Here is a 56,313-nt window from a genome sequence, read left to right on the forward strand (position 1 = left end):
TGTGCCGGCGGTTGGGCCGGCTTGGCCGCTGTTGGTATCCTTGGCCGATGATGACTTCCCTGCCCACGCCGCAAGGCGCTATCGGCCTGGTTGGTTTTGACGGTGATGACACGCTGTGGAAGAGCGAGGATTACTACCGCAAGGCCGAGCAGGATTACCTCGACATCCTGTCGCGCTATGTCGACGTGCACGACACCCAGACCGCGCGCCACCTGCTGGAAGTACAGCAGCGCAACCTCGGCGTGTTCGGCTACGGCGTGAAGGGCATGACGCTGTCGATGGTCGAAGCAGCCATCGAGATCACCAACCAGACCATCAGCGCCCGCGACCTGCAGCAGATGCTCGACATCGGGCATGACACCCTGCGCCACCCGGTCGAGCTGATCGACGGCGTGCGTGAGTCGGTCACCGAGATCGCCCGCGACTACCCGGTCGTGCTGATCACCAAGGGTGACCTGTTCCACCAGGAAGCCAAGATCAAGCTGGCCAACCTGCGTGACCTGTTCCCGCGCATCGAGATCGTCTCCGAGAAAGATCCGGAAACCTACGCCCGCGTGCTGGAGGAGTTCGATCTGCCGATCCAGCGCTTCGTGATGGTCGGCAATTCGCTGCGCTCGGATATCGAACCGGTGGTCACCCTCGGCGGTTGGGGCATCCACACCCCGTACGCGGTGACCTGGGCGCACGAGACCCAGCACGGCGTCGCCGACGACGAACCGCGCATGGTCGATGCGCCGACCGCCTTCGAGTGGCCGCAGGCGCTGCGCACCATCGAAGCGAAGGCGGCACAGGCCGGATGATGCGCGCCGGCCTGCTCGCGCTGCTGCTGATGCTGCCCTGGGCAGCCGCGGCCGAGCAGACCCCGGAGAAGTCCGCCGCCTACGTGGTGGACACTGGCGATGCCTGGGTGGACACCCAGCTGCAGGACATCAACCACTACGCCGAGCGCTACCCGGACAGCTTCCTGGATGAAGTCTCGCGCTACGCCGGGGTCTCGCGCGGCTATATCGCCGCGCTGATGCACACCCACGGCTGGCAGGCGGGCGACATCTACTTCGCCTGCTTCTGGGCCCACGTGATCGAACGTTCCTGCCGCGAGAGTGTGCAGACGTGGTCGCGCGCGGTGCCGGAGGAGGGCCAGGCCAAGCGCTGGGACGCCGTGGTCGCCGAGCTGCCGGTCACGCCGACCAACCTGCACTGGCGCGCCCTGCGCCATGCCATCGTCGCCAGCCACGATCACTGGGACCGCCCGGTGAAGCTCGACGCCACGCTGCAGCGCCAGCTCGGCAACCGCGAGCAGCGCCAGCGTGCGGCGAGCAGTCCCACGCCACCTGCGCGCTGAGCTGCCGCGCACCCACCCACCGGGTGCCAACGGGTGGTTACCCGGTTGTCCCTTTGCTGCTGTGCAGATCGCGGTAACCCCCCGCCCTCGGCGACAATGCAGCGCTTGCTGCACCTTCCCCGTGATCCGTTGCCGAGTACGTCATGAGCGCCGACCGTTTCGTTTCACCCGACGATATCCGCAGCCTGTTCGCCCAGGCGATGTCCACCATGTACCGCACCGAGGTGCCGCTGTACGGCACGCTGGTGGACCTGGTGGCCGAGATCAACGACGCCGTGCTGACCGCCCATCCGGCGCTGGCCGAGCAGCTGGACCGCACCGATGAACGCGCCCGGCTCGACCAGGAACGCCACGGCGCGATCCGGGTCGGTACTGCCGGGGAACTGGCGACGCTGGGCCGCCTGTTCGCGCTGATGGGCATGTACCCGGTCGGCTATTACGACCTCTCGGTGGCCGGCGTGCCGGTGCATTCCACCGCCTTCCGCCCGCGCACCGCGCAGGCGCTGGCGCGCAATCCGTTCCGGGTGTTCACCTCGCTGCTGCGGCTGGAGCTGATCGAGAACGCCGCGCTGCGCGAGCAGTCCGCCGCCATCCTCGCCCAGCGCCGGATTTTCACCGATACCGCGCTGGCCCTGATCGAGCAGGCCGAGCGCGACGGCGGGCTCGATGAAGCCGATGCGCGCCGCTTTGTCATCGAAGCGCTGGAGACCTTCCGCTGGCATGGCGACGCCACCGTCTCGCTGGCCACCTACCACGCGCTGCATGACGCGCACCGGCTGATCGCCGATGTGGTCAGCTTCCGCGGCCCGCACATCAATCACCTGACCCCGCGCACGCTGGACATCGATGCTGCGCAGGCGGGCATGCTCGCGCGTGGCATCGATGCCAAGGCCGTGATCGAAGGCCCGCCACCACGCCGCTGCCCGATCCTGCTGCGCCAGACCAGCTTCAAGGCGCTGGAAGAAACCGTGCATTTCCCCTCGGGGGATGCGGGCGATGCCGGCACGCATACCGCGCGTTTCGGCGAGATCGAACAGCGTGGCCTGGCGCTGACCCCCAAGGGCCGCGCGCTGTATGACCAGTTGCTGGCACAGGCGCGCGACAGCGGCGGTGCCGGCAGCACCGGGCAGGATTACCCGACGCGCCTGGCGGCGGCGTTCACTGCCTTCCCGGATGACCACGACACCCTGCGCCGCGAAGGCCTGGGTTACTACCGGTACGCCCTGACCGAGGCTGGCCGCGCCAACCCGGCCGCGGTCGGCGAGCTGCCGGCCGAAGCGCTGATCGCTGCCGGCCTGGCCAGCGCCGACCCGATCGTCTACGAGGATTTCCTGCCGGTCAGCGCCGCGGGCATCTTCCAGTCCAATCTGGGCGGCGACGAACAGCGCGCCTATGCCGCGCATGCCAACCGCGATGCCTTCGAGCAGGCGCTGGGCATGAAGGTGGAGGACGAGTTCGCGATCTACGCGCGGCTGCAGGCCGAGTCGCTGGCGAGCCTTCGCAACGCCTGACGGAGGGGGCCGGCCAGCGGCCGGCACAACCGGGAACCCACCGCCCCGGTAGGTACCGACCGTTGGTCGGTACCGTGCATCATCACGCACGACTGCAGCACGCCATGACCAATGGTCGTGGCCTACCGCTGGGGGATCACGCCTTCATCGTGCCGGTATCGAGCCAGCGCTGGTGCCACGACAGCGCTTCGGGCAGCAGATGCGGGGTGTGCTTGCCATAACTCTCGCGGCTGGCGCGGTCGAAATAGTCATTCAACTGATCGCGGAAATCCGGATGCGCACAGTTGTCGATCACCACCCGCGCTCGCTTGCGCGGGGTCAGCCCGCGCAGATCGGCCAGGCCCTGTTCGGTGACGATCACCGAGACATCGTGCTCGGTGTGATCCACATGGCTGACCATCGGCACGATCGCCGAGATGCTGCCGTTCTTCGCCGTCGAGGGGCTCAGGAACGCGGACAGGAACCCGTTGCGCGCGAAGTCGCCCGAGCCGCCGATGCCGTTCATGATCCGGCTGCCCATCACGTGGGTCGAGTTGACGTTGCCGTACAGGTCGGCCTCGATCATCCCGTTCATGCCGATGCAGCCCAGGCGGCGCACCAGCTCGGGATGGTTCGAGATCTCCTGCGTGCGCATGATGATGCGCTCGCGGTAGAAATCGATGTGCTCCTTGAAGGTCTCGTTCGCCTGAGGGCTCAGCGCGAAGCCGGTGCACGAGGCGTAGCTCAGCACGCCATCGCGCAGCAGGTCGAGCATGCCGTCCTGGATCACCTCGGTGAACGCGCTCAGATCGCGGAAGCCACTCTTGGCCAGCCCGGCCAGCACTGCGTTGGGGATGTTGCCCACGCCGCTCTGCAGCGGCAGCAGGTTGGCCGGCAGGCGGCCCTTGGCCACTTCGTGCTTGAGGAACTCGATCAGGTACTGCGCGATCTGCTCGCTGGTGGTATCGATCGGGCTGAATGGACTGTTGCGGTCCGGGCCGTTGGTGCGCACCACCGCCACGATCTTGTCCGGGTCGCAGCGCAGCGCGGTCTCGCCGATGCGGTCGTTGGCATGCACCAGCGGGATCGGCTTGCGGTGCGGCGGCAACGCGGTGCCGTAGTAGATGTCATGCATGCCGTCCACGCCGGCCGGCTGCCACTCGTTGACCTCGACGATCACCTTCTTGGCCAGGTCCAGCCAGGTCTTGTTGTTGCCGACCGAGGTGGAGGGCACCAGCGAGCCATCCTCGCGGATCGCCGAGACCTCGATCACCGCCGTGTCGATGTCCCCATAGAAGCCGAACCACACGTGCTGGGCGACATGGCTGAGGTGGATGTCGATGTAATCCAGCTTGCCCTCGTTGATGCGGTTGCGCGCATCCGGGTCGCTCTGGAACGGCATGCGCATGGCGATGCCATCGGCCTTGGCCAGCGCCCCATCCAGTTCCGGCGCGGTCGAAGCGCCAGTCATCAGGCTGATCTGGAACGGCAGGCCCTGGGCGTGCACCGCCTCGATGCGCTGCGCCAGCGCGACCGGCACCGCCTTGGGGTAGCCTGAACCGGTAAAGCCGCTCATGGCGACGGTTTCACCCGGCTGGATCAGGGCGGCGGCAGCTTCAGCGGAGACAACGCGGTCACGCAGACGCGCGTTTGCAATGCGATCGACAGACATGACGACAACGTTTTTGGGGGATCCCCATTATCGGCGATCCGTGCAGCGGCAGGGGTTCTACCTTGGTGGGATGGCGTTTTCACATCTACGCCTCCCTGTTCAGCTTTCCGGCCTACTTCTGTACCCGCAAGTATTGTTTTGCAGTGCAGCGTGCAAGTTCTTCGCCGACCCTAGAAGATCGACCTGCATCCCGACGTGGGGGAGGGAGCAGAGCCCGCTGGCAGTTCGCTGCAAGCGGGCTTTTTTATGCGCGCCGTTCGGGCAAAGGCACGCCCCGCCGCGCCGCCTGATGGCTCGCTACGCGTCCGTTGGTCCCCGCACATCACGGGCATGGCGCCTGGCTGGGGAACACCACGCCGCGATGCCACATAATCCCCCCATGCCGATTTCCGACCTCGCTGCGCCCGCGCGCGTCCCCGACGCCCTTGTTCCACTGGTTGATCGCGCGTTGGCGCGCCTGGCCCTGTCGCTGACCGATGGCGGCCACTGGCCGCCGCCGGCCCCCGTACTCGACACCCTGCGTGCACTGGCCGTCACCAGCGATTTCGCCATCGACACGCTGTGCCGCCAGCCGGCGCTGTTGTCGCATCTCACCCAGGACGGCTGCCCGCCGCTGCCCCTGCCCGAACTGGACCCGCTGCAGCCCAGCGAATGGCAGCAGCGCCTGCGCCGCTACCGCACCGCCGCCTCCACCCGCCTGATCTGGCGCGACCTGACCGGGCTGGATGACGTGCCCGCCACGCTTGCCGGAGCCACCCGCCTGGCCGAGCAGTGCCTGCAACTGGCGCTGTCCGCGCTGGAGCAGGAATTCACCGGCCGCCACGGCGTGGTGCGTGCCACCGATGGCAGCGCGCAGCAACTGGTGGTGTTCGGCTTAGGCAAGCTCGGTGGTGGCGAACTCAATTTCAGTTCGGATGTGGATCTGGTCTACGCCTACCCGCAGGGCGGCGAATCCGATGGCGCGCGCCCGCTCGCCGCCGAGGAATACTTCGCACGCCTTGGCCAGCGCCTCGCGCGGCTGCTGGATGACACCACCGTGGATGGCTTCAGCCACCGCGTCGATCTGCGCCTGCGCCCGTTCGGCAACGCCGGCCGCGTCGCGCTGTCGTTCGCCGGCATGGACCAGTACTTCCAGCGCGAAGGCCGCGACTGGGAGCGCTATGCCTGGCTGAAGGCGCGCGCCGTCGCCGGGGATATCGCGGCGGGCGAAGCGTGGCTGCAGACGCTGCGTCCGTTCGTCTACCGCCGCTATCTGGATTTCACCGCACTCGATGGCCTGCGCGAGATGAAGGCCGCGATCACCGCCGAGGTCTCGCGCCGCGAGATGCACGACGACATCAAGCGCGGCCCCGGTGGTATCCGTGAAATCGAGTTCCTCGCGCAGGCGCTGCAGCTGATCCGCGGTGGCCGCGAAGCGCCGCTGCGCGAGCGTCGCCTGCTGCACGCGCTGCCGGCGCTGGTCGCCTCCGGCCAGATGGCCGAACAGGATGGCGCCGACCTGCTGCACGCCTACGGATTCCTGCGTCGCCTGGAAAACCGCCTGCAGATGCTGCGCGACGCGCAGACGCACGCGCTGCCCACCGACGCCACCGACCGTCTGCGCATCGCCAGCGGCCTCGGCTACGCGGACTGGGACGCGCTGGTTGCCGCGCTCGATGTACAGCGCGAGCGGGTCAGCACCGAGTTCGCCGCACTGCTCGCACCGCGTCGGGGCCAGGCCGCGCCGGATGCGCTGGCCAGCTACTGGCGCGGCCTGCCCGACAACGGCAGCGCCGAGGTGCTGGCCGAGGCGGGCTTCTTCGATGCCGGCAGTGCCGATCAGTCCCTGCGCGATTTCGCACAGAGCTCCGGCGTGAAGTCGCTGTCCGATGCGGCGCGTGCGCGCCTGGACCGCGTCCTGCCGGCGCTGCTGCACGCCGCCACGCGCTCACCGCAACCGGACGCCGCGCTCAAGCGCGTGCTCGGCCTGCTGCAGGCGGTCATGCGCCGTACCAGCTATCTCGCCCTGCTGGACGAACAGCCCAGTGCGTTGGCGCGCCTGGTGGATGTGCTTGCCCGCAGCGCCCTGCTCGCCGAGCGTCTGGCGGCGTATCCGCTGCTGCTCGATGAACTGCTGGACGTGCGCGTCTCCGGCCCGATGCCGGATGCCGCAGGGATGCAGGCCGAGTGCGATATCGCGCTGACCCTCGATGATCCCGAGGCCGCGCTGCGCCTGCTCAACGAGACCCGCCTGGCGCTGAGCTTCCGCATGGCGATGGCCACACTGGATGGGCGCCAGCGCGCGGTCGACACCACCCGGCAACTGGCCGAGCTTGCCCAAGCCGTCGTCGTCACCGTGCTCGCGCTGGTGCAGGCGGACATGCAGCGCCAGCACGGCGGCATTCCCGGCGGACGTTTCGCGATCATCGGCTACGGCAGCCTGGGCGGACTGGAGCTGGGCTTCGGCTCGGACCTGGATCTGGTCTTCCTACACGATCACCCGGCCGATCAGGACAGCAGTGACGGCCCGCGCCCGCTGGACCCCGGCCGCTGGTACGCGCGCCTGGCGCAGAAGGTGATGGCGATGCTCGGTGCGGTCACCGCCGCCGGCCGCCTGTACGACATCGACGTGCGCCTGCGCCCGGATGGTGGCAAAGGCGCGCTGGTGTCCTCGCTGGCCAGCTACACCGAGTATCAGCGCGAACGCGCCTGGACCTGGGAGCACCAGGCACTGGTGCGTGCACGCGCGATTGCCGGTGACGTCTCGTTGCTGGCCGATTTCGAACAGGTGCGCGCGGCGACGCTGGCGCGCCCGCGCGACAACGCCGTGCTCTACACCGACGTGTTGAAGATGCGTGCGCGCATGCGTGCCGAGTTGGACCGCAGCGACGCGGCGCGGCTCGATCTCAAGCAGGGCCCAGGCGGAATCGTGGATCTGGAGTTCCTGCTGCAGACCGGCGTGCTCGACAGCGCAGGGTCGCATCCACAGGTGGTGGAACCACGCGACACCCCGAGCCTGATCGACGCGCTGGCCGACATCGCCTGGCTGCCCGGTGGCACCCGCGAGGGCCTGCACGAGGCACATGCCGCGCTGCTGGATGTCGGCTTGGCCTGCACGCTGGACCGCCGTCCGCGCCTGGCGCCACCAACGCCTGCATTGGAAGCAGCACGCGCGATGATCATCGCGGCGAGCGATGCGGCGGGATTGCCGTTCCAGGTGCCGATCGACGCCGCGAGTTGACACCCCGGTGGCCGTGCACGGTTGAAGGGTAGCGCCACGCCATGCGTGGCCGGCGTCACGCCGCGCGCGGCGCCATCTTCCACAGCAGCGCGCGGAACGGCGCCAGCAGGAACACACCGATCGTCAGCTTCACCGCCAGATCGCCCAGCGCCCAACTCACCCACGGCAGGCTGGAACCGGCGAACGCGATGCTCCAGAAAATCGTCGTATCCAGCGTCGCGCTGCAGGTGGTCGCCACCATCGGCGCGCGCCACCAGTGCCCGCGGCGCAGCCGGTCGAACACGGTGATGTCCAGCAGCTGCGCAGCGATGAAGGCCAGGCACGAGGCCACCGCGATCCGCGGCGTGGCGATCCAGATCGACAGCAGCACCGCCAGCGCAAACCCCGCCCACGCCACCCGCCGTGCCGCCGCCGGACCAAAGCGGCGGTTGATCAGATTGCTGACCAGGAACGCGACCGGATAGCTGAAGGCGCCCCAGGTGAGCCAGTCATTGATCGGGTACTGCACCAGCACGTTCGAGCCGAGCACCACCGCGCCCATGGCCAGCACTGCCAGCAGCAGCGAGCGCGGGGTCAACGGGGCAAAAGCAATGGCAGGACGCGCGGACATGGCGAGCCGGAGGAGGTGGGGGAGCAGCGGATTATCCGGGCTTGACCGGCCCAGGGCCAGCCCGGGCCGGTTCAGTCAGAAGCGTTCGCTCATGCTGGTGGCTGCCGCATCGTTGGTCGGCAGGAACGCCAGCGCGGTGCCTTGGGCATCGGCCACCATCCAGCCCGCGCCGGCCGGGGTAGGCGTGAAATCCAGCACATCGCCTGCCTTCACACCTGCCGCCGGGTTGTCGGCGCGCGCCGGCCACGCCACCACGGCCGGGGCATCCGGTGCCTGCGGGTTCTTCAGCTCCACCTCGTAACTGCCATCGGGCTGGTGCGTCACACGCTCCACGGTGAGCGGCGGCAACGGCCCGGCCTTCTGCCGCTTCGCGGCCCGGGCGGCACGGTTGTGTGGCATGGAGGCGTCATGCAGCTGGCTGACCCCCAACGCACTGAGCCAGACGGGCGCGGTGATCACTGCCAGGCTCACCACCGAGGTCGTCAGCACGCTGCTGGTGACGGGCGAGGCATTGCTGAGGTTCTGGGCGCCGGCCGGGAAGCTGGTCGCGAGCAGGGCCAGCGCCAGCAGCGGCGCAACAGCGGGACGGGACATCCGGTTCATGCAACGGCTCCAGTGGGCAGGGGCAGCAACGGGTTACCAGCGCGCACTTGGCTGCGCCGCGGCCGCATCGATGGGCAGGAAGGCCAGTGCGGTGCCCTCGGCGGTGGTCACCGTCCAGCCGGCGCCACCTTGCGTCGGCGTGAGGGCCAGGACATCACCCACGGCCACCGCTGCTGCCGGGTTGTCCGCGCGCGCGGGCCAGGCAATCACGGCCAGGTCATCCGGTGCCTGCGGGTTCTGCAGGGCCATTTCGATGCCGCCTTCGGGCGTGTGCTCCACCTTCTCCACGGTGAGCGGCGGCAGCGGCCCGGCCTTGTCACGTGCGTCCTTGGCCGCGCGGCTGCGCCGGGCCGAGGCGTCGCTGGCCTTGCTCAGGCCGGCCGAAACCAGCCACACCGGTGCGGTCACCACCACCACGCTCACCACCGAGGTCATGATGGCGCTGCTGGCCACCGGGTGATTGATGCCCACCACCTGCGCGGGTGCCGGCAGGCTGGTCGCGCACATGGCAATGGCCAACAACGGCGTAACGATGCTGCGCGTAACTCGTCTCATCGAAGATCCTTCTGATGGCTCAACATAGGCCGGCAGTATGCGCGCTGGCGTGCTGCCCGCCGCTGACTCACGGTTTGGGCGCGGTAATGCCCTTCACCGGTACATGCGGCACCGCCAGTTCCTGCTGCAGGCTGCTGCGCAGCTTGAGGAAATCGAAGATCGATTCCACTGTCACCACCGAATAATTGCCGGAAATGCGCTCACTGGCCGGGTGGTCGGTGACGGCCGCATTGGGCACGAAGAAGCGCGCACCCAGCCGCTTGGCCACGCCGATGTGCAGCGTGGTGGGGGTATACATGTGCCGCTGCAGCCATTGCTGCGCCTGGGTGCGGTTGACGATCAGCGTCCGCTCTTCCACCTGCGCCATCGCCGCGCCCAGCACTTCCAGCACCCACTGGTTGGAATTCTGGTACTCGGTGCGGAACGGATAGGCCACCACGCTGTAGCGCGCCTCGTGCAGCGCCTTGGCCTGGATCGCCGGCTGGGTGAGCATCGCCTTGAGGGCATCACGCAGGGCGGGCGTCGGCACGCCGATGCGCAGGTCGGTGTGGCTGGAGGTCTCACCGATGAATGTCGCCACGCCCTCGCGGAACAAGTGGGACTCGGCGGTCTTGCACGGATTGAGCAGGTGCACCGCGCGCCAGTGGCCATCGTCCTCGCGCAGCAGGAAGGCCAGATGGCTGTGGCGCAGGCCGTACTTGCTCAGGTCCTGGCCGCCGCGGGCGATCAGCACCACATCCACGCCATCGAGTGCGTCCAATGCATCGGTGGTGGCCAAGGCCACATCGAACATCGAGGCCAACGCGGCCGGCGTGGGATAGCGTTCGGTGCACTGCGGCTCGGCCTGCGCGGTCAGCGCAGCGCCCAGCAATACAGCGCACAGCAGCGCGGGGTGCAGGCGCTTGATCAGCGCAGCGCAGGGTACGTCCATGTCACACGGTCTCCGGCGGCACCGGCCGCGGCCGCATCATAACGCCGTGGGAAGACGTCAGGCCTGAATCCCTAGCCGTGCACGCACTTCCTCGGCAACCCGCGTGGTCTCACGCAACGGTTCGATGCGGCCGTGCGTCTGCCAGTCCAGCCAACGCGTCTGCAACCGGCCACGTTCGCGCAGCGCGTGCTGGAAGTGCGCCAGCCGTCCCTGCGCCTGGTCGGCCAGGGCCACGGCGACCGGCATCCGTGTGGCGCACGCTTCAGAGAGCAGGTTCACCGAATCCGGCGAGACCACCACGCGGTTGGCCCAGCCCAGCAGCCCGGCATACGGGTTCACGCCGTCGCCGCCATCGCCCCAGATCACATTCGGCACATCGGCAAACGCACTGCGCAGCGCCCCGACCAGGGCCGGCGGGGTACGCCGCGAGGTCGTGGCCAGCAGGCTGCCGCCTTCCTCACGCAACTGGGAAGCAAGCTGCTGGAACACCTGCACCATGTCCGGCTCATGCCACGGCGCGTGCGGGGTCGGCCCACCCACCAGCAGCGCGGTGCGCGGGCCGGGCAACGCGCTGAACGCAGCGAACGCGGCGCGGCCGCAGGCCAGCCAGTCATCGTTGACCGGATTGAGGCTGCCCAGCAGGGTGAGTACATTGCTGCCGCGCAGGCGGTCATGCTCGGGCACCACCAGCAGGTCCCAGTGGCGTGGGCTGAGGCGCGGGTCGAGGATCTGCACCACCTTGGTGCCACGGCGACGCAGTTCGCGCAGCGCACCGGCGGCCTGGCGGCCACAGCCGACGGCCAGCTCCGGCGCCTCGGCGGCCAGTGCAGCAAAGGCTTCGCCGTAACCGTTGGCGGCACCCGGCAACCAGCGCGGGGCCAGCCAGCGCCAGGGCGCGCGCGGGGTGAGCACCAGCGGACGATGCGCCCCCAGCTTCAATGCCGTGGCCAGGGCCACCGCCTGCCGCACATTGCCGGCACGGCCGTCAGTGATCGTCCAGGGCGGACTCCATCGTTTCACGTATGGCATTAATTCGTTTCAGTCAGGCTGGGTGTTGCAACTGTCGCGACACTCTACACTGCCAGCCTTCGCCGATCGCGCTGTCGCCCTGCCACGGTAGCCGATGCGCGAACGATTCCCCTTATTTCCGGAGGCTTCATGTCCCACGTCCTTGACGATGCTGCGCTCGATCAGTTGTTCCGTACCGCCCGCACCCAGAACGCCTTCCTTGATAAGCCGGTCGACGACAGCCAGCTCAAGGCGCTGTACGAGCTGCTCAAGTGGGGCCCGACTGCCGCCAACGGCAGCCCGGCGCGCTTCGTGTTCGTGAAATCCCCCGAAGCCAAGGCCAAGCTCGCCCCGGCGCTGTCTGAAGGCAACCACGACAAGACGCTGGCTGCCCCGGTCACGGTGATCGTCGCCTTCGATGAAGACTTCCACGAAAAGCTGCCGTTCCTGTTCCCGCACACCGATGCCAAGGCGTGGTTCGACGGCCCGCGTGAAGGCCGTACCGAAGGCGCGTTCCGCAATGGCAGCCTGCAGGGCGCCTACCTGATCCTGGCCGCGCGCGCGCTGGGTCTGGATGCCGGCCCGATGTCCGGCTTCGACAACGCCAAGGTCGACGAAGCCTTCTTCAAGGGCACCGCGATCAAGTCGAATTTCCTCGTCAACCTGGGGTACGGTGACGCCTCGGGCCTGTTCCCGCGGCTGCCTCGCCTGTCCTTCGACGAAGCTGCCCGCATCGCATAAGCGTTACCGCCGGATAGCGGCCCGTCCGTGCGGATGGGCTGCGTGACCTTTGCTTCTTTTCCCTTCGAATCGAGAGAGACCTGACATGACCGTGACCCGCAAACTGCTGCTGCCGCTCGCCCTGACCCTGGCCATCGCCGCCTGCTCCAAGCCGGCCGACGAAGCCGCTGCCCCGGCTGCCGATGCGCCGGCCGCCACCGAAACCGCCGCCCCGGCCGCGGACGCTGCGGCTGCCGCTCCGGCCGCCGATGCGATCCAGATCGCCTCGGGCACCTACAAGCTCGACCCGACCCACACCGACGTGCTGGTCCAGTGGAGCCACTTCGGCTTCTCGCACCCGACCGCCCACTTCGGCAGCGCCGAAGGCACCCTGGTGTATGACGCGGCCGACGTGACCAAGTCCACCGTGGAAGTGAAGCTGCCGCTGACCGGCCTGAACAGCTTCACCGCCAAGTTCGACGAGCACCTGAAGAGCGCCGATTTCTTCGACGCCGCCAAGTTCCCGGCCGCCACCTTCAAGAGCACCAAGGTGGAAGCCAACGGCACCAACAAGTTGACCGTGACGGGCGATCTGACCATCAAGGACATCACCAAGCCGGTGACCCTGGATGTCACCATCAACGGTGGCGGCGAGCACCCGATGGCCAAGGTGCCGGCGGCAGGCTTCGATGCCACCACCACCCTCAAGCGCAGCGATTTCGGCGTCGGCGCGTACGCCCCGAACGTCAGCGATGAAGTGAACATCCGCATCACCACCGAGGCCACTGGCGAAAAGCCGGCTGCCTGAGTTTCTCCTCACTCGTCGTGAGAAGGCAGAAAGCCCGCCAATTGGCGGGCTTTCTTTTTGTGCGGCGGCCGGCACGACCGTTCGTGGGCGCGGCTGCACGACAGCCTTGATCAACCCGCCGCCACCTGCGCGCTGACCTTGCCCAGCCACAGCGTGGTGAAATCGGTCGGCGTGCGCCGTGCCGGTGCGGTCAAGCCGCTCTCGCGCAGGAACGCGTGCGTGGCCTGCGCGAACGCCTGGCGCGCCAGCAGCGCGGCCTGCTTCACCGAGGCCTGCTGCTTGCGCAGCTGCACGATCTGCAGGCTCGGTTTACCCGGCATCGCGTACTTCTGGTAACGGCGCAGCTCATCGGCGACCAGGTCGATATCGATATTCGCCTGCACCAGCGCCGCATGCGCGCGGGCCAGCGGCACCAGGGCGGTGCGCAGCGGGGCGATGTGCTCGCCCACGGAAGGCGCCAGCGCCGCCAGGGCGGCATCCAGCGCGGGATCGGCGCGCTCGGCGCGGTCGATCAGATCGGTCAGTGCCGAAAGAGAGGGGGCTTGCATGAAAGGCACCGGCACAAAACGCGATTGTCGCATCCGCGGCCGGTGCCCGTCGCGGGCTCAGTCGTCGTGGTGCTCGCTGCCGTGCGCCTTCCAGTAGCCGGTCGAGCGGATCCAGTCCTTGGGCACGCCCAGGTGGCCCTCGATGTACTTGCGCATCATCCGGGCCCGGCGCGATTCGGCGGCGATCCAGTAGAAGGTGTCGCCGTCCGGTTCCTCGAAATCGGTCAGCACGTCTTCCAGCAGGGTGCTGCTGGCGGCGTCGAAGCCGTTGCGCTCCAGCCACGAGACGCGGATGCGGTCATCCTCCGGCAGTTCCTGGCGATCGCCGGACTCGGGAATCTCGATGTAGACATCGGCGTTGGCGCCGTCCGGCAGCGTCTCCAGCCAGCGGCCAATGGCCGGTAGCGCGGTTTCATCGCCGATCAGCACGTAGGTGTCGAAGTCATCGGCGGTCATGTGCGAGCCACGCGGGCCGCCGACGGCGATCGCATCGCCCGGCTGCGCGTTGGCGGCCCAGGTCGAGGCCAGGCCGTCGCCGTGCATGACGAAATCCAGCGCCAGCTCGTGGGTCTCCAGGTCCCACCAGCGGGGGGTGTAGTCGCGCGAGGGGGAGGGCGTCTGGCCGTCCGGGTAGCGCGGGCCTTCCGGGGTCATCGTCGGGACCACGAACTGGCCCTCGGCGTTGGGGAAGAACAGCTTGACGTGGTCATCCGGCGAGGGCGAATCGAAGCCTTCCAGCGCCTCGCCCCCGACGATCACCCGGCGCATGCACGGGCTGATCTCTTCGGTGCGCAGCACCTGCAGCGGGCGGAACGTCACGGTATGACGGAGCAGTCGGTTTTCATGCAGAGCCATGGGAATACCTGGATCGGTGCCGCAGCGCGGCGTTGAGAGAGAAGGACCTGGCGGGCGGTGGCTGGCTGGGTCTGAAAAGAAGGAGGGAGAGGTCAGCGGCCCTGCGCACGGATCCGCGCGGCGGCCTCGCGCAGCGCCTCGGCCACGGCAGCGGCGTTGTCGTCCTGCCAGCGGCCATGGCACAGCCCCAGCGCGTGCTTGAGCTCGCGCAGCGCATCGCGCACGGACGGCGGCAGGTTGGCCTTGGTGATCGTGCGCGCGCTGTCGCGTACCCGGTGCACCGCTGCATCGACCTCGTCGCGCTGTGCCTCCAACTCGGCCTGGCCAAGCGCGCTGAGCGCGTAGCGCTTGCGCCCACCGTCCTCCACCGCGCCGACCCAGCCGGCGGCCTCGAACTGCGCCAGTACCGGGTAGATCGAGCCGGCGCTGGGCGTGTAGACCCGCACGAACATGTCGCTGATCAGCTGGATCAACTCGTAGCCGTGGCGGGGCTGGTCGGCGAGCAGCGACAGCACCAGCAGGCGCAGGTCGCCGCGGCTGAGGGGCCGGGCGGTCAGCGGGCGGGCAGGGCGGTCGAGGTCGCGCGGAGAGGTCATTTCGATATATCGAATGCAGTAGCGGAACGATATATCGAAAACCCCGGTTGGGCCAGCAACCGCGCACGCATGGCAGGGATGCGTTCAGGTCAATCCAGCGTGCGACGGTGCGTGCTTGTGGTGGAACACTGCGCCGCGCCCCGGCCCGCCAGCACGCCCGATGATTCACGCCGCCGCGCGCTCAAACGGCGTCGCTTCGCGCACTGGCCACGTCAATCGCCCGCGCCGCAGCGCCTGCGCTGTCCAGCGCTGTCCTGCTGACGCGCCGGTGTCATCGCCACCGGGCAGGCTGAAATGCAGCGTGGAACCTTCCAGCGCGGCCGGTGCGCTGTCGCCGGCTGTCCATCCGGACACGCCCGGATGGTTCCATACGCAACCGTAGCGAAGTAAGCAAACCCCTTGGTGCGCTACACTTTGCGGCTAGAAATCTAAAACAGTCGCGCGCGTGCGTGCGGTCATGGGAGCGCAAATGAACTGGTTGAACGAGGTGCTGAACAACGACCCGAATCCTGTGGAAACCCAGGAATGGATCGAGTCGCTGAAGGCCGTTATTGATGTCGAGGGCCCCGAGCGCGCGCATCAGCTGTTGGAAGGCATGGTGGAACTGACCCGTCGTTCGGGTGCTTACCTGCCGTTCTCTCCCACCACCGAGTACGTGAACACCATCGCGCCGACCCTGGAGGCCAAGAGCCCGGGCAACGCCGAACTGGAATGGCGCATTCGTTCCATCATCCGCTGGAACGCGATGGCGACCGTCGTGCGCGCCAACCGCAAGCCGGGCGACCTGGGCGGTCACATCGCCTCCTTCGCCTCCGGCGCCACGCTGTATGACGTGGGCTTCAACCACTTCTGGCGCGCCCCGAGCGAAGACCACCCGGGCGACCTGCTCTTCATCCAGGGCCACAGCGCCCCGGGCATCTATGCGCGTTCCTTCCTGGAAGGCCGCATCGACGAAGCCCAGCTGGACAAGTTCCGCATGGAAGTCGACGGCGGTGGCCTCTCCAGCTACCCGCATCCGTGGCTGATGCCCGATTACTGGCAGACCCCGACCGTCTCGATGGGCCTGGGCCCGCTCGCCGCGATCTACCAGGCGCAGTTCCTGCGTTACCTGGAGAACCGTGGCCTGATCGAGAAATCCGACCGCAAGGTGTGGTGCTTCATCGGCGACGGCGAGAGCGATGAGCCGGAAACCCTCGGCGCGATCGCGCTGGCCGGGCGCGAAGGCCTGGACAACCTGATCTTCGTGGTCAACTGCAACCTGCAGCGCCTGGACGGCCCGGTGCGTGGCAACGGCAAGATCATCCAGGAACTGGAAGGCGTGTTCCGTGGCGGCGGCTGGAATGTGATCAAGCTGCTGTGGGGCGGTTACTGGGATGCCCTGCTGGCCAAGGACACCAACGGCGTCCTGCGCAAGCTGATGATGGAAACCGTCGACGGCGAATACCAGAACTGCAAGGCCTTCGGCGGCGCGTATACCCGCGAGCATTTCTTCGGCAAGTACCCGGAAACCGCTGCGATGGTCGCCGGCCTGTCCGACGACGATATCTGGCGCCTCAACCGCGGTGGCCACGATCCGCACAAGGTTTACGCCGCCTACCACCAGGCGGTGAACACCAAGGGCATGCCGACCGTGATCCTGGCCAAGACGGTCAAGGGCTACGGCATGGGCAGCGCGGGTGAAGCACTGAACCCGACCCACCAGACCAAGAAGCTGGATGACGACGCCGTTCGCCACTTCCGCGACCGCTTCAACATCCCGGTGACGGATGCGCAGCTGGCCGACGGCCAGGTGCCGTTCTACCACCCGGGCCCGGATTCGCCGGAAGTGAAGTACCTGCAGGAACGCCGTGCCGCCCTGGGTGGTTACCTGCCGCAGCGTCGTCGCAAGGCGACCAAGAGCTTCAACGCACCGAAGCTGGAAAGCTACGAGCGCCTGCTCAAGAGCAGCGGCGAGCGCAGCTACTCCACCACCATGGCCTTCGTGCAGAGCCTCAACATCACCCTGCGCGACAAGGAACTGGGCCCGCACATCGTGCCGATCGTGGCCGACGAAGCCCGTACCTTCGGTATGGAAGGCCTGTTCCGCCAGATCGGCATCTACGCCCCGTTTGGCCAGAAGTACAAGCCGGTCGATGCGGACCAGCTGATGTTCTACCGCGAAGACCAGAGCGGCCAGGTGCTGCAGCAGGGCATCAGCGAGCCGGGCGCGATCAGCTCCTGGATGGCTGCCGGTACCAGCTACTCGGTCTCCAACGTGCCGATGCTGCCGTTCTACATCTACTACTCGATGTTCGGCTTCCAGCGCGTGGGCGACATCGCCTGGCAGGCTGCGGACATGCGTACCCGTGGCTTCCTGCTCGGTGGCACCGCCGGCCGCACCACGCTGAACGGTGAAGGCCTGCAGCACGAAGATGGCTTCAGCCATATCGTCGCCGGTGGCATCCCGAACGTGCGCAGCTATGACCCGACCTTCGGCTTCGAAGTGACGGTGATCCTGCAGCACGGCACCAAGGCCATGATGGAAGATCAGATTGATGAGTACTACTACATCACCCTGATGAACGAGAACTACACCCACCCGGAAATGCCGGAAGGCGCGGCCGAAGGCATCGTCAAGGGCATGTACCTGCTGAGCGACGCCGGCAAGCCGAAGAAGGGTGAGCTGCGCGTGCAGCTGCTGGGTTCGGGCACCATCCTGCGTGAAGCCATTGCCGCGGCCGAGCTGCTGGACAAGGACTTCGGCGTCACCGCCGATATCTGGAGCTGCCCGAGCATCAACGAACTGCGCCGCGATGGTTTCGATGCCGAGCGCTACAACCGCTTCCACCCGGAAGCCGAGCCGCGCAAGGCCTACGTGACCGAGCTGCTGGAAGGCCGCCAGGGCCCGGCGATTGCCGCGACCGACTACGTGCGTGCGTATGCGGACCAGATCCGTGCGTTCGTGCCGATGTCGTACACGGTGCTGGGCACGGATGGGTTCGGACGTTCGGATACCCGTGCGAACCTGCGTCGCTTCTTCGAGGTTGACCGGTACTACATCGCGCATGCCGCGATTGCGGCGCTGGCGAAGGAAGGGAAGATGACGGGTAAGGATGTGGCCAGGGCGATCAAGCAGTACAAGATTGATCCTGAGAAGGCTAATCCTGTCGGGGTTTGATCCAAAATAAGGGATCGAGCACCAGAGGGGCGGCTTGAATGTCGCCCCTTTTTTTGCCTTAGGTTACCTGGTTTTGGACACTTCTCGGAGTTGAGACGATCTTGATTGGTTCAATATCATTCCATTTGGATCAGAGCAGACCATGAGCAGTCAGACCACAGTCAGAAAACTAGCGGAATTAGTCAATGTGCCTGTTCTTCGATTGATGGCGCAGTTGGCGGATGCTGGTCTAATATTCTCAGATCCGGATAAGCCTATTTCTCAGACTGAGAAGGTTCAACTTCTCGGGTATCTGCGAAGGACGTCCTCCGCATCAAATGCGGTGAAACAGCCGCTAAAAAAAGCTAAGCAAATAACTGGCGGTCTGGAGGATCGCGGGCTTGGGGTCGAAGTTGAGCGCGAGGATGAGGATCTTCAGATCCAGAATCCATTTGATCCCGAGAAAATAAAGGTAAAGACAGTCACGAAGACAATTGATCTTCTCATGCGAAGGATTAAGCATGATGAGATTGACTTGGCTCCAGAGTTTCAACGACGGGCTCGGATATGGGAGGAGAGTAGAAGGAGTCGGCTAATCGAGTCTATTCTTCTTAGAATTCCTCTTCCGGTCTTTTATGTTGCTTCGGATGCCGAAGAAAACTGGGCTGTTGTCGATGGGCTTCAGCGCCTGACTACAATTTCAGACTTTCTTTCTGATGGATTCAGATTGTCCGGATTGGAGTATCTGTACAAGTTGAATGGCTTGGAGTTTCAGCACCTTCCTCGACAGATGCGACGAAGGATTGAAGAGACTGAGTTGGTAATGCATGTCATCGAGTATGGCACGCCAGATTCGGTGATGATAAATATATTCAAGAGAATTAATACTGGAGGGTTGAGTCTCAATGGCCAAGAAATTCGCAATGCGCTAAATCGCGGGGAATCCCGCGCGTTCCTCAAAGTTCTTGCGGAATCAGAAGAATTTGAGTTGGCGACCGGTGGCTCTGTTGGTGATAATAGAATGGAGGCTCAAGAGTGCGCGTTGAGATTTTGCGCGTTCTTCGAATTTGGATGGGACGACTACAATCAAAGTGACTTGGACGGATTCCTCCATCAGGCGATGATCCATCTAAACGAGATAGGTCGAGCTAGGCTCAAAGAGCTGGATGCCCAGTTTAGGTGGTCGTTGCACATAGCGCACTCCATATTCGGTGAGCATGCGTTCAGGAAGTTGTATGAGTATCCTCCGGAGAGAAAAAATCCAGTAAGTAAGGCATTGTTTGAGGCGTGGTCGGTTAATCTTGCAAAACTAACGCGTCGTGACGCCCAGACTCTAGTGTCTAGAAGGTCAGCTGTAATGGACGCGTTTGCCAAAACTCTTGCCACAGATGGGGGTTTTGAAAAATCCATCTCATCCTCGACTGGTGCGCCTCAAAGGGTCAGGACTAGATTTTCTGTAGTGGAAGGAATTTTGCGTGAGGTGCTGGCTTGATCACATCCGTTGAGCTTTTCAATTTTAAGTGTTTTCGGCAGGTGACTGTTCCGTTTGGGGGGCTCACTGTACTGACCGGCCTCAACGGATCCGGAAAGAGCACCGTTATTCAATCACTTCTCGTTCTTAGGCAATCTTATACCGTAGGGTATCTGGAAACCGGTAGCCTGTTGCTTTCTGGCGAGCTCGTGGATATCGGAACTGGTAGTGACGTGCTGCACGAGGAGGCTCAAGAAGATGCCATCGGGATCAAACTGACTGATGGGGTCGATTTTGATTTCTCATATGCATATGACAGGGACGGAAATGAACTAAAGTCGAGCGCAGTATTTTCGGAGGATTCGCTGAGCGGGCTGTCAATTTTCTCTGCTAGTTTTAGTTATCTGCGGGCGGAAAGAAATGGCCCGCGCACGGTTTCTCCGATGTCGGAAAGAAAAATTAGGGCAAAAGACTTGGGGCGAGACGGAGAGCTCGTTCTTCACAATATTGCTGCTTATGGTGCATTGCTTCTCGATTCCAATGACCAAAGGTTGAAAGAATCCGCTGACTCATGCTCTCTCTTGGACCAAGTCGTCGCTTGGATGCAGGAGGTCTCACCAGGAGCTGCTATTGGAATTCAGCTGATTCGGGAAGCAGATCTTGTCGTGGCTGGCTACAGTTTCAGCCGTGACGGAGACGTGCGTAGCCGAGGCTACCGTCCGACGAATGTCGGCTTCGGGCTGAGCTACTCACTGCCAATCATTTACTCTTTGCTGTCTGCAAAGTCAGGAGCATTGGTTATCATTGAGAACCCTGAGGCTCACTTGCACCCTCGTGGGCAGACAAGACTCGGACAGTTGGCTGTGAGGGCGGCGGCCGCTGGGGTCCAAGTTGTGGTTGAGACGCACAGCGATCATTTTCTAGATGGGGTAAGGCTTGAAGTTCGGCGCGCTAGCCTTTCGGCGCAATTGTGCAGAATTAATTATTTCTCAAGACTCGGAATATCTGCTTCGATTGAGTCTCCCGTGCTCGACGCAGACGGACGGCTCAGCCACTGGCCCGCTGGATTCTTCGATCAACAGGATCTCAATCTTGCGGCGCTCGTTGCGCCAAAGGATGTTTAAGTGGTTGAACTATGCTTGAACGAACTAAGCCTGCCGATCGATCAAGGGTGCGCATTGGCGGATGCTGATATTCTTTCGGAGATGGCTCAGGCAGTGGCATGCTTGGTAAACAGCCAGGTTACCAAGCCTGTGCTCCGATCCTGTTTGCCGCTTTGAATCGCCCAGGGTTCCGTAGACACCTCGCAGCCATAAACTATGGCTTAGGCGGAGGTGGTTATGAGCACGAAGCGGTACACCGATGAGTTCAAGATCGAGGCGGTACGGCAGATTGTTGAGTACGGCCGTCCGGTAGCGGAGGTTGCCGAGCGACTGGGCGTGTCGATCCACAGTCTTTACGGCTGGAAGCGGCAACAAGGCAAAGGCGATGTTGGCCGGCGTGTCGAGCAGGACCAGAACGCGGAAGTGCGCCGCCTCAAGGCTGAGCTACGCAGGGTCACTGAAGAGCGAGACATCCTAAAAAAAGCCGCCGCGTACTTTGCAAAGGGGTAAGAGCAAAGTACGCCTTCATGAAGCAACACGCAGATGAGTTCGGCCTCGCGGCGATGTGTCGGATGCTTGGCGTCCATCGCAGTGGCTACTACGCCTGGCTAAAAGAGCCGGCAAGCGCTCGCGACAAGGACGATCAGCGATTGCTCGGCCTAATCAAGCACAGCTGGCTGGAAAGCGGCTCTGTGTATGGCCACCGCAAAGTGACCACAGATCTGCGCGAGCTTGGCGAGACGTGTAGTCGTCATCGCGTGGCACGCTTGATGAAGAGCGAGGGGCTGCGGGCAATGGTCGGCTACGGTCGGCGACCACGCCCATTGAGCGGCCCTGTTGGATCAGTCGCCAAGAACGTTCTGGCTCGCGGCTTCAAAGTCAATGAGCCAAATCGCGCGTGGGTCACGGACATCACCTACATCCGCACGTACGACGGCTTCCTGTACTTGGCGGTAGTGCTTGATCTGTTTTCGCGTCAGGTCGTTGGATGGGCAACCCGACCAACTCAACATACGGACCTGGTTTTGCAGGCGCTATTGGCCGCAGTGTGGCGGCGCAAGCCAAGCCCCGGGCTTCTGCTTCACTCCGACCAGGGAACCCAGTTCACCAGCGAAGACTGGCAGAGCTTCCTGCGCGAGCACGACATCGTGTGCAGCATGAGTCGACGAGGAAACTGCCATGACAACGCAGCGATGGAGAGCTTCTTCCAGCTACTGAAGCGGGAGCGTATTAAGCGGAGGATCTACAGCAATCACGACGAGGCACGGGCCGACGTCTTCCAGTACATCGAGATGTTCTACAACCCAAAACGGCGGCACAGTTCCAACGACGGGCTGTCCCCGGTAGAGTTCGAGAAGCAGTACGCACTAAACGGCTGACGACTGTCTACAAAACCCTGGGCGATTCACTTTCAACGATCGAGTACAGAGATAAAGTGTCATTGCATGACGCCATGGTTGGTGTTGGTAATTCCAGTCGCTTCCGCGATGATATGCTCTTACTCCGTCGGATTGCCCAAAAAGTACCTTGTGGGGAAGGGTGTGAAGAGTGGGTTCAGGAGCGTTTCTCTCGCTGTGAAGCAAGAGTCGATGGCAGAGAGGCCGTCGGCCTGTTGTGGGCCGGAATTGCAGACTTCCTCTCCATTAGCTTCCTTCGTGGGTCAAGGTGGGATCGCGACCTTGTCGAATTTTCGTTTCTGGAGATTGATTCCAATTCGGATATAACTGATTCTGTTGTGGCTGTAAGAAACATCTGTACGGTTCGCCACGCAAATCGCGAGGTTTCCAATGCGCGTCTGGAAAAGATGGAGTCAACAAATACCGTAAGTTTCTGGGCGCAGCGGTGCGAAATTTTTCCAGGTCTGGACTTTGGTATGGACGTGAAGGCGCATATCGGAAGTATTGATGAAGGGATCTTCAGGACAGTGCTTCGAAAGCTGAACCTGCTTAATCAAGCCGCACTCGAGTGGATCGATACGGGAGGCGCACACCCTCCGTGGAAGACGGAGGTTTCTCCAGAGAGTGAGCGCGCCAAAGGCTACGATAGAGTCATAGCAGAAAGAACATTTAAGGACGCTTCCGGCGCGTCGAAGTTTTTTGAATGGCATGCGCGATATGGTTCGGCGGGAAGAATCCATTTGATCGCGGATAGAGGTAGTATGAAAATAGTCATAGGGTACATAGGGCCGCATCTGTGGCTTCCCAGTCCCTGATCCACCAAATTTCGTCTGATTCGCTACGCGACTACATGGCGCAGTTGGCATCGAAGACAGATAGCACCAGAACCGGATTCTGACGCCGGCTGCGGCAGAGACAGGGCGTCGTTGAGTGGTCGGTCACTGATAGGATGAAAATCATGGACATCGTGTCGAGAGAGAAGCGCGCTCTCATGATGTCGGGCATTAGAGGGAAGAACACGAAGCCCGAGCTCCTTGTCAGAAGATACCTGCACGCTTGCGGGCTTCGCTATCGGCTTCATGACAGGAAACTAGCAGGATCGCCGGATCTTGTGTTCACACGTCACAACGTAGTCGTCTTTGTCCATGGTTGCTTCTGGCATCGCCACCGCGACTGCCGATACGCAACAACACCTGGTACGAGGCGTGAGTTTTGGATCAGCAAGCTTGAAAAAAATCGTACCCGCGACGAGGCGTCACAACAAACATTGTTGATGCAAGGATGGCGAGTCGCAGTGGTATGGGAGTGTGCCCTGCGCCGCTCAAGTGAGACGACGCTGGCTGGGCTCCACGATTTCGTACTGTCAGATAGATCGCTTCATGAATTCACCTCTGCTCAAGATCCCAAGGCCGAATAGACGACATCAGCAATCTGTCTTGCCATCCACGGCGGCACTGCATTGCCCACTTGACGGAACTGAGCGCCCCGAGATCCCTCAAAGAAATAGTTGTCGGGGAAGGTTTGAAGACGCGCCGCTTCCCGAACAGAGAGACTTCTCAATTGTGCAGGATCAGGATGAATAAAGTAGTGGCCATCTTTCGAAAGATGGCTGGTTACGGTGGAGCTGGGATGCTCCCACGCCTGGACTTTAAATCGATCGACAAACTTGCCACTGGTCCAATTTTCATGATTGGGGTGCATCGCTTCCGGGAACTCTGAAGATCCTCGGGGGGCGCGACCATGGATCTTGGTAAATGCGGACGCATACCCATATCTGACCAAGTCCATCCACATGTGCGGGCGGACTTCATGATTAAGGATGTGTCCCAGTCGCTGATCCAGAAGCCAAGACCTCAGGTGTTCAGGCACACTGTCTGCCGACGCTGCCTTGGGCATGGACCTCCCACCCGGGCCGGCATCTGAGCTCGCCACAAGCTTCGCCTGGTCCTTGAGCTCCCGACTGACCTTCGCATCGTCCGAAAGCTCGGCCGCATGCCGAAGAACCTCACGTGCGGCGGCAGGCCAATCGTCGAACTCGACATTGGTGATCCCGCTTCGGAGCTTTGGCATGCCAGCCAGAACATCCCCGACCCCGTACTGGCCCGAAGCGCGCCGAATCTGGCGTACCGAACCGATCTCGACATCCTCACGAACACCGAAAAGGACAACGCGGTGACGTGCTTGAGGAACCCCTAGCTCTTCAGCCCTCAGAATGTAACGGCGTCCATCCTCATCATCAAATAGCCCACTCTGCTCCTCAACGAGCGGCAGGATTCTGTACTTCGGCCCATTCCGTCCGCCTGGAGCACGGAGATCTTCCAGAATGCGCGGGAACATGAGTTCTCCGCCCACCTTCGACGAAAGTATGCCCTTGACGTTCTCCATTACGAACGCGGCAGGCGAGTACTTCCTCAGAATCTTCAGGTAGTGCTTGTACAAGAAGTGCCTGGGGTCCTCCTCCGCCTTGTAGCCAACAACGCCGCGATTTCGGGCGCGCCCCACCAGGGAATAGGCTTGGCAGGGAGGTCCTCCGATAAGGACCCAGGGATCACCCTGTGCAGCAACCTCGCGAATACGCGCATGCAGCTCCTTGTCATCAGCAGGCTCGCCCAGTTTCAGCTGTCGTGCCTCATGGCCGGCAGCCGCCCACTGACTCTCTGTCGCATCCGTCCACGGCGCTGCAGCCCGACCGGCAACGTAGTCGTAGTAGCTGGTAGGCGCTTTCCCGGGCGCGAACTGCCTGTAGAAGGCGCGCAAGCGGAGCGTCTTGGCCGCATTGACTTCCATTTCTGCCGAAATGGCGATCTTGAACGGTTGATGCCTGGCGTTTCGAGGTGCCGTGTAGGCAGAAAATCCTTCGCCCAGCCCACCTGGGCCAGCGAAGATGTCAACTACTGGGATGTGCATGCCTGACTTCACAAGGATGAGCAGGGCGCCCATGCGCCCTGGAGCGGCGCCAGGATCGCACGCCCGGGGCCGCAATTCAACCAAAACTAGCTGGCAGGGGAGGATAGGCCAGCTGCTTCCGAAAACACCAATCCAACCGCGGCCGTCAGCTCATCTTCCTCCAAAATACCTAGCTCGAAAACCTGATACCTCAGGCGGAGAATCTTGATCGCGTGCCGCATCACGCCCTCCATCGCCGTCTTGCCCACGGTACTACTCGACAAGATCCACTGGCGTGCAATCGCTTGCGCAAGAATGGGGTTGCCCCCTATTGACGGACGTTCAAAGATGGCGACGTGCGCGTCCTCGGTGAGTGCTCTCAGCAGCCTCCACCGGTCTACGCCCGCGTCCTCACCAAGGTCGAGAGCCCGCGAACGCATGTGAAGGCGCTGGAGTGTGTTACGAGCGCCTCCGTGGAACCGATCCTCGGTAACGCTGGGAAAACGCCAGCGAGCCACATCAGGGAGAAGCACCGTGGTCAGGTATGCCCAGACGTCATCTCTCAGCCCTTCCGCGCCGGATAGCTCCTGCACAGCAGCGAGCGCAATAGCTGCATCCCGATCAAACTTCGCTCTGACCGTTAGGCCGGAAGAAGAAGGAAATCCACATTCGATAGCCACAGCGCGTATCAAGCCGGCGATCGTAGGCGACGCACGCTGAGCACGGACACCGCCGGTTGCAGCATAGCTCGTGAAGGACGCATGTTCGTTCAGGTAGGCCAAGGCGTCTTCGGACACGAACTCCGGGCCCAGGTCCCTCAAAACGCTGTTCACTCCAATCCGAGACAGTCGCGGTAGTAGCTCAACGCTCGTCAAGATCTGTCTCCCATATCCGCCACCGCAATCATTGCGGCATTAAACGCCCCTGGGTCGTTGTGGAGCAGCCTGACCAGCGAGGCGACTCCGCCTTCGTCAGGAAACGCCTGGTGAAGCCAGTGCCGCAGGACTCCGCCGACGGACCCTTCCTCGAACACATCAAAATCAAGCTCATCAGTGTTATGCAGAAGAACGGTGGAGCACATCTGGGCAGCTACGCCACCCAGAACCGCCTGGACGGTGAGGCGCTCGCCCTGCATGAATCGCTCAAGGAAGAGTTCCTCATCGGAGTTCACGTACAGCACCACCTTTGAAGAGAAGTCACCGAAGAGATCTTCCGGGCGCCAGTCCACATACCAAGGTGCGAACTGATGGGGCTTGTCTGCGAACGCCGCTTGAAAGCTGATGGACGAAACAGGGAATCTCGCATTGCCACCGTCCTCGATGATGACATCCAACTCCTCGCGCCACAGCCGGGAGCCCTTTGCAACTGGAGAGAGCTCCGACGCCGAGGCAGAGGATTCCAGCAGAATGATATCCAGACGGGCTATCAACTGTGCAGAGAGGGACTGTCCTGGAACGACAACCTCGAACAAGGCCGACGTCGAATCCTTCCAGAGCCGATGGCTGGCTACATTCCGAACCAAGCGGGGAAGATGACCTTGACCAGTACCGATGCTCAACTGTGCGAGCGCCAGCCAGTCCCCATCTCCGAAGCCAATGGCCGATGATGCAGCCTCCCAGTCGACAGTGACACTGCCGCTCAAGGTCAGGTCTCTAGCGTAGTCCCAGTCCTCCAGAATCTCCGTTGCCGCGAACAGCGGCAAGCCCACATCCCCAATATGCCATCCGGTAAATTCGATGGCTTCATCAGGTATGCGAAGGAAAGGGTAAGCGATTCGGCTCATGACTGAACTCCTTCCAGGATGCGGGCCCCAGCCGTAATAGCGGCACCTTCGACAAGTCTGATCGATGCGGTGATCTGACCCTCCGAAAGGCCCACTGCAAGCGTACTGTCAGCGGTCATCAACCCATGGGAGGGTAACGCGACGCATTGAACCGTGGGAATCAAGTGGTCTGGCACGCCGACCGCATCAATTCCCCCGCCGTCAACGACCAGCTTGGGTTCAATCAACACTGAGATGGGGCCCTTGCTTCCATCGTTAAAAAGATCGGCATGGAAGTTGGCAACGCGGCTGCCATCCGCTGCGATCGAAAGGCCAATCATTTCGAGTGCTGTGACGCGAACGCCCTTCTTCACTGAAGCGGCGATGCGCCCAGGCGCGGTTGGTTTCCCTGCGCCACGCGAGCTGACGGGACCAAGGAACTTTCCCATCTGTCCAGATGTCGCGGCAAGGCTTGGTCCACCTGCATCGGCAGAGCGTTCAAGTGATCTGACAGGGACAAAGTTATCCGCGTGAACACGCAAATCCCGCATTCCCACGCGCACCATTGTCTGTTGCCTTCCTTTCGGAAGGTTATTTGGAACCCAGTCGTCGTGAGTAGGAGGCTCAGCTTGAGCAAATGCCTCTTCCACCTCGGAGTCTTTGGAGCAGACAAAGACACCCGCCCATTCCAGAGTTGGATCCGGATAGGCACTCCCTCGGATGTACTTGACCACAAGCTCCACCGGCCGCATCACCGCGATGTGGGATGAGTTCACCAGCACATCGGAGCCGCCCGGTGCACAAAGCGGATGGCGAGGCGCGGATATACCGGGCGCGAATGCAAGGCGACCAAGGTCCTTGGCCGGCCGCTGCGACTTGATCTTGTGAAGATTGGCGCTTCCAGTACGCACATCCGCCAATGCCCTGCAGAACAGATCAAGTGGAGGGAATGCTTCAGGGCTAGGCATCTCGATCGTTTCGCCGTCGATCTCGATCGTCACATGCAGGCGCCGATCCGCATTCGTCGTCTGTGCCATTCTTGGCCAAAAATTCAGCAGTACACAGGTAACGAGCTCCGGCCCGAGCTTCTCAAGCGAAGAGAAGTCCAACTCTGGATCAAGGATGACAATCGATGTGCCGCTGTCTGTCTCGGCCCGCGGGAAGATGCCAAGCGACTTGCTGAGCGCGATGGCGTTCTCATCTGTAGCAGGAGCAATGCTGTCACCTTCACCAGACATTCCCCACCAATGACGTCCCGTGAATCGCCTGGGCCCTGGAGTCGACGAATCAACGTCGAATGCATCACCCAGATGACACGCCATGAAGCGCCTTACCGGCCGGCCAAGCTCAAACGTCTGGCTATCGACAAGGACCAGAGAACAGGTACTCATTCCATACAGCGAGCTTTTGCCGTATCCGTATGTACCTCCACCCTGATGGCTATCACGCGCTGCACCAACATTCTTGAGAAAGTTGACGAAGTTCGCTCGCTCATCGGGCGCAGGAGGGACATCGGCTTCGGTTGGTCCGGACAGGCCTACAGTGCCAAAATCCGCTATCTCCAAAACCCAAAGCTCCTCCTTCTCAGTGGAGTTCTGTAGCGCCTCGCGAGACGCAAGCCCTTGTGGGAGAGTCGCGAGTACCACCCCGGTCAGAGCAGCTCGCTCTTCAATGCCAAGTCTTCGTAGCCTGATCCTCGCTTCCGGTGCAAAGCCGGGCAGGGTTGCGTCAATGACGTTCTGGAGACTCTCACGAACCAGGGTTTGTAGAAGATCGAGGTTTGGACGACCGAGCAGACGCTTGAAACCCTCGCCCGCAAGGTTTCCATTCTTCGAAAAAGGCTCGCTATACAGATTCAGATTCATTCAAACACCGCCCTCAAGACGTCATCGTGGTGAGCGGGCGGCAGCATCTGCTCTGCTGCCGCCGACAGATCAACGGTGTACTCGATCTCGCTGATGCCAGACGGGATCGGGCCATCTGCGGTGGACGGAAGCATGAGGCGTGGAAAGCGGTCGTTCACCGAGTAAAGGCTCATACCCTCAAAGGAGAACTTGGCCGCGTTCCATTCTGGCGCCAACGGATTATTGCAGCCAAGCGAGGCCAGGCGAGTGAGAAGCATAGTTGAGGGAACACCAACCGCTACGAGTTCGTTGTATAGCGCTGCTACGTGAATGTTGCCTGCCTGAGAGCTCTCCAGCACGACATGAGCCAGCCAAAGTGGGGCATCTGACGGAGGACAGAGTTGCTCAATGCCATGAATGCGAACGGTCGTTCGCTGCTTGTAGCCTGTTGATTTGACTTCGAGGGCGCCATGCCTTCCGCGGAAATCATGGCGCTGCCCCGTAGGTCCAGTCCACGACTCAACAGCGGTCGAGCTTCTCTTTGCACCTTCGAGTAGCATCATCAGCTCGCCAAGGAGGCCGACTAAACTATTCCTGCTTACGCTCTGGTCCCGGCTTTCCGCCAGCAGCGCGCGGTAGTCCTCGATAGTGCTCGTCACTGCAGCGACAGGCGAAGTGCCGGCAGCGATACGTGACACCATCTCTGTACAGAGCTCTCCGAAGAGCTGATGTAACCGAGGTTCAAGCAGACTGATATCCAGATACACGGAGGCGGCGCCATCCAGAGAGAGGCGAGATATGCGAACCTCAACGCTAGGCCCGCTAAGTGTTTTCGCCTGCAAGTTGGCTATAGAAGATGCGATGGGTACCAGCAGCCGGGGAGCAGCCGTCTCTGTAAGGGCAAAGCGGACAGGGCCGAAACCCGTGTCCGCGTCGCCGGCGACCGTTGAGACCTCGGCTCGCGAATCTCCCCGACTAAGTTCGCGAAGACCCAGCCAGTGCTCGTGAGGGGACTTAGGCATCTGCTTCTTCGAACTCAGCGGTCGGATCATCCGCCAGTTGGTCCGGAGTGGGAACGTTAAGGTCTACGCTAAAGAAGCTGCTGGACTTATCCCGTTGACCCGGAAAAACGAAGCCCAGGCCCACTAGCGTCCCTGCCGCATCGAGCGGTACACGTTGATCGGGAGGGGTTGCCGGAGCCGATTCTCGATCAATCGGATAGATGAGCAACAACGGGACCTTGGGGCGACGATCCTTCAGGTCCTCCCAACTCACCTGCTTCGGCGCTTCGTCTGCGACCACATCGGACAACAAGTCGTGTTTGGACATCAATGCTTTGATGTCGGCGTAGTCTGATGGCTCAGCCAGGCGAGAACGAACGAACGGAACCATCTCGCCGAGCGAGCCCATGGTGACGGGGCTCGCATTGCCGCCTGAGCTCATGATCGCCACATTCCACTCCTTCAGCCTCGACGCAGATGCATCCAAGTATGCAAGCAGTAGTTCCTTGTTCAGGCTCAGCTGCTTGTCGCACATGCTGTAACGAATCAGGAAGCTACGTATCGCGGATAGGGGAACCCCGCCAAACGTGCGAGGCTTTATCCTCTCGTATCCGCTATCGACAAGATGTTCCACCAGGGACAAGGCAGCCTCCCAGTTCTTTCGGACGATCTCCTTGTCCTTATGATTAAATCTTGTGGTCTGTTCATGCTTCCCATCAAAGCTGATGCTGGCCCTTACGGCATGCGTCATTTTGGCTGCTGATGTAATGGCCAGTCCAGGAATCGAACGGACCTTGACCGCGAAATCGAGTGGACTTACTTCGGCAGTCTTGTAGACCGATATCTCCTTTCGGATCTCTTCCTCGACTTGGGCAAGTGCGCGAAAGTTCGAGATGAGATCAGTCGTCGTCCACAGCCTCGGCAGGTCCTCGTAGCCCTTTCGGAAGCCGAACCAGCGACCCATCTGCAGAAGTGTGTCGTACTGGCGAGAAGTTCTCAGGAAGAAGGATACGCACAGGCCCTCCAAAGTGAGGCCACGAGCCAGAACCGAGCCGCCAACAACAATGTAGGTTCTTGCGCCCTTGGTGAAGTCAAGGCGCTCCAGGCTCTCGCCGTTCTCAACAACAAGCTCAAGCGCATCCAGAACGAGGCCGAGCGGCTCCTTCAATGAAGATTGGAGGTAGTCCGCAGGCACTTCTGCAGAGAGTGGACTTCTGACAATCTCTTGGGCAAACACGTCCTTCAGAAGCTTTCCTGCGCTACCGCTGATGGCCCTGAGGGCATCGGTGTTTGCCGAGATCCACGCTCGAATCGCTTCCGCCATGTTCTCATGCTGAACGACGTATGCCGAGGTATGAACCAGCATGGTCATGTGATCATCTTGCTGGCCGCGCGTTCGACGAATGGCGCATGAGATCAGGAACCATGCAATTGCCCTCTGCAGCTGAGGTGTTACAACAGGCGTGAAGGATTTGTGGCCGCCCTTGCCCTTTGGCGTCAGTTGCTCCAGCTCTTCAGGTGGGATTGAGCGGAACATATCCCGTCCGTAATCAATCTCTTCATCATCCGCAGAAGCATCCGAGGTCCCGAATACTTCTAGCGTGCCGAAATAACCCTTGGGGCGGGGCAGGGCAGTGATGAAATCCTCGGGATACAGATCATCCAGCTTGTCAGCGCGCTCCGGGAATGGCTTGATGAAGACATTTGCAAATGGGGTTGCGGTGTATCCTACGTAGGATACGCAGGGAAGTGCTTCGATCAGTCGCCGAATTGCCTCGTTGATACGCGTGATTTCTTCATCGTTGCCAGTAGCATTCACGGACGCCTGATCGCACTCATCGTCAATGATGAGTGCCTTGAGCTTCCGCATTATTGGTGGAGGAGTTCTCGTGACGGTATCAAGCAGCTTGTCCAGCCGTGTAGATTCCTTCTTCATCACCACCAGCTGCGCACCGCCCTTATGGGGCATGACAAACTGATCATTTGCAGGCTTGATGAAGTCGCCAGCATCCTCAGTTGTTGTGTACATCTGCCAAAGCGTCCTGTGCCTTTCGACAACATCGCTCTCAATGCGTCGCTGCGTTTGCGAGCGCAGTTTATTCGTTACCCCGCCGAGGAGAATTATCAAGTTGTAGCCAGCGTCGACGGCCTTGGCAATCACGGCAGTCATATTGGCCGTCTTCCCGGACTGGACATAGCCCACGACCAGACCCCGGCAGCGGAATGAGTCGTCAGCGGGATTGGCGAGTAGCGATACGATCTCCGACGATGACTCGTCGAGTGACTCGGACGCGTCCTTCCAGTTCTTAACCTCCCGAAGGTAGCCCAGGAGAGCTGGCCAGTGTCGATCGTGTTCTGACGGACCCGTATACCAAGCCGGCCGGGGCTTGATCAGTGAGTTCTTTCGTAGAACTTCAACTTTCTGGAATGAAGCGCGAACACCTTCTACCGCAGCCTGGAAGTTTGCCTCGACATCCGCTGGAAAGTTCCCCATGACAACTTCGAGAGTTTGGCGAAGGGCCTGTACGGCGTTATCCAAAGTATCGTAGCTCGGGAGCTTTGCCCGAATCATGTCTGAAAAAGCGTCAACCTGTGTCTTCAAGGCGGCATCCTGCGCTGTCGGGGGCAACAGAATGCTGGGCTGGATGCGCCCCCTGCGGCATCCATGCCCTTCAGAAGAGACCGCAGCCCTCTATTGGACTGTGACTCGTTACTCGGATTGTCATCGACTGTGGCTATCTACGCAACCAAAGCTGGAGGAGTGCGCCAGTTTTATGGAACGTCCTTGATAGATGAAAGCAATGTGACCTGGAGAGACACGCGCCACTGAGTTCTCCGGCGATATCGCTATCCGGGGTCCTCCCCAGCTGGCCAGACTCGGAGCGTGGCTATGCAGGTGGCGAGCTACTTGCACTGGACCGGAGGGTGTCCACAAAGAGATGTACTTGGTGCTGAAAGTACTTTCGCAGTTGCTCAGCGGGTACGCTCCGCGCCGCAGCTTCTTGCTGAGTTCCGGGGAGTGCCAGATGGTTACAGGTTGCGTCTATTTGGTCAGGAGTGAGGACGCGGTCATCGGCAGTATTTCGATTAGGTGAGGAAAGCGCGCTGGGACAGCGGTTTGTCCTGTCACACCAAGTCGGCCAGCGCGGTAGAAGCGCCTCAAGCTTGCGTAGTTCGGGCCGATAGTCATGTGCACGGCTCACTAGGGCGTGATCTAAGAATAAGAATGGTGTGGCATTGATGGCTTTATCGTTCGTTGGCCTGGCTGGCTGTGCAACACAGATCAGCCGAGAGTCCAAAGCGGTAGACTTGGCACTCAAGGCGTGGTGTCGGGTTGACTACCCAAAGTGGTTGCGTCTTCAAGGCTGCGTATGAAATGGACGAGAAAAAGTAGGGTGCTGATCTCGGGCTGACCTTGAGCAACAGCATCGATACGCAGGCGGGCATGTTGCTCAAGCAGATATCTACGGGCGACGCCAGTGAAAGCACTCCTGCTGTGTTGGCCGATGCAGGGCGCGTGAGAGAGTGCTGATCCAACAGTCATACGTGCTCCGGTCCACTCCCCGAATGGAGCCGATCGAGCGGTGCAGGTAGATACTTCAGGAGCGTGTTTCGCCGAGCGGTTCATTGAAAAGCACTCTGGTTCGCCACTGGAATCCAATCTTGGATGACAGGCAGTACGAGGTGGATGCTCCCATCATGTCAGCCTTCCTCGATACGGGCGGTAGTTCAAGCTCTCTTGTCAGGGTGAAGTGCGACATTTCCGGCGGCGTACGCCAAGAAGTTGCAGTGCTTGAGGTGCTGGGAGACTGGCCGCGGAGATCTCTTCTCGCGCATGTAAAGGCTACTTCTCCAAGCGGCCAACTGCTTTGTGCTCGCCGGGCCTGCTACCATTCCCCACAAACCCAGCCAGCCCACCCAGCGCAGACAGATGCGGGGCCGGCCGTCACATGTACGGCCCAGCGAGCCAGGACACCCTCCCGTGCCCCTTCAAGGAAGCTCGCATGTTTCGCAATTCCGTAATCCGCTCGGCCGCTCTGGCCTTCGCCATCTCCCTGAGCCTTGGCGCGCCGTCCGCGTTCGCCGCGGAGCAGGCCGCCGCCTCGGCCACCGCCACTGACGTCCAGCGCAAAGCCGTCGCCCAGGGCCTCTATGAGCTGGCCTTCAGCCCCAAGCAGAACGCCGTGTTCGTCGCCTCCTCGGGTGGCTTCGGTGATGCGGCCGGTCCGTCCCAGGTGCTGCGCCTGAACCCGGAAACTCTGGCGGTCGAGACCGCCATCCCGCTGGAGCGCAAGGCCTTCGGCGTGGTGCTGGACGACGCCAACAACCGCCTCTACGTCGGTAACACTGTCGACACCTCGGTCACCGTGGTCGACACCGCTACCAACAAGGCCGTCGGCATCGTGCAGCTGATGGAAAAGAAGGTCGGCAAGGACGGCAAGGCCGCCTACACCCACGATCTGCGCGAGCTGGTCGTTGATGGCGCCAACAACCGGCTGTACGTCACCGGTCACTCGGGTGAGGGCAGCGTGCTGTTCGTAGTGGACACGCAGTCGCTGAAGGTCATCAACACCATTCCGGGTCTGGGCAATGCCAAGGCACCGGGTCTGGCGCTGGATGCGAAGGCCAAGCGCGTCTACACCTCCAACCTGCTGGCCGAGGTCGTCACCGTCGGCACCGACAGCGGCAAGGTCGAGCAGCGCTTCAAGGTCAGTGCGGAGCAGCCGATGAACATCGCGCTGGACCCGGCGGGCAAGCGCCTGTTCGTGACCGACCAGGGCTCGGAGATGATCCGCAAGTACCAGGCCAGCAGCTCGGGCTTCGAATCGAAGCATCCGGGCCAGCGCGTGCTGGTGCTGGACCGTACCACCGGCAAGGAACTGGCCAGCATCCCGACCGATGCCGGCCCGCTGGGCATCCTGCTGGATGCACCTCGCAAGCGCCTGTACGTGACCAACCGCGATGGCGGGACCGTCACCGCATACAACAGCGACACCTACAAGCAGGTGGCGACGTACGCGGTGCCGACGCATCCGAACAGCCTGGCGCTGGATGCGAAGAAGAACGTGCTGTACGTGACCGTCAAGAACGGTGACAGCGAGCCGAAGGGCAGTGAAGAGTCTGTTGCTCGGATTGCGCTGTAACGCACTGCAGCTGGAACAGGGACCGGCCGCCTGGGGCGGCCGGTTTCGTATTCATTGCCCTGGATGGACTGTTCCCGCGTAGGCCATGATGCGAGACTGGCGCAACGCCCGCGGTATTCGTACGCATGAACAGATCAAGGATGGCAGTTAGACGTATCTCGACGCACTGGATGGACGTGGTCAGGCACGCTGTACAGTCCGCGCCGGTGGAAGGCATACAGCTCCCTTCATTGGAAAATCTGGAATCCCTCAACGTAGTCAGCCGTTGTGGCTGCGGCTGCGCATCCGTGGACTTCAGGCTCCTAGGAGCGGGAGAGATCGCCGAGGTGGTTGCCGACGCAATCGGCGAGACATCCAGCGGGGAAGAGGTGGGCGTGCTTGTCTTTGGTCTCAACGGCCGGATTACCGGCCTGGAGATCGTGGGGTACTCGGATTCTCCGGCGGACCTGCCCATTGCGTCGACGGTGCGTCGTCAGATGGGATTTGACGACCAACGTCAATGAATCGTGGCATGAGCACTTTCTGAGACGCCTCGCTGTGCGACGCCCTGTCTACGGAACCGTGCGCCCACGCAACAACACATAGCTGGCGCAGCTCGCACAACGCTCGGTCAACGGGGTCTGCCGCAGTGCAGCGCTGAATGCCGCGCGGGATGCAGGGTGCCCACCCAGGCCATGCAGCAGCAGGGTGACAGCCAGCCCGCAGCAAGCGCCCTCGGCAGGGCCGGGCAGCCCGGCAGGCGTGCCGGTAGCAGCCTCCGACGTGATCTCATCACAATCCATGTACCGGCTCCCACTTTCGACGATGCCCCATCGCAACTATCGTCCTGAGGTGTCGCAGATCCTGAGATCGTGGCCCGATTCCTCCCTGTCACCGCTGAATGCCCCGGCCGGTATCAGTCAGCCCCGTGCACGCCACGTCAGCGCCCTGCCGCTTTCTTTCACGGCTCACCCAACCCCCTCTCCCTAGGATCGAACTTCCTTCCCCATCGCTTCAAGGAGTTCCCATGGCTGCTTCCCGCGTTCGCCTGCACGTTGAAGATTCCGGTGGTACCGGCCGCCCGGTGGTATTGATCCATGGCTGGCCGCTGTCGGCCGAATCGTGGAAGGCCCAGGTCCCCGCGCTGCGCGAGGCGGGCTACCGCGTGGTGGCCTACGACCGCCGCGGCTTCGGGCGCTCGGACAAGCCGGCCGATGGCTACGAGTACGACACACTCGCCAACGATTTGGCCGGTGTTCTCGAGGATCTCGATCTGAAGGACGCCACCCTGGTCGGCTTCTCGATGGGCGGTGGTGAAGTGGCGCGCTATGTCGCCAAGCACGGCGAGTCACGGCTGCACAGCGTGGTGTTCGCCTCGGCGGTACCGCCGTACATGCTCAAGACCAGCGACAACCCCGAGGGCCCGCTGACGCAGGAAAAGGCCGATGAAATGCGCCAAGGCCTGGAGAAGGACCGCGACACGTTCTTCGATGGATTCACCAAGGATTTCTTCAGCGCCAACGGCGAGCTGAAGGTCAGCGAGGAGGAGCGTCAGGCGGCCATCAAGCTCTGCCAGCAGTCCGATCAGACCGCGGCGCTGGGCTGCATGAAAGCCTTCGGCACGACCGATTTCCGCGGCGACCTCAAGAAGGTCACGGTCCCGACCCTGGTGCTGCACGGTGACAGCGACGGCACGGTGCCGTTCGAGGGCTCGGGCAAGCGCACCCATGCGGCCATCGCCGGTAGTGAAGTGGTGGTGTTGAAGGACGCGCCGCACGGCTGCAATGCCAGCCATGCCGATGCGTTCAACAAGGCGCTGCTGGACTTCCTGAAGAAGTAAGTCGCAGGTCGTCCTTCGCATTACGCGCCCGGCACGTTGAGATCACGTGTCGGGCGTTGTTGTACGCTGTACCCGCGTAGCAAAACTGTAGCGCCAGACCACACGAGACCACCCATGCGCCAGTCCCAGACGCCGCCCTGGAAGAAGCCCAGTCCCAACGGGAAGAAGAAGACGCAGCCGCTCTCCGAGGCGCAGAAGGATGCGGCACGTCAGCGCGCCGAGGAAAACGGGCGGCGCTATCCCAATCTGGTCGACAACATGTGGGCGGCCAAACTGCCTCGCGGCAGTTGACCAGCCATTTGCTCAGCGTTTGATCGCGAGCACCCCATCCATCGCCAGCTCGGCCTTGAAGCCTGCCTTTTCCAGACGCTTGGCGACCTCGCGCGGCACATCGCGGCCGCTGGTCAGTTTGTTCGGCGCACCGGTGTAATGGAACATCCGGCCGCCCTTGCGGATGACGCGCGCGAGCTGGTCATAGAACACCTGTGAATACAGTTCGCCGGCGATGCCGAAGCGCGGCGGGTCGTGCAGGATCGCGTCGACCGAGGCGGTCTCCAGCCCTTCGATCTCCTGCGACACGTCACCCTGGCTCAGCGCCAGGCGGCCGCCGCTGCTCTCCGCGTCCGGATCTGGCGACCACGGGTTGAGGGTGCGCAGCCACAGCACGTCCGGGTTCTTCTCGAACGAGCGGATGCGGGTGACGCCACCTTCCAGGCAGCACGCGGCGAAATAGCCCAGGCCGCCGCAGGTATCCAACACCGTTTTGCCAGCCGGCGCGATCAGCGCGACCTTGCGGCGGGCATCCTCGAACGGGGAGACCTGCGCGCTCGGCAGCATCTTGATGCCGTCGATCTCGAAGGTCGGTGCGTCCCAGTCGGTCGGCACCAGCTTGATCAGCGCCGAGCCGAAGCGCGAGATCGCCAGGAATTCCTCGCCGTCCCAGTAGTACAGGGTGCGGTCCTTGGTCTTGCCGGGATAGGCGTAGGTTTGGCCCTTCCACTGCCAGTGGTCGGCCGCCAGCGTGGCGGTGCCGGTGGAGCGGCCGAGGTCGAGCGAGCCGGTCCATTCGCCGGTGCCGGCATCGCGGGCGCGGGTCAGGCTCTCGGCGAGCGGGCGGGTCAGCAGGGGGCCGGTGTAATGGGGCACGGGATCCAGGGCCGCGGCGCAGGCGCCAGGCGGTATGTCGGTCAGGGGTGGGCATCGTACCTGAGAAGCCATCGGCCAGCCCTCATGTGGCCCATTCATGACGGAAGACCGACCCGTGTATGCGCCGGTCTCCGAGGCGCGCACAGGGAGTGCGCTGATCGTCCTGCGGCCGGCCGCTTTGGATACTGTGGTCATGTCCTATGACCACATCCTCTGGCCGAGCGGCACCGCGTACTTCTTCAGCGCCCACCTGCGCGATCGCAGCAGCAGCCTGCTGGTGGAGCAGGCGCAGGTCCTGCGGCTGGCGTTCCGGGTGGCCCAGCAGGCGCGGCCGTTCCGGATCAACGCGATCGTGGTGCTGCCGGATCATCTGCATGGCGTCTGGACACTGCCGGAGGGCGACGAGGAGGGGCATCGGCGCTGGGCGCAGGTCCAGGCGATCTTCGACCGGCAGTTGCCGATGGTTGATCCGCGGCTGCAGCTGCGGCGTGATCGCAGCCTGCGGCCGCTCTGGCACAACGGCTTTCGTGAACACCGGATCGTCGACGCCGAGGATCTGCAGCGACACGTGGCCTACGTGCACCACAACCCGGTCAAGCACGGGCACGTGAGGGATGCGACGCAATGGCCGTACAGCTCGATCCATCGCGGCCGCCGCGAGCCGGAGGCGCCATGTTGAAGTATGGGGATGGGATTCCCGCCTGTGTACGACTGCGGGTGGGGCGATGTCGGGGATGGGTGTTGCGGGCCGGGCCACCGGTGCCGGCGGGCGGTCGGTCGCCGCCGGTATCAGTGGCCCGGTGGGCGGGAGCAACAGGCATTGGCCATCAGGGGCACTTCACCGGAAACACCGGGCCGGCACCGATCAGGACCAGCGCCATGTAGTCGCTGTCCTTGGCTTTGCCTTTGAGCGTGGCGCCCGGGTTGAATTTGAAGATGCCGAAGCCGCCACCCGGGCGGACCAGCGCTTTGTTGATCTGGTCGGCATCGTCGCGGAAGAACTGGGCTATCTCGGCGCGGCTGGATTCCTGTAGCGGCGTGGCATCGCGCTGCCATTGCTCATCGCGATTGAAGGACACGTAATACTGGCCGCTCTGCTGCTCGATGCGGAATTCGGCTGGCTTGCGCGCGTGGGTGGCGTAGCAGCCGAGCATCGGGTCGGACGAGAACACGCCGGCGCTGTTGTCCTTGCCGCAGCCGGTCAACAGCAGCGGCGACAGGAAGAGCAGGCTGGTCAGTACGCGCATGGCAGATCCTTGGCGGCGGGTGTTGGAGCATTGTCCAACACGGCGTGAAAAGATGCCGTCTGCGTGCCCCGTGCCCCGTGCCCCGTCGCCGGTAGGCAATGGTGTACGGTGACGCGATTCTCAGGAGACACCTCGTGCCGCCAGATTCTCCGCAAGCGCCGCGCCCACCGTCGGGCGTCCCGATGTCTGCGCAGCGACTCCCGCTGCTCGGCCTCGTCAGCTTCCTCGGCCTCCCCATCGGGGCCTTTGCCGCCCACATCGCCACCGCCGCCAACCACGGGGTCACCGCAGGCGCCAGCACCACCGGTGTCTCGATCGGGGTGCTCGCTTCAGCAGCCGTGGGCCTGATCGCCACGGTCGGCTCGCGCGTCCGTCAGGAGCGCTGGCCGTGGCTGGGCATCGTCGGTGCGGTGCTCAGCGCCGCGCCGCTGGTGCTGTTCCTGGTCGGGATGATGTTCAAGCAGTGAGGTGTTACTGAGGTGCGTTGATCAGGCCGGCAGCGCGGCATCTAACCGGTGTACTTCCACCGTCACGTGCACCAGCTCCTCATGCACGGAGAGGGCTTCGCGGACCTGATCGGCGCCGAGCGGGTCGGCACTGACCAGGCTGGCTACCACCGCATACTTGCCGCGGCCGACCTGCCACACGTGCAGATCGGAAAGCTGCGCCGACCACGGCCCTTGTTCGATCACCTCACGCACCTCCGCCACCACCGGGGCGTCCATCTGTGCATCGAGCAGCACGCGGCCGGTATCGCGCAGTAGGCCGATCGCCCAGACGGTGACCAGCACGGCGCCGACCAGCCCCATCACCGGGTCCAGCCACGCCGCGCCCCAGACCTTGCCGCCGATCAGTGCGGCAATCGCGAGCACCGATGTGGCGGCGTCGGCGATGACGTGCAGGTAGGCAGAGCGCAGGTTCAGGTCCTGGGGACCGTGCGCGGCATGAGCGTGGCCATGGTGCTCTGCGAGACCGCCGTGACCGCCATGGTCATTGCCGTGTCCGTGCTCGTGCGCGTTGGCATGCCCATGCCCATGATGATGCCCATGATGGTGGTGCGCATGATCATGGTTGTCGCGCAGCCACCACGCGCACAGCAGGTTCACCGCCAGCCCGACCACCGCGATCGCGATGGCTTCGTTGTAGTGGATGGCGCTGGGCACGAATAGGCGCTGCCCGGACTGCACGGCCATCAACAGGGCCACGCCAAGCAGGGCGATGGCGCTGGTGTAACCGGCCAGGATTTCGACCTTCCAGGTGCCGAAGGTGAAGCGATGGTCGTGCGCGTGGCGGCGGGCGAATCCGTAGGCGAACACGGACAGGCCCAGCGCCAGCGCATGTGAGCTCATGTGCCAGCCGTCGGCGAGCACGGCCATGGAGTTGAACCACCAGCCGCCGATGATCTCCACGACCATCATCACGGCGGTCAGCCAGAGCGCGCGCTGCGTGCTGCGCTCGGCGAGGGGATTGCCATCGTCGAAGCGATGGGTGTGGCGGCGGGCGTCGGCGGCAGCGCTGAGGATCATGGGGAATCCGGACATTGGAATATACCCCCATAGGGTATATGCTCCGGCCCCATGTCGCACGTTCAACACCACCGCAAGCCGCTGCTGGCCCGGGTCCGCCGCATGGCCGGCCAGGTCGCCGCGCTGGAAGCCTCCCTGCAGTCGGCCGAGGCCGATTGCACCGATGTCCTGATGCAGGCCTCGGCCGTGCGTGGCGCCGCGCACGCGCTGTTGATGGCGCTGTTGGACGAGCATCTGCAGGAGCACGTGGTCGAGCCAGACGATCCGGCCGAGCGCGCGGCCGAGGCGCAGGTGCTGGTCAAGCTGCTGCGCGCCTACGGCAAGTAAGCCGCGCAGCGCGCACGCCGGCTCAGTGCCGGTGCCGCCGCCAGGCATTCCACACATGCGTGCTGGCCAACAGCAGGCTGCCGACCACGGTCATCGGGGTCTCGGCCTCATGGCTCGGCCAGCCCATGGCGCCGGCCAGCAGCAACAGCAGCCCGACCAAGGCGCCGGCCATCGCCAGAACGGGCAGGCGATGCTGACGATGCGCGCGCCACAGCGCGAAGCCGGTGACCGGTGCGGCGATGGCCACGAACAGGGCATGCACCCATTCGGCTTGAGCCCATACGCCCATCAGCGGGAGCATCGCCGCGAGCAGCGGCAGGGCCAGGCAGTGCAGCAGGCATAGGCCGGAGAGCGCAATGGCGCCGGCATCCAACAGGGCAGAGGATCGCTTCATGGGGCGTGGGGGCCTTGGTCAGTTAATGTTATATAGTAACATTTCATTCCGCTTCCAGACCTGCTCCGCCATGACTGCCTCTGCTGCCTTCTTCGATTCGCGTCTGCCAGTAACCGTGCTGTCCGGCTTCCTGGGCGCCGGCAAGACCACCCTGCTAAATCAGCTGCTACGCAACCGAGAGGGCCGCCGGGTGGCGGTGATCGTCAACGACATGAGCGAGATCAACGTCGATGCGCAGCTGGTGCGCGAGGGGGGCGCCGCGCTGAGCCGCACCGAGGAGACGCTGGTGGAGTTCAGCAACGGCTGCATCTGCTGCACGCTGCGCGATGACCTGCTGCAGGAGGTGCGCCGGCTCGCGGCGGAGGGGCGCTATGACTACCTGCTGATCGAATCGACCGGCATCGCCGAGCCGATGCCGGTCGCGGCGACCTTCTCGGTGCGCGATGAGCAGGGCTTCAGCCTCAGCGACATCGCGCGGCTGGATACGCTGGTGACGGTGGTCGATGGCGCACAGTTCCTGCACGATTTCGGCTCCAGCGATCGCTTGATCGACCGCGGCCAGCAGGCCGGTGAGGACGACGATCGTGGCGTGGTCAATCTGCTTGCCGAGCAGATCGAGTTCGCCAATGTGATCGTGGTGAGCAAGTGCGATCTGATCGATGACGACACGCTGCAGTCCACGCTGGCCGTGTTGCGTGCGATGAACCGTGAGGCGCGGCTGGTGCTCTCCGAACACGGCAATGTGCCGCTGCATGAAGTGCTCGATACGGGCCGCTACGACTTCGTCAAAGCGCAGCTGGCGCCGGGCTGGATGCAGGCGCTCCGTGGGCAGCACACGCCGGAGACCGAGGAGTACGGCATCACCAGTTTCGTCTACCGCTCGCGCCGGCCGTTCCATCCGCAGCGCTTCGCGCGCTTGCTGGAGACCGGGCTGGGCAGCGTGATCCGCAGCAAGGGTTTCTTCTGGCTGGCCAACCGCATGGACTGGGTGGGCGAGCTCTCCAGCGTCGGTGCGGCTACGCAGACCTCGGCCGCGGGCTTCTGGTACGCCTCGCGCGAGCGCATGGAGGCGGGGCTGGAGAATACTGCGCCAGCGCTGCCACCCACCTGCGTGCCTTATACGGATATCGGCTGGGCCCGCCAGCAGTCCGCGTGTTGGACGGCGCCGCTGCCCAGCGTGGAACAGGTCGGTGATGCCGGCGAGTACCAGGCCATGCGCACGCTGTGGCATCCCTGGTGGGGCGACCGCCGCCAGGAGCTGGCGGTGATCGGCGTGGCAATGGACGAGCATGCGGTGCGTGCCGAGCTGGATGTCTGCCTGCTCAACGATGAGGAACTGCGTGCCGGGCCGCTGCTGTGGCAGTTGCTGCCGGATGCGTTTCCGGCGTGGGCGCGTGCATGAACAAACGGATGCCGGAACGCAGATCGATCTCCAGCCTCAGGTCCGATGCTTGAGCGGGATACGTCCGCCCTCACGCTTACATCAGCTGCCACCCACTTTCCGTGGCCTTCAGGCGATGCGTCAGCTGCACGGACTCCAACAAGGCGTGATCGTGCGAGACGATCATCAACGTGCCGGTGTACTGGCTGAGCATCTGCTCCAGCGCGGTCAGCGAAGGCAGGTCGAGATGATTGCCGGGTTCATCGAGCAGCAGCAGGTGCGGCGGCGTCTGCGCATACAGCACCGACGCCAGCGCCGCCTTCAACCGTTCGCCGCCGCTGAGCGTGGCCAGCGGCCGCAGGCTGCGCTCGGCATCCAGGCCGAGCAGGGCCAGCTGCGTGCGCAGCGTGCCTTCGCTGGCCAACGGATGCGCGCGTTGCAGCAGTGACAAGGCCGAGGCATCGTCCGGCAGCAGCGTGAGTGACTGATCGAGCAGGGCGACACTGGCCGCCACCTCGACCTGTCCCGACACCGGCGCCAGCGTGCCCGCCAACACCTTCAGCAACGTGGATTTGCCGCTGCCGTTGCGCCCCTGTACGCCGATCCGCTGGCCGCGCTGCACGGTGAGATCCAGTGTCTTCCACGGCGCCCGCACCCACGGCAGTTCGGCACCGATCAGCTCGGCTACGCGCTGCGGTCCGGGCTGATGGATCACCGGCGCGAGCAGGGCGATCTCGATGTCCTGCTCCACCTCGCTGGCGGCCTCGCGCACGCGCGCATCCAGTTCGGTGCGACGCTCGGTCTGCTGCGCCTGCCATCGGCCGGCGCTGTGCTCGCTGCGGTTCTTCATGCCACCCAGCAGGATCGGCGCCTGGTTGGCGGTGCGTGCCTCGCGTGTGGCGCGTGCCTGCCGATGTTCCAGGCGCTCGCGCTGATCGCGCAGCTCATTCTGTTGCTGGCGGCGCTCGCGCTTGCGCAGGGCCAGCTGGGCGTCTGCACTGCGCCGCTCGTCCTGTCTCTGTTCGGCGTAGTGATCGTAATTGCCGCCGTATTGGCGCAGCCCGCTGGGCGTCAGTTCGACGATGCGCGTCATGTGCCGCAGCAGCGTGCGGTCGTGGCTGATCACGATCAGGCCGCCGTGCCAGCGCTTCAGCGCATCGATCAAGCGTGCGCGGTGGTCGGCGTCGAGGTGGTTGCTGGGTTCATCCAGGATCAGCCCCTCGGCACCGGACAGGAACGCACCGGCCAGTGCGACCTGCATCGCCTGGCCACCACTGAGCGTGGCCGCCGGCTGCAGGGGATCCAGTGCGGGCAACCCGAGTAGGTGCCACTGTGCCTGCAGCTGCTCGCGCAGATCCCAGTGGTCACCCACGCAGCTGAAATCGTCGGGATCGACGCTGCCGGCTTCGATGCGGAGCAGGGCATCGAGCACCGCACCGACCCCGGCCAGGTCGGCGATGCGGCCCTCGGGTACGCCGCTGTGCTGGGTGAGCAGGTGCACCGGCCCACTGCGCAGGATGCGGCCGGAGGTGGGCGCGAAATCGCCGCTGAGCAAGCGTGCGAGCACGCTTTTGCCCACGCCGTTGCGCCCGACCAGGCCGGTCGGGGTGCCGTCGAACGCGGCGGACAGTTCGGAAAACAGGACCCGTCCGTCGGGCAGGGTATGCGTCACGCGATCGAGCGTGAGTGCGAATGCGGTCATGCGACCTCCATTGGATGCCAAGGACTCCCCTCCTGAAGAACAGGCGGGTGGGAGACTGGCCGTCAGACGACGGCGGCATCAATGGCGCATGTAGGCCTACCTCGGCAACAAAGGCGGCTGGCTGCCGCGCGGCCAGTATAAAACCACCCGGCGCAAGGCCGATGAACGCGGCCTGCTCAGCAGCTCACGCCGGTCAGCCGCGCGCTGATGAAATCGATGAAGACCCGCAGTTTTGGCAGCACGTGGCGGCCCGAGGGCCACAGCAGGTAGAAGGTGCCGCAGGCATGGATGCGGTCGGCCATCACACGCTGCAGCCGGCCGTCCGCCAGCGCCTCGCGTACCGAGTGCTCGGGGATGTAGGCGATGCCGCGCCCGGCCATGGCGAAGGCCAACCGTGCTTCGATCGTATTGCTGACCATCGAGATCGGCAGGGCCAGCGGCGCAGCGCCGGGCGTCTGCGGCAGCGGCCACGGCTCCAGCTTGCCGCTGCTGGGGAAGCGGTAGTGCAGGCAGTCGTGGTGCAGCAGGTCCTCGGGCGCCCGCGGGGTACCGCGCCGGGCCAGGTAGTCCGGTGAGGCCACCAGATAGCGCGGGAACACGCCGAGCTGCCGGGCGCTGAGACGCGAGTCGGTCGGCTCGCTGACCCGCAGTACCGCGTCGAAGCCTTCTTCGATCACATCCACCAGGCGGTCATCGAAATCCAGCTCCAGGCGGATGCCGGGGTAGGCAGCCATGAACTCGGTCAGCAGCGGCAGCGAGATGTCGCCGACCAGCGGCAGACTCACCCGCAGCACGCCGGTAGGCGCTTCTGTCTGCTGGATCAGCTCATCGCGGGCGGCATCGCGCTCATCGAGGATGCGCCGGCAGCGCACCAGGAAGCGCTCGCCCTCGGCGGTGAGGGTGACGCTGCGGGTACTGCGATGGAACAGCCGCACGCCCAGTGCCTGCTCCAGCCGGGACACGGTCTTGCCGGCCGCCGAGGCGGAGATGCCGAGCATGCGGCCGGTCTCGACGAAGCTGCGGGTGTCGGCCACCTGCACGAAGGTCTGCAGGTTGCCGAGATTGTCCAGGGCTGACATGGGCGGTGGCACGGGGAGGAAAGCGGGCACTGTAGCGGTCGGCAGCGCTGCCGGGGCGGGAGGCTGCGGCATCTACCCGCAACACTGTGGTGCGCGCGGGGGCGATGGGGGCCGAAGACCTTGCAGGGACGGCGCCTTGCCGATTGCGGCCTCCCCGCTCCGGAATGTGCGGAGCGCCAACCGGCTGTTTCACCGGGTGCTCTGGGCCTACCGTGGCGCTCCCTCACTTCCCGGCACCGCCATGTCCTCTTTCCCTGACCTCCGCGACCCCACGCACCCACCGGGCCTGCGCGCCACCCAGGTGCAGCCATGAGCGGGCACGCGGTTGATGCCACCGCAGTTCGCCTGCCCAATGCCGCCACCCGGTTGCCCCTCGGCGGGCTGCTGGCGCTGGCCTGCGCGGGCTTCATCACCATCCTCACCGAGGCGTTGCCGGCCGGGCTGTTGTCGCCGATGAGCGCTGATCTTGGCGTCAGCCGTGCATTGGTCGGGCAGCTGGTGACGATCTACGCGCTGGGCTCGCTGGTGGCCGCGCTGCCGATGACCGCATTGACCCGGCGCTGGCCACGCCGCCCGCTGCTGCTCACCGCGATCGCCGGCTTCGTGGTGGTCAACACCATCACCGCGATGACGCACCACTACGGCTTGATGCTGGTCGCGCGTTTCTGCGCGGGCATCAGTGCGGGTCTGTTGTGGTCGCTGGTGGCCGGCTATGCCAGCCGCATGGTGGTGCCGCAGCTGCAGGGACGCGCCATTGCGGTGGCGATGGTCGGCACGCCGCTGGCGCTGTCGCTCGGCATCCCGGCCGGCACGCTGCTCGGCCAGACCATCGGCTGGCGCTGGGCGTTCGGATTGATGTCGCTGCTCAGCGTCGGCCTGTTGGTGTGGGCGCGGTTGGCGCTGCCGCCCCTGCCGGCCCCGGGCGCGGCCGCGCAGCAGCCGCTGGGCAACGTGCTGCGCCTGCGCGGCATGCGCACCGCGTTGCTCACGATGTTCCTGTACGTACTGGCGCACAACGTGCTGTACACCTACATCGAACCCTTCGCGGCGCTGTCCGGCGCGGCGGCGTGGCTGGACCGCCTGCTGCTGGTGTTCGGCGTGTCCGCGCTGGTCGGCATCTGGATCACCGGGCTGCTGGTGGATCGCTGGCTGCGCGAGCTGGTGGTCGCCAGCACCGTGGCGTTCGCGCTGTCGGCCGTGGCGTTCGGCGTGTGGCCAGGCTCACCGTGGGTGCTGCTGATCGGCACGGTGGTGTGGGGTGTTTCCTTCGGCGGCGTTGCCACGCAGTTCCAGACGGCGGTGGCACGACGTGCCGACGAGGCCGGGGATATCGCGCAATCGTTCGTGGTCACTGGTTGGAACCTGGCCATCGCATTGGCTGGCATCCTCGGCGGCGTGATGCTGGAAACCGTGGGCGAGCGCTGGCTGCCGGCCGTGCTGCTGGTGCTGCTGCTGGCCACGTTGATGGTGGTGCTGCGCCAGCCGCGCGCCTGGGCGCCCACGGGGCACTGAGCCCAGCCGCCGCACCCGGCAAGGTGGGCCGCGATACCCGGCGCTATGCTGGGGCCGGGTATCGCAATGGGAGTGGCGGGTGCGTAACGGGGTCCTTCGAAGCGGCGTGCTGGCACTGCTGTGCCTGGCCGGCATCGCGCACGCGGCCGGGCCGGAGCGGCGGATCGCGCTGACCATCGACGATCTGCCCTGGCAGCGGCTGGACGAACGCGTCGAGCCCGAGCTTGCTGCCCGCCACGCGCAGCTGATCGCGGCCTTGAAGCGCGCCGACGTGCCGGTGGTGGGCTTCGTCAACGAGGTCAAACTGGAGGTGGATGGGCGGGTACAACCGGCGCGGGTGCAGATGCTGCGCGACTGGCGCGATGCCGGCTTCGAACTGGGCAACCACACCCACGGCCATGTGGATCTGCACGCGATCGGCTTGCCCGCGTATGAGCAGGACATCCTGCGCGGTGAAGCTACCCTGCGCCCGCTGCTGGCCGAAACCGGGCAGGCACCCCGCTGGTTCCGGCATCCGTATCTGCGTGCCGGGCAGTCGCCGCAAGAACGCGCCGCGCTCGGTGCGTTCCTGCGGCAGCATGGGTATCAGGTCGCGCCGGTCACGGTCGACAACAGCGAATGGATCTGGGCGTTCGCCTACGATCATGTGCGCGATACCGAGGCCGATCCCATCGCGCGTGAGGCCCGCCTGCGCCAGCTGCGCCGTGGCTACGTGCCGTACATGCTCAACAAGCTGGACTACTACGAGCAGCAGGGGCAGCAGCTGCTGGGTCGGTTGCCTGCGCAGGTGTGGTTGATCCATGCCAATGCGCTCAGCGCCGATTGCGTGGAGGAACTGGTCGCGGCCACACGGCGGCGGGGCTATCGTTTCATCTCGCTGGAGGCGGCACTGCAGGACCCCGCCTACCAGCACGCCGATGGTTACAACGGCGCCGGTGGCATCAGCTGGATCCAGCGCTGGGCGATGGCGGAGAACAAGCCGAAGGCGTTCTATGCGGGCGAGCCGCAGGTGCCGGCATGGGTGATGACGCTGGCCGGGCTCGACGCGGAGTAGCGTGCCGGCTCAGGCCGGGGTGTCGCTGTTGGGGTTCTGCATGTCTTCGCGGGCCTGACCATACTGCTGCTGGCGCAGCTGGTGGAAGGCCCGGAACTCGGCCGGCGGCAGTGCCTTGGAGAACAGCCAGCCCTGGCCGAATTCCACCTGGCGCGCCTGCAGGTAGGCCAGCTGTGCCGGGGTTTCCACGCCTTCGGCGACGGTGAACAGGCCCAGCGTCTTGGCCATGTCGATGATGTGCGAGGTCACCGGGCTGGTCGCGCTGTCGGTGCCGATCGCATCGATGAACGACTTGTCGATCTTCAACGCATCCAGCGGCAGCTGCTGCAGGTACTGCAGGCTGGAATAGCCGACGCCGAAATCATCGATCGCAACGCAGTGGCCCATCCGGCGCGCATTGGCCAGGCTGGTGCGCGCGCGCCGGATGTCGATGAAGCCCCGTTCGGTTGCTTCCAGCCAGATCTGCTGCGGGTGGATGCCGGTGCCATGCAGCTTGCCCGACAGGACCTTCAACGCCCGCCCGCTGCTGACATCCTCGGCGGCCAGGTTGATCGCGATATGCGCGGTGCGGTCCTGCACCAGCAGCTCGCGCATGTCGGCGATCACGTGGTCGATGACCTGGTCGGTCAGCGCCTCGATCAAGCCGGCTTCCTCGGCCAGTGGGATGAACAGGTCCGGCCGCACCAGGGTGCCATCCGGGCGACGCCAGCGCACCAGTGATTCAGCGCCCACGCAGATGCCGGTGTCCAGCTCGATGATCGGCTGGTAATGCATGAAGAACTCGCGCCTGCGCACCGCCGTGGCCAGTTCGCCGCGCAGCGACAGCCGCCGCCGCGACAGCCACACCACGCCGGAGATCACCGCCAGCGCGCCCAGCACGCCCAGCGGAATGAACTGCCCGATCTGATGGCGGAACGCGGCGACCAGATCGGTGCGGGGGGCCGTGGCGATCGCCAGCCACTCCTGGTCCTGGGCGGTGGCATACAGCGTCTGGTCTTCCATGCCGCTGGCCGGTTCGCGCAGCAGCCGCTGCAGCAGGACCTGGTCTTGGATGTCCTGCTGCGCGATCAGACGGCCGTCGGGGCTGGCCACGGCCAGGCGCACGTTGGGGTCGGCGATCACATCGACCAGCCGGGCCGGGTCCATCAGGATGTCGTAGTGCCCGTAGCTGAGCGCCATCAACGGTTGCTGCGCACTGCCGGCCAACGGCCGCACGCCCAGGGTGATGCCGGCACCTTCGGCGGTGACATAGCCGGGCGTGGGCTGCGGGATCTCCGCGCTTACCGGCCCCCACGAGTTGCAGACCAGCCGGCCGTTCTCGAAATAGCCCACCTGCTCGGCCGAATGCGTGCGCATCACCAGGCTGCGCATCAGCTGGAGGTGCTCGGGCGAGCAGGGCGCCAGCGTGCTCTGGTTGAGTTCGTGCAGGGTGGTCAGCGCCATCTCGTAGGCGCGATGCGCGCGCTGCAGGGTGCGCTCGGCAGTGGTCTGCAGCCGCACCTGTTCGGATTCGCTGGCGCGGCTCCAGGTGAAATAGAACACGGTGGCGATCGGCACCAGGGCGCCGAGCAGGGCAAGCACTACGGTGGCGGCAATGATCCTGGCGCGGTTCAAGCAGACCTCGATGCCCTGGCGGGGAAGGGGCTCACGGCCGCGGGCAGTCCTGCCCCGTGTGGCCCGGGAACCCTATATGACCATCAGCGGGCAGGGATTGGAACCATTCGCCGCGGGAGCGGGCGGTGCTGTCGGGATCGTCTTCCGCCAAACAGGGCTGATCCGTCACCGGAGCACGCCGGTATTCACCTTCGGTTCGCGCCCCCGGCCGGATGATCGCGCCGCACCCCTGCGTGCCCCGATCCGAGCCCGATGAATCCGACCCTGCCTGCCGTGTTGGCCCTGTTGTCGTTGCTGCTGCCTGGCCTGGCATCGGCGCGCACGGTCTATCGCTGCGTGCAGAGCAACACCGTCAGCCTGGCCACCGCACCGGAGCCAGGCTCCAGATGCACCCCGCAGCAGATCGACGACAACGCCGTGCAGACCCCCAACCTGTGGGGCAACATGGGCGTCTTCAGCGGCACGTTGTATGAGCGCGAACAGGATGGCGCGCTGGTCTACTCGACCCGCAACCTGCCGGGCTCGCGCGTGTTCCTGAAATTCACCGTGGCCACCCCACCGGGCGAACCGGCGCACGAAGGGCTGGGCAAGGTCGGCACGCCGCAGTTGAACCGGCATGCCAAGCAGTTCAAGGCGGCCGCGAAGGCCACCGGCGTGGACGATGCCTGGCTGCGCGCGATCGCCCATGCCGAGAGCGGCTTCGATGCGGGCGTGATCTCGCCCAAGGGCGCCCAGGGCGTGATGCAGCTGATGCCCGATACCGCCACCGAATACGGCGTGGCCGATCCCCTCTCGGCCGAACAGTCGATCAGCGGTGGCGCGCGTTACATGAAGGCCTTGCTGCGCCGCTACAAGGGCGACCGCGTGCTGGCGGCCGCCGCGTACAACGCCGGCATCGGTGCGGTGACGCGCTACAAGGGCGTGCCGCCGTATGCGGAAACGCTGGCCTACGTGGAGAAGGTCAGTGCGCTGTACGTGCGCTATCGCGAAGCGATGGGGTTCAAGGTGGAGACGCCGGCGAAGTAGGAACCGGGGTCAGCGTGAGGAGCCGCGCGCAACAATCCCGTACGCGTCACTGCGGCCGACGGTGTTCAACGCCGCTTGCACATCGCTGCGCGCCACCACCTGCCACCAGCGACGATCGCGCTCGGCATCGCCGGGCAGCGAGGGCACGGTGACAAAGCGCTGGACCGACAGCAGGGTATCGCTGCGGTGCTGGGTGGATTGCAGTCTGCCGATCAGATGCGCGGCAGCGGCGTCCAAGGCGTTGTCCTCCAGCAAGGCATCCATGAAATAGCCTGCCGCAACATCGTCATGCGCCTGGAGCCATGCCTTTGCCTGTTCGGCACGTGCGGCATCGCCCAGCTGGCGATAGGCCGCAAAGCGCACCCATTGCTGCACCGCTTCACCGTACGGGCTGAGGCTGTTGCCGATGGCATCAGCGGTCTCCAGCGCCTGGCGGGGTTGCAGCGTGCCGGTCTGCCACACGGCCAGATTCAGGCGCTGGCTGACATTGCTGCCGCCACCCTCCCAGAAACGGCCCGCCAGCGTCATGGTGGCCATCGCCGTCTCGATGTCGCCCAGCCGTCGTTGGGCGATGGCACGACTGTTGAGCAGCCACGCCAGGTCGCCGGATCCCTCGAACACGTCCGGAATGCCCGGATCGGCAGCCGCCTTGGCCGCCCGGTCCGTCATCGACAGGATTTCGTCGTTCTTTCCCATCAGCAGCATCGCCTCGCTCATCGCCGAGAGCGCGGTGACGTTCTCCGGCGCCAGCAGCGTGTCCAGCCGCAGCGTGTCCAGATGGCGCTGGGCCGCCAGCTGCGGATCGAAGCGAGGGCTGTCGCGATCGATGAAGCGATCAAAACGCTTGTCCGCCCGCAGGGCGATGACTTCCACCGGTGTGTCGATGCGCGCAAGCGTGGCCGCGACCCGTTCGGACTGGTCGGCGTTGATCTGAAGCAGCGCGAGTGCACGCCAGAAATCTGTCGGCTCCACGCCACCGGGCTTCCACTGATGCGCGAACAGCACCTCAAGGAACGCGCGCACTGCCTCGTCTTCGCCCTGCAACTGCTGGAGGAACTGCGCGGCTATGCCGATGCTGACATCGCCCACGAACTGCGGGGCCAGCTGCACGGCACGGGTGGTGTTCCGGATGCCTTCGAGGGGATTGCCCTCCTGGCTATCCAGCGTCCCGAGCAGATACAGCACACGCGGTTCATCCGGCGACAGCTGGCGTGCGCTCTGCAGGTACGTGCGTGCGGGCCCCGTCTGGCCGGTCTGCAGCGCGGTCCATGCTGCCTGGGTGTAGGCCTCGAGACGGTCGGCCTTGGACAGGGTATGCAGGGCAGGGCTCGCCAGCAGGCGTTCAAAGGCAATCAATGCACCCAGCGTGTCGCCCTGTGCAGCTTGACGGGCTGCATCGGCGACGGCGTCGCGCAGGGCCAACGCCGACGGTGCTGCCGTGCCATCGCCGGTGTCGGCACGGGCGTGGGCGGCACTGATGCCTGCGATCGCCAGCGCGAGCACCATGGCAATACGATGACGTTGCAGGCGCTGCATCACGTTGTCCTTCCATGGAATGAACGCTGATTGAAACCGGAACGTGGCGTCCACACAAGTCGCATTCGTTGTGCAGGGTTTGCAGGCACGCCACGAGCGGCTAAGGTCGTGTCCCGAACAGCAGCAGGCAAGGACAGCGATGACGCGCGGACGATGGGCAATGGTGGTGCTGATAGCAGCCCTGATGGCGGCGGCCCTGGCATGGACCTTCCTGCGCGAACCGGCCGCGCCCGCGCCGCCGCCGGGCCCGGTGGCGACCGTGCTCGGCTGGTCGCCGCAGTTCAGCGTGCTGGCCGGCGACGGTGTCGGTGGCAGCGCCGAAGGTCCCGCCGCCCAGGCGCGCTTCGCCGATCCCTACGGACTGGCGGTGGACGCGCACGGCGTGGTCTACATCGCCGATGCCGGCGACAACAATCGCATCCGCCGCGTTCACCCCGACGGCCGCGTGGACACGCTGGCCGGGCACGGCGAGGGCTGGCGCGATGGCGCCGCGCTGCAGGCGCAGTTCAATACACCGTCCGGCATCGCGTTGGATGTGGCCGGCAACGTCTACGTCGCCGACACCGGCAATCACGTGATCCGCCGCATCGCGGTGGACGGCACCGTGAGCACGCTGGCCGGTGATGGCCAGCGGGGCTTCGTCGATGGGCCAGCCGCGCAGGCGCGGTTCGATGGACCGATGGGGGTGGCGGTGGACGCCGGTGGCCGCGTGTATGTGGCCGATACCTACAACGACCGCATCCGCGTGATCGAGCCCGATGGCCGTGTGCATACCCTGGCTGGTGGCGAGTGCCCAGGGCTGATGGACGGCATCGGCGCGGGCACCCGCTTGGATACGCCGGTCGCGCTGGCACTGGATCCGCAGGGAAATCTGCTGATCGCCGACCTGTTCAACAACGCGATCCGCCAGCTTGCGCCGGATGGCACGCTGAGCACGCGCGTGGCCGACGGTGGTCTGCTCAGTGGGCCCCTGTCCGTGGCAGTAACCCATGACGGGGTGATCTACGCCAGCGACATCAACGGCAAGGTGGTGCAGATCTCGGCGCAGGGCCACCAGCTCGCCCTGGCGGGTGTGCCGCCGCAGCCGCGCTTTGCCCGGCCGACCGCACTCGCACTGGATGCTGAGGGCGGGCTGTATCTGGCCGATGCCGCGTCCTACCGGGTGCACCGGCTGCGTGCGCTGGCCGCGGGCCAGACTGCGCCGCCGGCCCTGATCGGCCCGGCACCGGACGCGCCGTTGCCCGACACCGCCGGCCGTTGGCCACTGGCCCCGCAGGATGGCTGGCATGAGGTGGTCGGCACGCTGGGTGAAGTGCGCGGCGACTTCAAGGGCGAGAGCCGCCACCATCTGCATGGCGGCTTCGACATCCGCGGTGATGTCGGCCAGCCGGTATTGGCGATCGCCGATGGCAAGGTCGATACGCCGTTCGCGGCGTGGTCGGTCGGCGGCCAGGCCGAAGGCCTTTCGCTGGGCCGGCTCAAGTACATCCACATGAAGGTCGGCCGTGACCCGCGCGATCGTGCGTTCGATCCGCGCTGGCAGCAGGTGTCGGGTGAGGACGGCACGTTGGAGCGCATCCGCGTGCGTCGCGGCACCCGTTTCGCCGCCGGCGAAACGCTGGGCAGCATCAACCGCATGGCGCATGTCCACCTGAGCGTGGGCGCCAGTGGCTTCGAGCGCAATGCGGTGGCGCTGGGCTTCACCGGCTATGCCGATACGTTCGCGCCGCGCATCACCGAGGTCGCCGTGCTGGACGATCTGGACCAGCCGATCAAGGCCGGTGCCGACGGACGCGTTGCGATCCCCCGCCAGGGCCCGGGCGTGCAGATCGTGGTGGAAGCGTGGGACCAGGTGGACCGCAACCTGCCGCGCCGTCGGCTGGGGCTGTACCAGGTCGGCTACCAGGTGCTGAACGCACAGGGCCAGCCGCTGGCCGGCTACGAGCAGCCGCGCTTCAACATCGTGTTCAACCGGATGCCGCGCGAAGACAGCGCTACGCGCGTGGCCTACGCACCGGACAGCGGCATCACCGTGCATGGCAGCGCGGTCACGCGGTTCCGCTACCTGGTCACCAATACCGTGCGTGACGGCCTGGTCGAGACCGGACGCTGGCAACCGGATGCGCTGCCGGCCGGCGAGTACATTCTGCGTGGCAGTGCGCGCGACTACAGCGGCAATGAGGCCATCGGCCCGCGCGATCTGAAGGTCACGCTGTTGCCCTGAGCTGCCTCAGGCGCCGACGCGCACGCGCTCGGCGTCCATGTCGGCCAGCGGCCGCACCTCGATACTGCCGAAACGCGACCACGGGAACTGCTGGGCGATGCGCATCGCCTCGGCGTGGTCGGGGGCGTTGATCAGGTTGAAGCCGGCCAGCAGTTCGTGGGTCTCGGCGAACGGGCCGTCGGTGATGCGGGTCTGGCCCTGGCGCACGCGCAGCGTGCGCGCGCTGTCCACCGGTTCCAGCTTCTGGGCGAGCACCAGCGTGCCTTCGGCCTGCAACCGGTCGGCGTGCTGCAGGCAGTCGTGCATCAGGCGGTCGTATTCGTCGCCGGGCAGGGCGTGCAACAGGCCCTCGTCGATATAGATCAGCAGAAGAAATTGCATGGCCGGACCGGGGTGGGCGGGGGAATCCGCATGATGCCCCAGCCCGCGCTCGCGGCGTGTTGCAACGCCGCAGCGGTGCCCTGTTCAGCGATGGAAAAATAAATCGGTCGGGCCTGTCGATTTCCGCCCCGCCGGCTCGTTGTATCCAGTGAACGGCCCGGGTTCCGGGCTTGCACACAGGAGCACCCCGTGAAAGTCATGGTACTGGTCAAGGCAACGGCGGCCACCGAGGCCGGTCAACTGCCCACCGAGCAGGAGATCCGCGCCATGGGCGCCTACAACGAGCAGCTGGTCCAGGCCGGCATCATGCTGGCGGGCGAGGGCCTGCACCCGACCTCGCGCGCACGCCGGGTGGCCTTCGGCAGCGAACCGCCGCGCGTGATCGACGGCCCGTTCGCCGAAACCCGCGAACTGGTCTGCGGGTTCTGGCTCTGGCAGGTCCGCTCGCTGGACGAGGCCACCGAGTGGCTCAAGCGCGCGCCGTTCGCCGCTGGCGATGTGGTCGAGCTGCGGCCGATCCTCAGTGCCGAGGATTTCGGCGCCGCCTTCACTCCCGAATTACAGGCGCAGGAACAGCGTCTGCGCGACCAGATCGGCGCTGCCGACTAATCCCCCCGCATCCCTGGAGCATTCCCATGAAACTGATTCCGTTCCTCGGCTTCAACGGCAAGACCCATGAGGCCATGGCCTTCTACGCGCAGGTGCTGGGCGGCAAGGTCACCTCGGAAATGAAGTACCGCGACATGCCGCCCATGGAAAGCAAGGAGGGCTGTGGCGAGATGCCGCCGGAGACACTGGACCACGTCGCGCACAGCCAACTGGAGGTGGGCTCGGCGATCCTGATGGCCGCCGACGGCCCGTCGCCCGACGGGCAGGGCAGCACAACGATCAACATCGATGTGGACTCGATCGAGGAGGCCGAGCGCGTGTTCAATGCGCTGGCCGACGGTGGCGAGATCAAGATGCCGATCACCGAAACCTTCTGGGCCCATCGTTGGGGCTTTCTGATCGACCGTTACGGCAAGCCGTGGATGGTCAACTGCATGAAACAGCCCTGATTCTTCCGTTCAACAGGAACCCTCCGCATGACCAGCACGACGCAGCAGATGATCTTCGTCAACCTCCCGGTGCGCGATCTGGAGGCGTCCAAGACGTTTTTCGCCGCCCTTGGCTATACCTTCAACCCGACCTTCACCGATGAGAACGCGGCCTGCATGATCATCAGCGACAGCATCTTCGTGATGTTGCTGGTGGAGCCGTTCTTCGCGCAGTTCACGACCCAGCCGATCAGCGACGCGCGGCGCCAGACCGAGGTGATCACCTGCCTGTCGGCGGAGAGCCGCAAGGCGGTCGATGGGCTGGTGGACAAGGCGTTGAAGGCCGGTGCCCGCGAGCCGCAGCCCGCGCGCGATTACGGTTTCATGTACCAGCGTGGCTTCCAGGACCTGGATGGGCACCTGTGGGAAATCGCGCACATGGACGGTGAACCAGGGTGATCGCCCGCCGCGGTGCGGCTTGTGCCCCGGCCGCACCGGTGCTCTGATCGGCCGCATGGAGACGGCACTGACGCAACGACTGGAAACGATCTGGCGCATGGAGTCGCCAGTGTTGACCGCCCGCCTGACCCGCCTGCTTGGGGGTGA

Annotated in this window: 53 protein-coding genes (1 of these 53 cut by a window edge); 28 read left to right on the plus strand and 25 right to left on the minus strand. The window is 64.3% G+C overall.

Annotated elements, in window-relative coordinates:
* The first annotated feature begins 47 nt into the window (after window positions 1-47).
* From ACTT2I_RS00275 to hglS, 3 genes are all read left to right on the plus strand, one after another.
* Window positions 48-800 (plus strand): HAD family hydrolase, encoded by a 753-nt coding sequence (locus ACTT2I_RS00275; RefSeq protein ID WP_088434578.1) that lies wholly within the window; start codon window positions 48-50, stop codon window positions 798-800.
* Window positions 797-1,342: a hypothetical protein gene (locus ACTT2I_RS00280; protein WP_421100683.1), complete on the plus strand. Its 546-nt coding sequence runs from the start codon at window positions 797-799 to the stop codon at window positions 1,340-1,342. Before ACTT2I_RS00275 ends, ACTT2I_RS00280 begins: the two co-directional genes overlap by 4 nt.
* Before the next feature lie 143 nt (window positions 1,343-1,485).
* Window positions 1,486-2,853, plus strand: a complete 1,368-nt coding sequence (gene hglS, locus ACTT2I_RS00285) for a 2-oxoadipate dioxygenase/decarboxylase HglS (protein WP_421100682.1) — start codon at window positions 1,486-1,488, stop codon at window positions 2,851-2,853.
* A gap of 136 nt (window positions 2,854-2,989) precedes the next feature.
* On the opposite strand, the gene ACTT2I_RS00290 is transcribed toward hglS, so the two are convergent.
* Window positions 2,990-4,504, minus strand: coding sequence for an acetyl-CoA hydrolase/transferase family protein (locus ACTT2I_RS00290; RefSeq protein ID WP_070471520.1), 1,515 nt, complete (start codon window positions 4,502-4,504; stop codon window positions 2,990-2,992).
* A 379-nt stretch (window positions 4,505-4,883) separates the two neighbouring features.
* Between ACTT2I_RS00290 and glnE the strand changes: the two genes are divergently transcribed.
* Window positions 4,884-7,724 carry a bifunctional [glutamate--ammonia ligase]-adenylyl-L-tyrosine phosphorylase/[glutamate--ammonia-ligase] adenylyltransferase gene (gene glnE, locus ACTT2I_RS00295; RefSeq protein ID WP_421100681.1) on the plus strand — a complete coding sequence of 947 codons (2,841 nt, stop codon included), beginning with the start codon at window positions 4,884-4,886 and terminating at the stop codon, window positions 7,722-7,724.
* 55 nt (window positions 7,725-7,779) lie between these two features.
* On the opposite strand, the gene ACTT2I_RS00300 is transcribed toward glnE, so the two are convergent.
* The 5 genes from ACTT2I_RS00300 to ACTT2I_RS00320 all read right to left on the minus strand — a co-directional run bounded on the left by ACTT2I_RS00300 (window position 7,780) and on the right by ACTT2I_RS00320 (window position 11,452).
* Complete coding sequence (locus ACTT2I_RS00300; RefSeq protein WP_088434582.1) at window positions 7,780-8,334, minus strand: queuosine precursor transporter; 555 nt, start codon at window positions 8,332-8,334, stop codon at window positions 7,780-7,782.
* Between the two features lie 75 nt (window positions 8,335-8,409).
* The gene (locus tag ACTT2I_RS00305; RefSeq protein ID WP_443096748.1) at window positions 8,410-8,937 is read right to left on the minus strand and encodes a hypothetical protein; all 528 of its coding nucleotides are present in this window, start codon (window positions 8,935-8,937) and stop codon (window positions 8,410-8,412) included.
* Window positions 8,938-8,970: 33 nt separating this feature from the next.
* Entirely contained in the window at window positions 8,971-9,492 is a 522-nt protein-coding gene (locus tag ACTT2I_RS00310) for a hypothetical protein (protein WP_293978282.1), read from the minus strand.
* 67 nt (window positions 9,493-9,559) lie between these two features.
* Entirely contained in the window at window positions 9,560-10,423 is an 864-nt protein-coding gene (locus tag ACTT2I_RS00315; protein ID WP_421100679.1) for a DUF2145 domain-containing protein, read from the minus strand.
* Window positions 10,424-10,480: 57 nt separating this feature from the next.
* The gene (locus tag ACTT2I_RS00320) at window positions 10,481-11,452 is read right to left on the minus strand and encodes a mitochondrial fission ELM1 family protein (protein WP_088434586.1); all 972 of its coding nucleotides are present in this window, start codon (window positions 11,450-11,452) and stop codon (window positions 10,481-10,483) included.
* A gap of 129 nt (window positions 11,453-11,581) precedes the next feature.
* On the opposite strand from ACTT2I_RS00320, the gene ACTT2I_RS00325 reads away from it, so the two are divergent.
* Both ACTT2I_RS00325 and ACTT2I_RS00330 read left to right on the plus strand, forming a co-directional pair.
* Window positions 11,582-12,172 (plus strand): malonic semialdehyde reductase, encoded by a 591-nt coding sequence (locus ACTT2I_RS00325; protein WP_088434587.1) that lies wholly within the window; start codon window positions 11,582-11,584, stop codon window positions 12,170-12,172.
* A gap of 85 nt (window positions 12,173-12,257) precedes the next feature.
* Entirely contained in the window at window positions 12,258-12,959 is a 702-nt protein-coding gene (locus tag ACTT2I_RS00330; protein ID WP_088434588.1) for a YceI family protein, read from the plus strand.
* A 110-nt stretch (window positions 12,960-13,069) separates the two neighbouring features.
* On the opposite strand, the gene ACTT2I_RS00335 is transcribed toward ACTT2I_RS00330, so the two are convergent.
* From ACTT2I_RS00335 to ACTT2I_RS00350, 4 genes are all read right to left on the minus strand, one after another.
* Complete coding sequence (locus ACTT2I_RS00335) at window positions 13,070-13,507, minus strand: hypothetical protein (RefSeq protein WP_088434589.1); 438 nt, start codon at window positions 13,505-13,507, stop codon at window positions 13,070-13,072.
* A gap of 57 nt (window positions 13,508-13,564) precedes the next feature.
* Entirely contained in the window at window positions 13,565-14,362 is a 798-nt protein-coding gene (locus tag ACTT2I_RS00340) for a siderophore-interacting protein (RefSeq protein WP_421100678.1), read from the minus strand.
* A 92-nt stretch (window positions 14,363-14,454) separates the two neighbouring features.
* Entirely contained in the window at window positions 14,455-14,958 is a 504-nt protein-coding gene (locus tag ACTT2I_RS00345; RefSeq protein WP_266085530.1) for a PadR family transcriptional regulator, read from the minus strand.
* Window positions 14,959-15,123: 165 nt separating this feature from the next.
* Window positions 15,124-15,312, minus strand: coding sequence for a hypothetical protein (locus ACTT2I_RS00350; protein WP_421100677.1), 189 nt, complete (start codon window positions 15,310-15,312; stop codon window positions 15,124-15,126).
* Window positions 15,313-15,427: 115 nt separating this feature from the next.
* Here ACTT2I_RS00350 and aceE point away from each other — a divergent pair, with 115 nt between their 5' ends.
* The 6 genes from aceE to ACTT2I_RS00380 all read left to right on the plus strand — a co-directional run bounded on the left by aceE (window position 15,428) and on the right by ACTT2I_RS00380 (window position 23,482).
* Window positions 15,428-18,115, plus strand: coding sequence for a pyruvate dehydrogenase (acetyl-transferring), homodimeric type (gene aceE, locus ACTT2I_RS00355; protein WP_293978261.1), 2,688 nt, complete (start codon window positions 15,428-15,430; stop codon window positions 18,113-18,115).
* Window positions 18,116-18,257: 142 nt separating this feature from the next.
* On the plus strand, window positions 18,258-19,586 hold the full coding sequence (locus ACTT2I_RS00360; RefSeq protein ID WP_421100676.1) for a DUF262 domain-containing protein: 1,329 nt from the start codon (window positions 18,258-18,260) through the stop codon (window positions 19,584-19,586).
* Window positions 19,583-20,689: an AAA family ATPase gene (locus tag ACTT2I_RS00365; RefSeq protein ID WP_443096749.1), complete on the plus strand. Its 1,107-nt coding sequence runs from the start codon at window positions 19,583-19,585 to the stop codon at window positions 20,687-20,689. Before ACTT2I_RS00360 ends, ACTT2I_RS00365 begins: the two co-directional genes overlap by 4 nt.
* 216 nt (window positions 20,690-20,905) lie before the next feature.
* A protein-coding gene (locus tag ACTT2I_RS00370) for an IS3-like element ISStma9 family transposase (protein WP_087986239.1) occupies window positions 20,906-22,047 on the plus strand; the annotation gives its coding sequence in 2 pieces (ribosomal slippage) (window positions 20,906-21,143 and window positions 21,143-22,047; 1,143 coding nt in all).
* A 56-nt stretch (window positions 22,048-22,103) separates the two neighbouring features.
* Window positions 22,104-22,880, plus strand: coding sequence for a hypothetical protein (locus tag ACTT2I_RS00375; protein ID WP_443096750.1), 777 nt, complete (start codon window positions 22,104-22,106; stop codon window positions 22,878-22,880).
* Window positions 22,881-23,023: 143 nt separating this feature from the next.
* Window positions 23,024-23,482, plus strand: coding sequence for a very short patch repair endonuclease (locus ACTT2I_RS00380; RefSeq protein ID WP_443096751.1), 459 nt, complete (start codon window positions 23,024-23,026; stop codon window positions 23,480-23,482).
* Here ACTT2I_RS00380 and ACTT2I_RS00385 read toward each other — a convergent pair.
* The 6 genes from ACTT2I_RS00385 to ACTT2I_RS00410 all read right to left on the minus strand — a co-directional run bounded on the left by ACTT2I_RS00385 (window position 23,461) and on the right by ACTT2I_RS00410 (window position 32,160).
* Window positions 23,461-25,005 (minus strand): DNA cytosine methyltransferase, encoded by a 1,545-nt coding sequence (locus tag ACTT2I_RS00385; protein ID WP_443096752.1) that lies wholly within the window; start codon window positions 25,003-25,005, stop codon window positions 23,461-23,463. The two genes, ACTT2I_RS00380 and ACTT2I_RS00385, sit on opposite strands and share 22 nt — an antisense overlap.
* Before the next feature lie 53 nt (window positions 25,006-25,058).
* On the minus strand, window positions 25,059-25,748 hold the full coding sequence (locus ACTT2I_RS00390; protein ID WP_443096753.1) for a hypothetical protein: 690 nt from the start codon (window positions 25,746-25,748) through the stop codon (window positions 25,059-25,061).
* A gap of 74 nt (window positions 25,749-25,822) precedes the next feature.
* Entirely contained in the window at window positions 25,823-26,734 is a 912-nt protein-coding gene (locus tag ACTT2I_RS00395; RefSeq protein ID WP_443096754.1) for a hypothetical protein, read from the minus strand.
* On the minus strand, window positions 26,731-28,578 hold the full coding sequence (locus ACTT2I_RS00400) for a hypothetical protein (RefSeq protein ID WP_443096755.1): 1,848 nt from the start codon (window positions 28,576-28,578) through the stop codon (window positions 26,731-26,733). Before ACTT2I_RS00400 ends, ACTT2I_RS00395 begins: the two co-directional genes overlap by 4 nt.
* Window positions 28,575-29,609, minus strand: coding sequence for a PD-(D/E)XK motif protein (locus ACTT2I_RS00405; protein WP_443096756.1), 1,035 nt, complete (start codon window positions 29,607-29,609; stop codon window positions 28,575-28,577). Before ACTT2I_RS00405 ends, ACTT2I_RS00400 begins: the two co-directional genes overlap by 4 nt.
* Window positions 29,572-32,160 carry a Z1 domain-containing protein gene (locus ACTT2I_RS00410; RefSeq protein ID WP_443096757.1) on the minus strand — a complete coding sequence of 863 codons (2,589 nt, stop codon included), beginning with the start codon at window positions 32,158-32,160 and terminating at the stop codon, window positions 29,572-29,574. Before ACTT2I_RS00410 ends, ACTT2I_RS00405 begins: the two co-directional genes overlap by 38 nt.
* A 1,402-nt stretch (window positions 32,161-33,562) precedes the next feature.
* Here ACTT2I_RS00410 and ACTT2I_RS00415 point away from each other — a divergent pair.
* The 4 genes from ACTT2I_RS00415 (at window position 33,563) to ACTT2I_RS00430 (ending at window position 36,812) form a co-directional block, all read left to right on the plus strand.
* Complete coding sequence (locus ACTT2I_RS00415) at window positions 33,563-34,702, plus strand: YncE family protein (protein WP_421100293.1); 1,140 nt, start codon at window positions 33,563-33,565, stop codon at window positions 34,700-34,702.
* Window positions 34,703-34,872: 170 nt separating this feature from the next.
* On the plus strand, window positions 34,873-35,205 hold the full coding sequence (locus ACTT2I_RS00420) for a hypothetical protein (protein ID WP_421100292.1): 333 nt from the start codon (window positions 34,873-34,875) through the stop codon (window positions 35,203-35,205).
* 503 nt (window positions 35,206-35,708) lie between these two features.
* The gene (locus ACTT2I_RS00425) at window positions 35,709-36,521 is read left to right on the plus strand and encodes an alpha/beta fold hydrolase (RefSeq protein WP_421100291.1); all 813 of its coding nucleotides are present in this window, start codon (window positions 35,709-35,711) and stop codon (window positions 36,519-36,521) included.
* Between the two features lie 114 nt (window positions 36,522-36,635).
* Complete coding sequence (locus ACTT2I_RS00430) at window positions 36,636-36,812, plus strand: hypothetical protein (RefSeq protein ID WP_088434600.1); 177 nt, start codon at window positions 36,636-36,638, stop codon at window positions 36,810-36,812.
* A 12-nt stretch (window positions 36,813-36,824) separates the two neighbouring features.
* On the opposite strand, the gene ACTT2I_RS00435 is transcribed toward ACTT2I_RS00430, so the two are convergent.
* Entirely contained in the window at window positions 36,825-37,667 is an 843-nt protein-coding gene (locus ACTT2I_RS00435) for a class I SAM-dependent methyltransferase (RefSeq protein ID WP_421100290.1), read from the minus strand.
* Window positions 37,668-37,782: 115 nt separating this feature from the next.
* Between ACTT2I_RS00435 and ACTT2I_RS00440 the strand changes: the two genes are divergently transcribed.
* Window positions 37,783-38,346 (plus strand): REP-associated tyrosine transposase, encoded by a 564-nt coding sequence (locus ACTT2I_RS00440; RefSeq protein WP_253247762.1) that lies wholly within the window; start codon window positions 37,783-37,785, stop codon window positions 38,344-38,346.
* Window positions 38,347-38,494: 148 nt separating this feature from the next.
* Here the strand turns inward: ACTT2I_RS00440 and ACTT2I_RS00445 are convergent, their stop codons facing one another.
* Window positions 38,495-38,914, minus strand: coding sequence for a hypothetical protein (locus ACTT2I_RS00445; RefSeq protein WP_088434601.1), 420 nt, complete (start codon window positions 38,912-38,914; stop codon window positions 38,495-38,497).
* Window positions 38,915-39,096: 182 nt separating this feature from the next.
* Here ACTT2I_RS00445 and ACTT2I_RS00450 point away from each other — a divergent pair, with 182 nt between their 5' ends.
* Complete coding sequence (locus ACTT2I_RS00450) at window positions 39,097-39,381, plus strand: hypothetical protein (protein WP_088434602.1); 285 nt, start codon at window positions 39,097-39,099, stop codon at window positions 39,379-39,381.
* A 21-nt stretch (window positions 39,382-39,402) separates the two neighbouring features.
* On the opposite strand, the gene dmeF is transcribed toward ACTT2I_RS00450, so the two are convergent.
* Window positions 39,403-40,440 (minus strand): CDF family Co(II)/Ni(II) efflux transporter DmeF, encoded by a 1,038-nt coding sequence (gene dmeF, locus ACTT2I_RS00455; protein ID WP_088434603.1) that lies wholly within the window; start codon window positions 40,438-40,440, stop codon window positions 39,403-39,405.
* A gap of 51 nt (window positions 40,441-40,491) precedes the next feature.
* On the opposite strand from dmeF, the gene ACTT2I_RS00460 reads away from it, so the two are divergent.
* Window positions 40,492-40,767 carry a metal-sensing transcriptional repressor gene (locus ACTT2I_RS00460; protein WP_421100289.1) on the plus strand — a complete coding sequence of 92 codons (276 nt, stop codon included), beginning with the start codon at window positions 40,492-40,494 and terminating at the stop codon, window positions 40,765-40,767.
* 22 nt (window positions 40,768-40,789) lie between these two features.
* Here ACTT2I_RS00460 and ACTT2I_RS00465 read toward each other — a convergent pair whose 3' ends face one another.
* Window positions 40,790-41,161 (minus strand): MerC domain-containing protein, encoded by a 372-nt coding sequence (locus tag ACTT2I_RS00465; RefSeq protein ID WP_088434605.1) that lies wholly within the window; start codon window positions 41,159-41,161, stop codon window positions 40,790-40,792.
* 70 nt (window positions 41,162-41,231) lie between these two features.
* Here ACTT2I_RS00465 and ACTT2I_RS00470 point away from each other — a divergent pair, with 70 nt between their 5' ends.
* The gene (locus ACTT2I_RS00470) at window positions 41,232-42,563 is read left to right on the plus strand and encodes a GTP-binding protein (RefSeq protein WP_421100288.1); all 1,332 of its coding nucleotides are present in this window, start codon (window positions 41,232-41,234) and stop codon (window positions 42,561-42,563) included.
* Window positions 42,564-42,639: 76 nt separating this feature from the next.
* On the opposite strand, the gene ACTT2I_RS00475 is transcribed toward ACTT2I_RS00470, so the two are convergent.
* Entirely contained in the window at window positions 42,640-44,244 is a 1,605-nt protein-coding gene (locus ACTT2I_RS00475; RefSeq protein ID WP_421100287.1) for an ABC-F family ATP-binding cassette domain-containing protein, read from the minus strand.
* Window positions 44,245-44,420: 176 nt separating this feature from the next.
* Window positions 44,421-45,323, minus strand: a complete 903-nt coding sequence (locus ACTT2I_RS00480; RefSeq protein ID WP_421100286.1) for a LysR family transcriptional regulator — start codon at window positions 45,321-45,323, stop codon at window positions 44,421-44,423.
* Between the two features lie 309 nt (window positions 45,324-45,632).
* On the opposite strand from ACTT2I_RS00480, the gene ACTT2I_RS00485 reads away from it, so the two are divergent.
* Both ACTT2I_RS00485 and ACTT2I_RS00490 read left to right on the plus strand, forming a co-directional pair.
* Entirely contained in the window at window positions 45,633-46,835 is a 1,203-nt protein-coding gene (locus tag ACTT2I_RS00485; protein ID WP_421100285.1) for an MFS transporter, read from the plus strand.
* 106 nt (window positions 46,836-46,941) lie between these two features.
* Window positions 46,942-47,889, plus strand: a complete 948-nt coding sequence (locus ACTT2I_RS00490) for a polysaccharide deacetylase family protein (protein ID WP_421100284.1) — start codon at window positions 46,942-46,944, stop codon at window positions 47,887-47,889.
* A 9-nt stretch (window positions 47,890-47,898) separates the two neighbouring features.
* On the opposite strand, the gene ACTT2I_RS00495 is transcribed toward ACTT2I_RS00490, so the two are convergent.
* On the minus strand, window positions 47,899-49,503 hold the full coding sequence (locus ACTT2I_RS00495; RefSeq protein WP_293984426.1) for an EAL domain-containing protein: 1,605 nt from the start codon (window positions 49,501-49,503) through the stop codon (window positions 47,899-47,901).
* 252 nt (window positions 49,504-49,755) lie between these two features.
* Between ACTT2I_RS00495 and ACTT2I_RS00500 the strand changes: the two genes are divergently transcribed.
* Window positions 49,756-50,529, plus strand: a complete 774-nt coding sequence (locus ACTT2I_RS00500; RefSeq protein WP_421100283.1) for a lytic transglycosylase domain-containing protein — start codon at window positions 49,756-49,758, stop codon at window positions 50,527-50,529.
* Window positions 50,530-50,538: 9 nt separating this feature from the next.
* On the opposite strand, the gene ACTT2I_RS00505 is transcribed toward ACTT2I_RS00500, so the two are convergent.
* A complete protein-coding gene (locus tag ACTT2I_RS00505) occupies window positions 50,539-52,065 on the minus strand; it encodes a hypothetical protein (protein WP_421100282.1) in 1,527 nt (508 codons plus the stop codon).
* A gap of 139 nt (window positions 52,066-52,204) precedes the next feature.
* Between ACTT2I_RS00505 and ACTT2I_RS00510 the strand changes: the two genes are divergently transcribed.
* On the plus strand, window positions 52,205-54,289 hold the full coding sequence (locus ACTT2I_RS00510) for an SMP-30/gluconolactonase/LRE family protein (RefSeq protein ID WP_421100281.1): 2,085 nt from the start codon (window positions 52,205-52,207) through the stop codon (window positions 54,287-54,289).
* Between the two features lie 6 nt (window positions 54,290-54,295).
* Here the strand turns inward: ACTT2I_RS00510 and ACTT2I_RS00515 are convergent, their stop codons facing one another.
* The gene (locus ACTT2I_RS00515) at window positions 54,296-54,670 is read right to left on the minus strand and encodes a YciI family protein (RefSeq protein ID WP_088434615.1); all 375 of its coding nucleotides are present in this window, start codon (window positions 54,668-54,670) and stop codon (window positions 54,296-54,298) included.
* A 189-nt stretch (window positions 54,671-54,859) separates the two neighbouring features.
* Between ACTT2I_RS00515 and ACTT2I_RS00520 the strand changes: the two genes are divergently transcribed.
* The 4 genes in view from ACTT2I_RS00520 to ACTT2I_RS00535 are tightly spaced (at most 55 nt apart) and all read left to right on the plus strand, a layout consistent with a single transcriptional unit that may run on beyond the window.
* Entirely contained in the window at window positions 54,860-55,279 is a 420-nt protein-coding gene (locus ACTT2I_RS00520) for a YciI family protein (protein ID WP_088434616.1), read from the plus strand.
* A 26-nt stretch (window positions 55,280-55,305) separates the two neighbouring features.
* Window positions 55,306-55,728, plus strand: coding sequence for a VOC family protein (locus ACTT2I_RS00525; RefSeq protein WP_421100280.1), 423 nt, complete (start codon window positions 55,306-55,308; stop codon window positions 55,726-55,728).
* A gap of 27 nt (window positions 55,729-55,755) precedes the next feature.
* Window positions 55,756-56,166, plus strand: a complete 411-nt coding sequence (locus ACTT2I_RS00530) for a VOC family protein (protein WP_088434618.1) — start codon at window positions 55,756-55,758, stop codon at window positions 56,164-56,166.
* Window positions 56,167-56,221: 55 nt separating this feature from the next.
* Window positions 56,222-56,313: the beginning of an RNA polymerase sigma factor gene (locus ACTT2I_RS00535; protein WP_421100279.1), read on the plus strand. It continues 1,162 nt past the right edge of the window; 92 of the gene's 1,254 nt are visible here — the first part of the coding sequence; the start codon lies at window positions 56,222-56,224; its stop codon lies off the right edge, out of view.

It is taken from the genome of Stenotrophomonas sp. PUT21 (assembly GCF_052232875.1).
Lineage (GTDB): Bacteria > Pseudomonadota > Gammaproteobacteria > Xanthomonadales > Xanthomonadaceae > Stenotrophomonas > Stenotrophomonas maltophilia_N.

Coding starts and splice junctions, on each gene's coding strand:
- ACTT2I_RS00315 (WP_421100679.1), bottom strand. CDS start 10,423: ATGGACGTACCCTGCGCTGCGCTGATCAAGCGCCTGCACCCCGCGCTG.
- ACTT2I_RS00320 (WP_088434586.1), bottom strand. CDS start 11,452: ATGCCATACGTGAAACGATGGAGTCCGCCCTGGACGATCACTGACGGC.
- ACTT2I_RS00380 (WP_443096751.1), top strand. CDS start 23,024: ATGGACATCGTGTCGAGAGAGAAGCGCGCTCTCATGATGTCGGGCATT.
- ACTT2I_RS00330 (WP_088434588.1), top strand. CDS start 12,258: ATGACCGTGACCCGCAAACTGCTGCTGCCGCTCGCCCTGACCCTGGCC.
- ACTT2I_RS00510 (WP_421100281.1), top strand. CDS start 52,205: ATGACGCGCGGACGATGGGCAATGGTGGTGCTGATAGCAGCCCTGATG.
- ACTT2I_RS00290 (WP_070471520.1), bottom strand. CDS start 4,504: ATGTCTGTCGATCGCATTGCAAACGCGCGTCTGCGTGACCGCGTTGTC.
- ACTT2I_RS00275 (WP_088434578.1), top strand. CDS start 48: ATGATGACTTCCCTGCCCACGCCGCAAGGCGCTATCGGCCTGGTTGGT.
- ACTT2I_RS00465 (WP_088434605.1), bottom strand. CDS start 41,161: ATGAAGCGATCCTCTGCCCTGTTGGATGCCGGCGCCATTGCGCTCTCC.
- ACTT2I_RS00325 (WP_088434587.1), top strand. CDS start 11,582: ATGTCCCACGTCCTTGACGATGCTGCGCTCGATCAGTTGTTCCGTACC.
- ACTT2I_RS00360 (WP_421100676.1), top strand. CDS start 18,258: ATGAGCAGTCAGACCACAGTCAGAAAACTAGCGGAATTAGTCAATGTG.
- ACTT2I_RS00460 (WP_421100289.1), top strand. CDS start 40,492: ATGTCGCACGTTCAACACCACCGCAAGCCGCTGCTGGCCCGGGTCCGC.
- ACTT2I_RS00475 (WP_421100287.1), bottom strand. CDS start 44,244: ATGACCGCATTCGCACTCACGCTCGATCGCGTGACGCATACCCTGCCC.
- ACTT2I_RS00470 (WP_421100288.1), top strand. CDS start 41,232: ATGACTGCCTCTGCTGCCTTCTTCGATTCGCGTCTGCCAGTAACCGTG.
- ACTT2I_RS00525 (WP_421100280.1), top strand. CDS start 55,306: ATGAAACTGATTCCGTTCCTCGGCTTCAACGGCAAGACCCATGAGGCC.
- ACTT2I_RS00395 (WP_443096754.1), bottom strand. CDS start 26,734: ATGAGCCGAATCGCTTACCCTTTCCTTCGCATACCTGATGAAGCCATC.
- ACTT2I_RS00445 (WP_088434601.1), bottom strand. CDS start 38,914: ATGCGCGTACTGACCAGCCTGCTCTTCCTGTCGCCGCTGCTGTTGACC.
- ACTT2I_RS00335 (WP_088434589.1), bottom strand. CDS start 13,507: ATGCAAGCCCCCTCTCTTTCGGCACTGACCGATCTGATCGACCGCGCC.
- hglS (WP_421100682.1), top strand. CDS start 1,486: ATGAGCGCCGACCGTTTCGTTTCACCCGACGATATCCGCAGCCTGTTC.
- ACTT2I_RS00400 (WP_443096755.1), bottom strand. CDS start 28,578: ATGAATCTGAATCTGTATAGCGAGCCTTTTTCGAAGAATGGAAACCTT.
- ACTT2I_RS00345 (WP_266085530.1), bottom strand. CDS start 14,958: ATGACCTCTCCGCGCGACCTCGACCGCCCTGCCCGCCCGCTGACCGCC.
- ACTT2I_RS00425 (WP_421100291.1), top strand. CDS start 35,709: ATGGCTGCTTCCCGCGTTCGCCTGCACGTTGAAGATTCCGGTGGTACC.
- ACTT2I_RS00405 (WP_443096756.1), bottom strand. CDS start 29,609: ATGATCCGACCGCTGAGTTCGAAGAAGCAGATGCCTAAGTCCCCTCAC.
- ACTT2I_RS00430 (WP_088434600.1), top strand. CDS start 36,636: ATGCGCCAGTCCCAGACGCCGCCCTGGAAGAAGCCCAGTCCCAACGGG.
- ACTT2I_RS00505 (WP_421100282.1), bottom strand. CDS start 52,065: ATGCAGCGCCTGCAACGTCATCGTATTGCCATGGTGCTCGCGCTGGCG.
- ACTT2I_RS00480 (WP_421100286.1), bottom strand. CDS start 45,323: ATGTCAGCCCTGGACAATCTCGGCAACCTGCAGACCTTCGTGCAGGTG.
- ACTT2I_RS00500 (WP_421100283.1), top strand. CDS start 49,756: ATGAATCCGACCCTGCCTGCCGTGTTGGCCCTGTTGTCGTTGCTGCTG.
- ACTT2I_RS00300 (WP_088434582.1), bottom strand. CDS start 8,334: ATGTCCGCGCGTCCTGCCATTGCTTTTGCCCCGTTGACCCCGCGCTCG.
- ACTT2I_RS00310 (WP_293978282.1), bottom strand. CDS start 9,492: ATGAGACGAGTTACGCGCAGCATCGTTACGCCGTTGTTGGCCATTGCC.
- ACTT2I_RS00515 (WP_088434615.1), bottom strand. CDS start 54,670: ATGCAATTTCTTCTGCTGATCTATATCGACGAGGGCCTGTTGCACGCC.
- ACTT2I_RS00530 (WP_088434618.1), top strand. CDS start 55,756: ATGACCAGCACGACGCAGCAGATGATCTTCGTCAACCTCCCGGTGCGC.
- ACTT2I_RS00485 (WP_421100285.1), top strand. CDS start 45,633: ATGAGCGGGCACGCGGTTGATGCCACCGCAGTTCGCCTGCCCAATGCC.
- ACTT2I_RS00385 (WP_443096752.1), bottom strand. CDS start 25,005: ATGGGCGCCCTGCTCATCCTTGTGAAGTCAGGCATGCACATCCCAGTA.
- ACTT2I_RS00280 (WP_421100683.1), top strand. CDS start 797: ATGATGCGCGCCGGCCTGCTCGCGCTGCTGCTGATGCTGCCCTGGGCA.
- aceE (WP_293978261.1), top strand. CDS start 15,428: ATGAACTGGTTGAACGAGGTGCTGAACAACGACCCGAATCCTGTGGAA.
- ACTT2I_RS00305 (WP_443096748.1), bottom strand. CDS start 8,937: ATGAACCGGATGTCCCGTCCCGCTGTTGCGCCGCTGCTGGCGCTGGCC.
- glnE (WP_421100681.1), top strand. CDS start 4,884: ATGCCGATTTCCGACCTCGCTGCGCCCGCGCGCGTCCCCGACGCCCTT.
- ACTT2I_RS00415 (WP_421100293.1), top strand. CDS start 33,563: ATGTTTCGCAATTCCGTAATCCGCTCGGCCGCTCTGGCCTTCGCCATC.
- ACTT2I_RS00420 (WP_421100292.1), top strand. CDS start 34,873: ATGGACGTGGTCAGGCACGCTGTACAGTCCGCGCCGGTGGAAGGCATA.
- ACTT2I_RS00450 (WP_088434602.1), top strand. CDS start 39,097: ATGTCTGCGCAGCGACTCCCGCTGCTCGGCCTCGTCAGCTTCCTCGGC.
- dmeF (WP_088434603.1), bottom strand. CDS start 40,440: ATGATCCTCAGCGCTGCCGCCGACGCCCGCCGCCACACCCATCGCTTC.
- ACTT2I_RS00340 (WP_421100678.1), bottom strand. CDS start 14,362: ATGGCTCTGCATGAAAACCGACTGCTCCGTCATACCGTGACGTTCCGC.